32 protein-coding genes and 1 pseudogene are annotated in these 41,971 nt (G+C 67.3%); 11 read left to right on the top strand and 22 right to left on the bottom strand.

Features of this window, described 5'->3' with window-relative positions:
- Positions 1-1,323, bottom strand: a 1,323-nt coding sequence (locus tag RV045_RS13090; RefSeq protein WP_423236236.1) for a VCBS domain-containing protein, incomplete at its 3' end; no start/stop codon positions are given.
- 238 nt (positions 1,324-1,561) lie between these two features.
- Entirely contained in the window at positions 1,562-2,425 is an 864-nt protein-coding gene (locus RV045_RS13085) for a type I secretion C-terminal target domain-containing protein (protein WP_423236235.1), read from the bottom strand.
- Between the two features lie 281 nt (positions 2,426-2,706).
- Between RV045_RS13085 and RV045_RS13080 the strand changes: the two genes are divergently transcribed.
- The gene (locus tag RV045_RS13080; RefSeq protein WP_423236234.1) at positions 2,707-3,999 is read left to right on the top strand and encodes an HD-GYP domain-containing protein; all 1,293 of its coding nucleotides are present in this window, start codon (positions 2,707-2,709) and stop codon (positions 3,997-3,999) included.
- A 24-nt stretch (positions 4,000-4,023) separates the two neighbouring features.
- Here RV045_RS13080 and RV045_RS13075 read toward each other — a convergent pair whose 3' ends face one another.
- The 3 genes from RV045_RS13075 to RV045_RS13065 are packed head-to-tail and all read right to left on the bottom strand — an operon-like array spanning position 4,024 to position 7,565.
- Positions 4,024-5,184 (bottom strand): branched-chain amino acid ABC transporter substrate-binding protein, encoded by a 1,161-nt coding sequence (locus RV045_RS13075; protein WP_423236233.1) that lies wholly within the window; start codon positions 5,182-5,184, stop codon positions 4,024-4,026.
- A gap of 53 nt (positions 5,185-5,237) precedes the next feature.
- Positions 5,238-6,530 carry an NAD(P)/FAD-dependent oxidoreductase gene (locus tag RV045_RS13070; protein WP_423236232.1) on the bottom strand — a complete coding sequence of 431 codons (1,293 nt, stop codon included), beginning with the start codon at positions 6,528-6,530 and terminating at the stop codon, positions 5,238-5,240.
- A gap of 3 nt (positions 6,531-6,533) precedes the next feature.
- The gene (locus tag RV045_RS13065; protein ID WP_423236231.1) at positions 6,534-7,565 is read right to left on the bottom strand and encodes a 4-hydroxyproline epimerase; all 1,032 of its coding nucleotides are present in this window, start codon (positions 7,563-7,565) and stop codon (positions 6,534-6,536) included.
- 72 nt (positions 7,566-7,637) lie between these two features.
- Between RV045_RS13065 and RV045_RS13060 the strand changes: the two genes are divergently transcribed.
- A complete protein-coding gene (locus RV045_RS13060) occupies positions 7,638-8,573 on the top strand; it encodes a dihydrodipicolinate synthase family protein (RefSeq protein WP_423236230.1) in 936 nt (311 codons plus the stop codon).
- A gap of 24 nt (positions 8,574-8,597) precedes the next feature.
- Positions 8,598-9,263 carry a GntR family transcriptional regulator gene (locus RV045_RS13055; protein WP_423236229.1) on the top strand — a complete coding sequence of 222 codons (666 nt, stop codon included), beginning with the start codon at positions 8,598-8,600 and terminating at the stop codon, positions 9,261-9,263.
- Between the two features lie 59 nt (positions 9,264-9,322).
- Here the strand turns inward: RV045_RS13055 and ispF are convergent, their stop codons facing one another.
- The 7 genes from ispF to RV045_RS13020 all read right to left on the bottom strand — a co-directional run bounded on the left by ispF (position 9,323) and on the right by RV045_RS13020 (position 16,281).
- On the bottom strand, positions 9,323-9,865 hold the full coding sequence (ispF, locus tag RV045_RS13050; protein ID WP_423236228.1) for a 2-C-methyl-D-erythritol 2,4-cyclodiphosphate synthase: 543 nt from the start codon (positions 9,863-9,865) through the stop codon (positions 9,323-9,325).
- 23 nt (positions 9,866-9,888) lie between these two features.
- Positions 9,889-10,335, bottom strand: a complete 447-nt coding sequence (locus tag RV045_RS13045) for a DUF1841 family protein (RefSeq protein WP_423236227.1) — start codon at positions 10,333-10,335, stop codon at positions 9,889-9,891.
- A 26-nt stretch (positions 10,336-10,361) separates the two neighbouring features.
- Positions 10,362-11,171 (bottom strand): glycerophosphodiester phosphodiesterase family protein, encoded by an 810-nt coding sequence (locus tag RV045_RS13040; protein WP_423236226.1) that lies wholly within the window; start codon positions 11,169-11,171, stop codon positions 10,362-10,364.
- A 39-nt stretch (positions 11,172-11,210) separates the two neighbouring features.
- Positions 11,211-11,390, bottom strand: a complete 180-nt coding sequence (locus RV045_RS13035; protein ID WP_423236225.1) for a DUF3563 family protein — start codon at positions 11,388-11,390, stop codon at positions 11,211-11,213.
- A gap of 134 nt (positions 11,391-11,524) precedes the next feature.
- Positions 11,525-13,675: a putative bifunctional diguanylate cyclase/phosphodiesterase gene (locus RV045_RS13030; protein WP_423236224.1), complete on the bottom strand. Its 2,151-nt coding sequence runs from the start codon at positions 13,673-13,675 to the stop codon at positions 11,525-11,527.
- Positions 13,675-14,151 carry a YfiR family protein gene (locus RV045_RS13025; RefSeq protein ID WP_423236223.1) on the bottom strand — a complete coding sequence of 159 codons (477 nt, stop codon included), beginning with the start codon at positions 14,149-14,151 and terminating at the stop codon, positions 13,675-13,677. The genes RV045_RS13030 and RV045_RS13025 overlap by 1 nt, the downstream gene beginning before the upstream one ends.
- A gap of 51 nt (positions 14,152-14,202) precedes the next feature.
- Positions 14,203-16,281: a TonB-dependent receptor plug domain-containing protein gene (locus tag RV045_RS13020; RefSeq protein ID WP_423236222.1), complete on the bottom strand. Its 2,079-nt coding sequence runs from the start codon at positions 16,279-16,281 to the stop codon at positions 14,203-14,205.
- Between the two features lie 212 nt (positions 16,282-16,493).
- Here RV045_RS13020 and argG point away from each other — a divergent pair, with 212 nt between their 5' ends.
- The 5 genes and pseudogenes from argG to cydC all read left to right on the top strand — a co-directional run bounded on the left by argG (position 16,494) and on the right by cydC (position 22,553).
- Complete coding sequence (argG, locus tag RV045_RS13015; protein WP_423236221.1) at positions 16,494-17,840, top strand: argininosuccinate synthase; 1,347 nt, start codon at positions 16,494-16,496, stop codon at positions 17,838-17,840.
- Positions 17,841-17,842: 2 nt separating this feature from the next.
- A pseudogene (locus RV045_RS13010) lies at positions 17,843-18,619 on the top strand (transporter substrate-binding domain-containing protein); the annotation flags it as partial.
- Positions 18,620-19,096, top strand: a complete 477-nt coding sequence (aroQ, locus tag RV045_RS13005; protein WP_423236237.1) for a gamma subclass chorismate mutase AroQ — start codon at positions 18,620-18,622, stop codon at positions 19,094-19,096.
- Positions 19,097-19,108: 12 nt separating this feature from the next.
- The gene (gene cydD, locus RV045_RS13000; protein ID WP_423236220.1) at positions 19,109-20,866 is read left to right on the top strand and encodes a thiol reductant ABC exporter subunit CydD; all 1,758 of its coding nucleotides are present in this window, start codon (positions 19,109-19,111) and stop codon (positions 20,864-20,866) included.
- Entirely contained in the window at positions 20,859-22,553 is a 1,695-nt protein-coding gene (cydC, locus tag RV045_RS12995) for a thiol reductant ABC exporter subunit CydC (RefSeq protein ID WP_423236219.1), read from the top strand. Before cydD ends, cydC begins: the two co-directional genes overlap by 8 nt.
- Before the next feature lie 131 nt (positions 22,554-22,684).
- On the opposite strand, the gene RV045_RS12990 is transcribed toward cydC, so the two are convergent.
- From RV045_RS12990 to RV045_RS12945, 10 genes are all read right to left on the bottom strand, one after another.
- The gene (locus RV045_RS12990; RefSeq protein WP_423236218.1) at positions 22,685-24,709 is read right to left on the bottom strand and encodes an FG-GAP repeat domain-containing protein; all 2,025 of its coding nucleotides are present in this window, start codon (positions 24,707-24,709) and stop codon (positions 22,685-22,687) included.
- Positions 24,710-24,724: 15 nt separating this feature from the next.
- Positions 24,725-26,761, bottom strand: a complete 2,037-nt coding sequence (locus RV045_RS12985; protein WP_423236217.1) for an FG-GAP and VCBS repeat-containing protein — start codon at positions 26,759-26,761, stop codon at positions 24,725-24,727.
- Between the two features lie 150 nt (positions 26,762-26,911).
- Positions 26,912-29,002, bottom strand: coding sequence for an FG-GAP repeat domain-containing protein (locus RV045_RS12980; RefSeq protein ID WP_423236216.1), 2,091 nt, complete (start codon positions 29,000-29,002; stop codon positions 26,912-26,914).
- A 144-nt stretch (positions 29,003-29,146) separates the two neighbouring features.
- On the bottom strand, positions 29,147-30,766 hold the full coding sequence (gene ntrC, locus RV045_RS12975; protein ID WP_423236215.1) for a nitrogen regulation protein NR(I): 1,620 nt from the start codon (positions 30,764-30,766) through the stop codon (positions 29,147-29,149).
- Positions 30,763-31,944: a two-component system sensor histidine kinase NtrB gene (locus RV045_RS12970; protein WP_423236214.1), complete on the bottom strand. Its 1,182-nt coding sequence runs from the start codon at positions 31,942-31,944 to the stop codon at positions 30,763-30,765. Before RV045_RS12970 ends, ntrC begins: the two co-directional genes overlap by 4 nt.
- 57 nt (positions 31,945-32,001) lie before the next feature.
- Positions 32,002-32,655 carry a hypothetical protein gene (locus RV045_RS12965; RefSeq protein ID WP_423236213.1) on the bottom strand — a complete coding sequence of 218 codons (654 nt, stop codon included), beginning with the start codon at positions 32,653-32,655 and terminating at the stop codon, positions 32,002-32,004.
- 30 nt (positions 32,656-32,685) lie between these two features.
- Entirely contained in the window at positions 32,686-34,101 is a 1,416-nt protein-coding gene (gene glnA / locus RV045_RS12960; protein ID WP_423236212.1) for a type I glutamate--ammonia ligase, read from the bottom strand.
- Between the two features lie 128 nt (positions 34,102-34,229).
- The gene (locus RV045_RS12955; protein ID WP_423236211.1) at positions 34,230-35,114 is read right to left on the bottom strand and encodes a competence/damage-inducible protein A; all 885 of its coding nucleotides are present in this window, start codon (positions 35,112-35,114) and stop codon (positions 34,230-34,232) included.
- Positions 35,111-35,956: an EI24 domain-containing protein gene (locus RV045_RS12950; protein WP_423236210.1), complete on the bottom strand. Its 846-nt coding sequence runs from the start codon at positions 35,954-35,956 to the stop codon at positions 35,111-35,113. Before RV045_RS12950 ends, RV045_RS12955 begins: the two co-directional genes overlap by 4 nt.
- Positions 35,957-35,987: 31 nt before the next feature.
- Positions 35,988-39,236, bottom strand: a complete 3,249-nt coding sequence (locus tag RV045_RS12945; protein WP_423236209.1) for an Rne/Rng family ribonuclease — start codon at positions 39,234-39,236, stop codon at positions 35,988-35,990.
- 629 nt (positions 39,237-39,865) lie between these two features.
- On the opposite strand from RV045_RS12945, the gene RV045_RS12940 reads away from it, so the two are divergent.
- From RV045_RS12940 to RV045_RS12930, 3 genes are all read left to right on the top strand, one after another.
- Positions 39,866-40,906 carry an RluA family pseudouridine synthase gene (locus RV045_RS12940; protein WP_423236208.1) on the top strand — a complete coding sequence of 347 codons (1,041 nt, stop codon included), beginning with the start codon at positions 39,866-39,868 and terminating at the stop codon, positions 40,904-40,906.
- The gene (locus tag RV045_RS12935; RefSeq protein WP_423236207.1) at positions 40,903-41,610 is read left to right on the top strand and encodes an HAD family hydrolase; all 708 of its coding nucleotides are present in this window, start codon (positions 40,903-40,905) and stop codon (positions 41,608-41,610) included. The genes RV045_RS12940 and RV045_RS12935 overlap by 4 nt, the downstream gene beginning before the upstream one ends.
- Positions 41,607-41,971: Rieske (2Fe-2S) protein (locus tag RV045_RS12930; RefSeq protein ID WP_423236206.1), on the top strand; the 365-nt coding region annotated here is incomplete at its 3' end. The genes RV045_RS12935 and RV045_RS12930, both read left to right, overlap by 4 nt.

Raw genomic sequence — 41,971 nt, 5'->3', positions numbered from 1 at the left:
GGTGGCGGTGTTGCCCGTCAGGGTGCCCGTGGCGGTCGCGACGGAGTCTTCCGCCACATTGCCCGTGCCGGCGCTGATGTTGAGCTGACTGCTCAGACCGTTGATGGTGACGGTCACCGGCACCACAGTGCCGTCGGTGGTTTTGACGTTGATGACATCCGTCTTCTTGTCGCCGGTCAGCAGCGCGATGATGTCCGGCGACTGCGTCAGGGTGTACGTCCAGTGGCCCGTCGCGTCCAGCGTGAGCTTGCCATAGGTGCCGTTGTAATTGCCCGCCTGCGTACCGGACTCGCCCGCGTCAGGATCGGTGATAACCAGTGTGCCCGTGGTCGTAACAGGACCGGTGCCGTTATTTTCGGTGACGGCCCCAGCAGCGGCGCCAGAAATGACAGGCGCATCATTGGTGCCGGTGACATTGATGGTGATAGCGCCCGTGCCCGTGCCATCCTTGCTGGTTACGGTGAACGACTCAGTAACCTGCTGACCGCCCTTGAGTGCGATGGTTGCACTGGCGCTGTTGTCGAGTTTGTAAGACCAGGCGCCGTCGGCGGCCAGGGTCAACGTGCCGTAAGTGCCCTTGAGTGTGGTCGAGCCGGTGAAAGCCGTGCCATTGAGCTTGCCCAGAATGGCTTCGCCCGTATCCACATCGGTGACGACCAGTTTGCCGCTGGCAGTGTCTGGCGTGCCCTTTTCAACCAGACTGGCCGTTGCGCTGGTCACCGTGGCGACATCATTGACACCGGTGATGGTGACCATGACCGGAATCTGCGTCTTGCCATCCAGGGCGGTGACCTTGATCGTGTCGGTCATGGTGGCGCCGGCCGGCAGGGCCTGCACAGCAGCGTTCCTGTTGTCGAGCGAGTAGACCCACTGCCCGCTGGCCGTGATGGTCAGCGAACCGTACTGGCCCGCCACGGTGGCCGCCTGCGTGCCGCTCTGATAAGCCACGCCATTCAGGCGGTCCGGATCATTGACCACGATGGTGCCGCTGGCGATCAGCGTGCCGTCTTCCACCACATTGCCGGTGGTCACGCCGGAAATAACCGGTGCATCATCCTCACCCTTGATGTTGATTGTCCAGTTGATCAGCTTCTGCTGACCCGACAGCGAGTCGCGGAACACGAAGGTGAAGGGGTAGGAAGTCTGCACATACTCGCTGTAGGGCAAGGCCACAAACAGGGGATTGCGCGTGAAAGCCTGGGCGCCGCTGGGGCTGAAAGTGTCCGTGCCGTAAGCATGAGTTACGGTGAAAGAGCCATCCGGATTGCGGACGACCGATGCATCGGGAGAGTTGGAAATGACGTTGGACAGAATGGCAGCCATGGAAGCTCCTAAGGGGCAGGGAATAGATTTGCTGCATTGTATCGAGCAGCGCAAAGTTACAACGTAAATTTTTTCGACAGTTCTGGAATGTAACGGCAGAACAGCGAAGTCTCGGCATTCTGTGTCAGGCCCTGTCCAGATGGTGAGCGTCTGTGAAAAAGCACCGCGAACACCCAGAGAGTCCGCAGGCTTGTTGCATCAGAGCCACGCCCGGTTCGGGCCTGAACTGGGCGGTGTGTCAGGTGTGTTCAGTCACCAGTTTGCCGAACCGGAACAGCTCCTGAATGATCTGCTGGTCGCTCAGGCCCTGACCATGGGTCAGGTCCACGTGCGGCAGAACAATGCTCAGCTCGGCGGGATGGCTGGTGGTGGCATCGCCAGCGGCAAAGGCACCGCTGCGGCTGACATGAATGACGCTGCCGCCATCGCGGCTTTCAAAGTGCAGGTAAGCGCTCAGTTCCGAGACGCCCACGCCGGGCAGCAGGTCGGAGAACTCCAGCACGTCGCCGCCTTCCTGACGCGCCGCAGGGTTGAAATCGCTGATCACGCTGACGGCCGGCGCACCCGGCGCGCCCAGGTCGTGCAGTCCCCAGGAGAACACGTCGGGCAGGAAAGCCGAATCGGCGTAAAAGGAATCGAGGCGCTCGCTGGCGGGCAGCCAGGCTTGGCCATCATCGGCAAAAACGGGCAGCAGGGCGTGGTCGGCGTGCGTGGCAGGCGGCTCGGCCAGGGGCATGGCAGGCAGGCTGTCATCGGCCAGCGGCGAGAGCAGCGGCGTGGCCTCCGGGCCAGCGGCTGCGGCGCTCACATCCGGCAGCGCGACCTGTTCGGGACGCGACACATCCAGCGTCCAGGACAGGGCGTGGACCACGCCAAGGTCGTCGCGCAGCTGCAGCTCCAGATCGACCCGCGATTTGGAGCTGGCCAGTGGGCCCTGGGCGCTGTGAATGTCAAACAGTGCGTTACGGCTCCAGACATGCCCGCCATCGGGCAGGAAGACATCGGTGCCGTAAAGATGGAAAACGGTGTGGCTGCCATCCGGTCCGCCCACCACCTCGGCAAACGGAGAGCGCGACGACAGCGCCTGCAATGACAATCCCATGATGGACTCCTGGGGCCGTGGCCCTGATGATTTCTGTAGTGTCGGCACGACCAACGCAAAGTGCAACGCTGCACACAGCACGGTCAAGCGTCGCGATTGTGCCCGAAAGCCGTGAAATCCGTAACCTGTTGCTACTCTTTTTTGACACAGGTGTGACACTCTGCGCACATGGCGCCAGCCGCCACGCTGCAACGCATCAAATACCCGGCTGCAAAAGGTTTATTCAGGCGATCGGCTCACGTGCCGGAACAGAAAATGGGCCAAAAATATTGGGGAAGCTCATGCCATTTTCCGAACTTGCCGCCCTGGATCATCCGGACCGGCACAGCGCCGTGCTCCAGCACCTGACTGTGTTCTGCGAAAGCAGTGAAGTTTTGATCGAAGAAGACGTTTTCGATCCCAAGGGCCATCTGCTGCTGCAGCGCGGCAGGCGCCTGACCTCGCAGCTGGCTGCCAGCTTCAAGGGCCGCGAGCTGTATCACCCACTCGAGCGCTGCCTGCGCGTGCGCAATGGCCTGTACAGCAGCCTGCGCGAAAGGGCGCGCAGCCACATCGATCAGGATGAGCTGATGCAGCGTCTGCTGCCCACGCAGGAAATGCGCCACGACGTCATCACCCTGATCGGCGAGCTGCGTCTTAATCCCACCTTGGAGTGGCTGCTGACCTGCCTGGACGTGACCCACAAAGGCGCGCTCAACCACCACATTGGTGTGGCCGCCATGAGCTGCATGACCGCGATGCAGGCCAAACTGCCTGAAACTGAACTGCGCAAGGTCGTCGCGGCAGCCATGTTCCACGACATCGGCGATCTGTACATCGCGCCGGACCCGGCCGGTGGCAAGGGCGAGCTGACGCTGGAGCGCTGGGGCCAGATGGTGCTGCACCCGCTGATCTCGCGCAACATCCTGACCGATTTCGCCCTGCTGCCCGCCGATGTGACCCAGGCCGTGGCCGAGCATCACGAACGCAGCAACGGCGGTGGCTACCCGCACAAGACCTCATCGCTGTCGCAGCTGGGCAGCATTCTGGCAATTTCAGAAGCGCTGATCGGCGTGCTGGGCAGCGGCGGCAACAGCGGCCGACGGGCCTACATGGCCCTGCACTTCGAGCGCGACGAGTTCGCCAATGGGGTCGCCAGCCTGCTCACGCCATTTCTGACGCACATCGATGTGCAGAACACCGCCCCCGACAATGTCGACCCCATGAAGCTGATGCCCAAGCTCAAGGCGCTGACCACCCTGATGGCCAACGCCGAGCGTCTGGTGGAGGACATTCGCGAAAATCCGGTCAACGCGGACCTGCTGGCGCACATCCGGGCGCGTCTGCAGCGCCTGAACAGCACCCTGAATGCCACGGGCATGAGCGATCCGGTGATGCTGTTCGAGCAGATCCTGGAAGGGCACGACACGCGCATGCTGCTGGAGATGGACATGACCACGCGCGAGATCATCTGGCGGCTGCGCTATCTGGCCCGCTCGGTCTCGCTGGATCTGGCCCCGATGCCCCCCATGCACCAGAAGCTGTTCGAGCCGTTTCTGGAGCTGCTCTCGAAAACGCCCGACGCGCGCGGCTGAGCACCACGCGCGTCGGGGAGGCCATTACATGGACTTGATCGCCACCGGCGCCGCACCCTTGAACTGGTAGACCGTGATGCCGGCCTTGTTCTGGTTGCCTTTGGCATCGAAAGCGTATTCGCCAGCGATTCCGGCGTAGGGGTTGGCGTGGATCCAGGCGGCGACCTTGGCCGGGTCGGTCGAACCCGCCTTTTGCATGGCGTTGGCGAACATCATCACCGAGTCGTAAAAGGTCACCGCATAGGTCAGCGGATCGCGCTTGTAGCGCGCCTTGTACTGCGCGATGAAGGACTGGCCCGCAGTGGCCTTGTCCAGCATGGTGCCACCCTGACCGCAGTAAACCGCGTCCGAGATGGCGCCCTGCGCGAGGTCAGATGTCTGCGTCGAGCAGATGGCGTCGCCGCCCAGCATTTTCACGCTGCCCAGACCCAGCATTTTCATCTGGCGCAGCATGGGGCCGGCCTGCGCCGAATAGCCGCCATAAAACACCGCATCGGGTTTGGCGCCGCGCAGCGAGGTGACAATGCCCGTGAAATCGGTGGCCTTGTCGTTGGTGTACTGCGTGCTGACCACCTGGATGCCGAGCTTTTTGGCCGCCTCGGCGAACACGCCTGCGATGCCCTGGCCATAACTCGTGCGGTCGTCGATCACGGCGACGCGCTTGATTTTGAGATCAGCCGCGGCGAATTCGGCCATGCGCGCGCCGATCTGGCTGTCGCTGGGCGTGGTGCGGAAAATGCGGTCGTAGCCCGAAGCCGTGACTTCCGGATTGGTCGACACGGTGGCCACCACCGCCCCACCCTGCCGGTAGACCTTGGTCGCGGGGATGGTCACGCCCGAGTTGTAGGGGCCGACCACGTAGCCGACTTTTTCGTCGACCAGTTTCTGCGCCACCGCCACGCCCTGTTTGGGATCGGCTGAATCGTCTTCAGCCTGCAGTTTGAACTTGATGGTCTGCCCGCCCACGCTGATGCCTTTGGCGTTGAGCGCGTCCACGGCCATCTGGGCGCCATCGCGGTTGTCGCCGCCGAAATCGGCCTGGCCGCCCGACAGCGGGCTGGACAGACCGATGACGACCGTCTGGTCGGCCAGGGCGGGTGCGCTGACCAGGGCGGCCAGCAGACCGGCAGCCGCCAGCGCCGTGGCGCGCAGGGCGGTGCGGGTGTGTTTCGGGGTTTTTGTCATGATGTCTCCTTCTTCGTTGCAAAAAAATTCAGGCCGGGGCTTCAGCACTGCGGTCACAGCCCCGAAAAGCGTCCGGGCCTGCAGGCCGGCTGACCGGGCAGCGGCGGTCGCCCCTGTATCTGTGTTTCGATCATACGCGCCGTGGTGGCGGCCAGCGTCAGGCCCAGGTGACCATGGCCCAGCGCCAGATGCACATTGGGGTGGCGCGGCACGGTGCCAACCACCGGCAGCGTGTCGGGCAGCGAGGGCCGGTGACCCATCCAGAATCGGGCGCCCGCCACCGCCTGCGGCTGGCGCAGCGCGGGGAAAAGCCGCTGCGCCTGCTCGATCAGCACCCGCGCGCGGGCCCAGTTGGGCGGCGCACTCAGGCTGGCCAGTTCAACAGTGCCCGCCAGACGCAGGGCGCCCGGGCCATCGCCGCGCTTGGGCAAGATGACGAAGCTGCCCGCGTGCGACTGCAGAAAATGCGGCAACTCGACGCCCGCGTGGGGTAGATCGACGTGGTAACCGCGTTCGCTTTCCAGTGGCAGGCGGCAGCCCAGCTGGCGGGCCAGCGTGCCCGCCCAGGCCCCGGCAGCCAGCAGCACCTGATCGGCGGCGATCCAGACCTGGCTGCGCAACTGCACACCGCGCACCGCGCTGCGTACCGACAGCGTTTCGCCGTTGGGTGCAAAGCCGGTGACCAGACCCTGCTCGAAGCGCACGCCCAAGGCCTGCGCCGCTGCATAGAGGCCGCGCGTGTACAGCCAGGGGTCATCCACATGCGACCACTGCGGCACAAAAAGACCGTGGCTCAGGGCCGGGTCAACCATGGGCAGCGCCTGCGCCATCTGGTCCGGGGACCAGGGCTGGCTCTCGACGCCCAGCTCGCGGCGACGGTCCCAGGCCGGGGCGTCGCGCTGCGCTTCAGCGGCGCTGCCGTACAGCACCACGCCGCCGTGGTGGCGCAGCAGGTGGCTGACGCCCGCCGCTTCGGCCATGGCCTGGGTGTCGGCGCGCGCCTGGCCCAGCAGGTCGGCCAATGCCTGCGACAGCTCGGCCACGCGCTGCGGCCGCCCGGCCAGCAGGTAGCGCAGCAGCCAGGGCGTCAGGCGCGGCAGGCAGCGCCACTGGATGGCCAGCGGCCCCAGCGGGTCGAGCAGCATTTTCGGCACCCGCTTCCAGGTGTCCGGCGTGGACAGCGGCAACACTTCGGCAATGGCGATGGCGCCCGCGTTGCCGTAAGACGTGTTCGCCCCCGGCACTTCGGGGTCGATCACCGTCACCTCAAAACCCGCGCGGCGCAACTGCAGCGCGCAGGCGATGCCAATGACGCCCGCGCCGACGATGGCAATGTGTTCAGCCATGCCTCACCCCAGCTCGAAACCGTGGACAAAAGGATCGCGCGGATCCAGCGTGATGCGGCTGGTGCCGGTGATGACCGCCCAGCCCTGGATGGACGGCACGATGGCAGGCAGCGCGCCGACCTGTGTCAGCGCTTCGATGCGGCCGACAAACTGGCTGCCGATGATGGATTCGTGAACATATTCGTCGCCCGGCTGCAGCAGGCCGCGCGCCCAGCGCTGCGCTAGGCGCGCCGAGGTGCCTGTGCCGCAGGGCGAACGGTCCAGGGCGCTGTGGCCATACAGCACCGCGTTGCGACCGTGCGAGCCCGGCTGGCGCGGCGCGCCCGTCCACTGCACATGACGCACGCCCCGGATGCTGTCGTCCAGCGGGTGGATGCAGGTGATCTGTTCATTGACCGCGTCGCGCAGCGCCCGGCCCAACGTGACAAGCTGCCCCGGCGTGAAATCGGCCATGTCGCGAAAGGCCGCCTGCGTCTCGACGATCGGGTAAAAGTTGCCCCCGTAGGCAATGTCCACCACCAGTTCGCCCAGACCCGGCACCTGCACGGCCACATCCTGCGCATACAGAAAGGACGGTACGTTGATCAGCCGCACATGCGCCACGCGCGGCGCCAGCGGCGTGCTGCCGGGTGCCAGCGTGTAGTGTGCGTCCACGCGGCCGGCGGGGGTGTCCAGGCGCATCAGGCCCGGCGTCTGCGGCGTGACCAGACCGCGCTCGATGGCGAAAGTGACGACGCCGATGGTGCCGTGGCCGCACATGGGCAGGCAGCCGCTGGTTTCAATATAGAGCACCGCCACATCGCAGTCCGGCCGCGTGCTGGGGTAGAGAAAGGCGCCCGACATCTGCGCGTGGCCGCGTGGCTCGTACATCAGCCCGGTGCGGATGGCATCAAACTCGGCCATGAAGTGCTGGCGGCGCTCGCTCTGCGTGACGCCCTGCAGCGGCGGATGGCCGCTGACCACCAGGCGCACCGGGTTGCCGCAGGTGTGGCCGTCGATGCAGTCAAACACGGGAATGTCGGTGCGCGCGCTCATGGTGCAGATCCTTGTCTGGACTCGGAATGAATATTGTATACAATCCAGAACACCTTTTTTGAGGAGACAACCATGACATCGACACAGACCGCTTCCCGACACAGCCCCTGCCCCTGGCAGGGCGTTTTCCCCGCCATGACCACCCAGTTCGACGCCAGCGGCGCGATCGACGCGGCGGCCAACACGCGCCAGATCCAGCACCAGATCGATTGCGGCGCGCAGGGCATCATCCTGTGCGGCTCGCTGGGCGAGAACTCCACGCTCGAATTTGACGAGAAACTGCAGCTGCTGGACATCGGCCTGGCCGCAGCCGCCGGGCGCGTGCCCGTGCTGCTCACGGTCGCCGAAGGCAGCACGGCGCAGGCCTGCCGCCTGGCGAAGCTGGCGCAGGAGCACGGAGCCCAAGGCCTGATGGTGCTGCCGGGCATGCGATACGTGTCCGACCGCGCCGAGACGCTGGCGCACTACCGCGCCGTGTCCGCCGCCAGCGACCTGCCGATCATGATCTACATCAACCCGCTGGCCTACACGGTGGACATCACGCCCGACATGCTGATCGAGCTGGCCGACGACGCACACTTTGTCGCCATCAAGGAATCGACCGGCGACGTACGCCGCGTCACGCAGGTCATCAACGCCTGCGGCGAGCGCTACGGCATTTTCTGCGGCGTGGACGACCTGGCGCTGGAGGCCCTGCACATGGGCGCCACCGGCTGGGTGGCGGGTCTGGTGACCGCCTTCCCGCGCGAAACGGTGGCCGTCTACCGCCTGTGGCAGGCGGGGCGTTTCGAGGAAGCGCGTGACATCTACCGCTGGTTCCAGCCGCTGCTGCGCCTGGATGTGTCGACCAAACTGGTGCAGAACATCAAACGGGCCGAAGTGCTGGAGGGCCTGGGCAACGGCGTGGTGCGTGCGCCGCGTCTGCAGCTTGCTGGCGACGAGAAAGCGCAGGTGGAAAAAATCATCCGCGACGCGCAGGCCTGTCGCCCCACCCTGCCCGCGCTGTAAGCCACTGTCGGTGAGGCCGATGCCATGAGCGCCGCCCTGCCCCGCCTGACGCTCACCGAAGCGGCGGTGCAGACGCTGCGCCGCCGCATCCTGGCGGGCGACTGGCCCGAGGGCACGCCGCTGCGCCAGGAGCAGCTCGCCGCCGAGCTGGGTGTGAGCCGCGTGCCGCTGCGCGAGGCGCTCAACCGCCTCGAAGCCGAAGGCCTGGTGCAGAACCTGCCGCACCGGGGCGCGGTCATCACGCCCTTCTCGCTGGACGAGGTGCTGGAGCTGATCGAGCTGCGCGCCCTGATCGAATCCGACCTGATCGCCCGCGCCGTGCCGCGCCAGACCGCGCAGGATCACGACACCGCGCAGGCGGTGCTGGACCGTTTCGGCCAGGCGCTGCAGGGCGAGGATGTCGGGCAGTGGGACACGCTCAACGCGGCTTTTCACCTGGCGCTGTACCGCCCCGCCGGGCGCCCGCACAGCCTGGCGCTGGTCGATTCGCTGCTGGCGCGCACCGGGCGCTACACGCGCACGCAGATTCTGGTGGCGCGCTACCGCGAGCGGGCGCACGCCGAACACACCGAACTGCTGCGGCTGTGCCGCGAGGGACGCGCACTCAAGGCCGCGTCATTTGTGCGCCAGCACATCGAGGCCGCCGTGGCCGCGCTGCAGGCCAGCCGCAGCGGGGCACAGACCGCTTAAATCCGGTCCGGTCTGAAGCAGCGGAATCAGAGCGGAGTCAGGGCGGAATCAGAGCGACATCACACCGGCCGCGCCACCAGCAGGCAGACGGCGCGGGTCTCAATGGATTTTTTCTCGCCGACCGGGCCCAGCTTCTCGGCTGTCTTGGCCTTGACGTTGATGCGGCCCGTGTCCACCCCCAGCACCTGCGCAATGCGCTCGCGCATGGCATCAATGTGCGGCGCCATTTTCGGCGCCTGCGCCACGATGGTGCTGTCGATGTTGACGACCTCCCAGCCCGCCGCGCGCACGCGGCGCACGGCCTCGGCCAGCAGCACGGCCGAATCGGCCCCGGCGAACTCGGCCGCCGTGTCGGGGAAATGCCGCCCGATGTCGCCCAGCGCCGCCGCGCCCAGCAGCGCGTCGGTGATGGCGTGCAGCAGCGCATCGGCGTCCGAATGGCCCAGCAGCCCGTGGCTGTGCGGCACGGTGATGCCGCCCAGGACCAGCGGCCGCCCTTCGACCAGGGCGTGCGTGTCCCAGCCCTCGCCCACGCGCAGCGGCGGCAGGGTGAAAGCGGCGGGAGCGGATGAGCTGGCAGAGGAACGGGTGGAATCAGGCATGACGGAATCGGATCAGACCGGGGTCAGGTGGAACGGCTGTCGGCCGTGGCGCGGCGGCGCACGGCGTCCAGGTAGGCGTGGCCGTCGGGCGGCAGGCCGCTGCGCTGCGAGGTCCAGATCATCTCGCCCAGGCATTCCATCACCTCGTGATGCGCCTCGTGCAGGTTGCCGCGTCGGGCGGCCAGCAGCTCAACCGCCTGGCGGATGCCGCTGGGCTGGTTGATGGCGCACTGCTCGGCGATGCTCAGGTGCATGGACAGGTGCAGGAAGGGGTTGGTGCGCCCGCCCTCGACCGGGTAGTCGCGCTGCAGCGCCTGCGCCTCGTCGGCCAGGTCATCCGCGTATTCGGGGTGCAGCGTGACCCAGTCCAGCGCCTGGGCTTCCAGCGGCGTCAGCGGCTCGCTGCTGCGGCTTTTGCGCGCCACGGTGCAGAAAAAACGGCGCACATCGTGCTGGCTGGGCGTGAACATGGCAGCAAAGGGAATGTAATCAGGGATCAGGCCGGAGCAAACACGTCAACCGCGTCGGTGATGACGCCATCCAGCCCCTGACGGCGCAGCAGCGCCGCGCGATCCGGGTCGTTGACGGTGTAGGCCAGCAGGCGCAGGCCCCGGCGGTGGGCCAGCGCGGCGGTGTCGGGCTGGATCAGGTTGTGATCCAGCACGACGGCCACGCAGCGCATCGGGTGGGCCAGCTCGATCAGGCCGGCCGCGCCACTGGCGTCAGGCCGCAGGCCGGGCAGGTTTTCGCCGTCCCACAGCAGCGCGCAGGGCCAGCCGGTTTCGCCCCCGGCCGAAGTGGCCGGAAGCTGACGCAGCGCGCGGATGGATTCGTACTCGAAAGAGCTCAGCAGCACCCGCTGCAGCAGCGGCCCGCCGTGGTGACGCAGCGCCTGGGCCAGCGCCAGCGCGGTTTTCACCGCCTCGCCGGGATTGGGCTTGATCTCCAGGTTCAGCCACCAGCCACGCTCATCCGCCAGGGCCAGCAGCGTGTCCAGGCGCATCAGCGGTTCGCCCGCATGGGCCGCGCTGTGCCAGGCGCCTGCGTCCAGCTTTGACAGATCGGCCCAGTCGTAGTCTGCGGCCTGGCCTTGGCCATTGGTGGTGCGCAGCAGGTCGTCGTCGTGCAGCAGGAAAAGCACCCCGTCGCGGCTGAGCTTCACATCGCACTCGAAGGCGGTGTAGCCGCGCGCGGCGCCGCGCTCGAAAGCGGCGCGGGTGTTTTCGGGAGCCAGTTGGCCCGCGCCCCGGTGGGCGATCCAGGCCGGGCAGATCCAGGCGGGCGGGTGGGATTGATCAGCGTTCATGGCCGTCAGTCTAACCCGGCCCGCAGGCCGTCAAAGCGCTCAGTAAGCGATCGTGGCGCCGCTGTTCAGCTGGGCCTGGCGGCCCCGGCGGTCCAGCACAGCCATGCGGGCTTCCAGCTCGTACAGATCAGACGATTCGTTCAGCCAGGCCTCGTCACGCTCGCGCTGCGAAGGGAAGGAAGGCACGAGGTTGCGCAGGATTTTTTTCAGGGAAGACATGAGGGAACTCCAGGTGATTCGGGCGCTGAAAATCAGCGCGATGAGCGAATACTAGGGTTAACCCTTAATCCTTGCCGAAGGGCCCAGGGATAACCCTGGGTTTTGGTGGGAGATGCGGTCTGACCCGCTCTGTCTCAGGCCCTGTCCCCGGCCAGAGTCCGGCGGGCCAGTTCAGCATCGTCGCGCTCCTGCCCGGCGCGGGTGTCCAGCCACTGGCTGCACTCGTGGGCTTCGACGGGGCGCGAGTAGTAATAGCCCTGGCCAATGTCGCAGCCCAGGCGGCTGAGGTACTCGAACTGGCTGGGCGTTTCGATGCCTTCGGCGATCACTTCCAGCCCCAGGCTGTGCGCCAGCGAAATGGTGGCGTGGCAGATGGCCGCGTCGTTAGGGTCGCGCTCGATGTCGCGCACAAAGGTCTGGTCGAGCTTGAGGTAGTTCAGCGGCAGCTTTTTGAGATAGCTCAGCGACGAATAGCCCGTGCCGAAATCGTCGATGCTGATTTTCGTGCCCTGCTCCTGCAGGCGCTTGAGCGCGGGCGCGATGCCCTCGGGGTCTTCCATGAAGGCCGATTCGGTGATTTCCAGCTCCAGGCAGTCGCGGCTGGCCTGGGTCGATTCGATGGCGCTGGCCATGATTTCCTCCAGACGGCCATCGCGCAGCTGGCGCGACGAGACGTTGACCGCCACGGGCACCTTCAGGCCGAAATCGCGCTCCCAGAGGTGCGACTGGCGCGCCACCTCGTGCAGCACCCATTCGCCGATCTCGACGATGAGGCCGGTTTCCTCGGCCACCGGGATGAAATCGCCCGGCGGGATCAGGCCCTGGGTGGGGTGACGCCAGCGGATCAGCGCCTCGAAGCTGGCCAGGCGGTTGCCCGCAAAATCGAACTTGGGCTGGTAAACCATGAAGAGTTCGCGGTTGCGGATGGCGTCGCGCAGGTGCATCTCGATGTCCACCTTGCGCACCATGCTGTCGCGCAGGTCGGCGCTGAAGAATCGGAAGCCGTTGCGCCCGCTGGTCTTGGCGTGGTACATGGCCATGTCGGCGTGCTTGAGCAGGTCCACGATGCTGGCGCTGTCGTCCGGGAAGAGGCTGATGCCGATGCTGGGCGTCACGGTCAGGGCCTTGCCGTCGTGGACCATGTCCTGGCTCAGGCAGTCGATGATCTTGCCCGCCACCAGCGCCGCGCTCGCCAGCGAAGCGTCCGGCATGGCAATGACGAACTCGTCACCGCCGATGCGCGCCAGCACGTCGGACGCGCGGGTCAGCGCCAGCAGGCGCGCTGCGGTTTCGCGCAGCACCACGTCGCCCACGTTGTGGCCCAGGGTGTCGTTGATCTGCTTGAAGCGGTCCAGATCAATGAAGAACACCGCCACCTGCGTGTGCGAGCGCCGCGCCGTGGCGATGAGCTGGTCCAGCCGGATGAACAGGTTGTTGCGGTTGGGCAGCTGGGTCAGCGTGTCGTGCAGGGCCAGATGCTCGAGCTGCCTTTCCATGCGCTTGCGCTCGGCCAGTTCGGCCTCCAGCGCCTGGCGGCGCTGCTCGATCTGCTCGATCATCAGGTTGAAGCTGCGCGACATCTCGGTGATTTCGGGCGCCACGTCGGTCGGCGCACGCATCGAATAATCGCCGCCCTGCGAGATGCGTTTCATGACCGCCGACAGGTCGTGCAGCGGATCCTGGATCATGCGGTGCAGTCGGCGCGCCGCGTACAGGCTGACGGCCAGCGAGAGCAGCGTCGCCAGCGCCAGAGCGCCGATGCTGATCCACAGCCCGCGGTAGAGCGCCGCGCGGTCGTAATCCAGCAGCAGCGTGGCGACCACGGTCTGGCTTTGCATCACCGGGATGCGCAGGGTCTGGCTGTCGCCGGGCGACAGATCGGCGCCGGTCGTCTGCACCGGGCTGCGGCTGTACTGCGCAAATCCCTGCCCGCCGGGCAGGATCAGCGCAGCGCGCAGCACGGTGGGGTCGTTGACGAAGGTGCGCAGGATCTCGCTGGCGGTCTGCGGATCGTTGAAGACCACGGCGGGCACCACATTGTCGGCCACGATGCGGCCCTTGAGCTGGTAGCCCTCGCGGGCTTCCTGCAGGCGCTGGGTCCAGGTCAGGGCGATGACCAGCACCATGGAGATCAGCGCCGTCAGCGACACAGTCAGCACGCTAAGCAGCCACAGCTTGCGCCGGATGCTGGCGCGCTGCAGCCCCGGCCACGCAGGCAGGCCCGGCGTACCAGGCGCCGATAACGCTTTGGGCGCGAATCGTCTGAACAGGGTCCAGGCGGCCATCACTGACGACCTTTCACGGACAGGGCCAGGCGGATCACGTTGGCCGAAATGCGCAGACCGCGCTCGCGCAGGGCGTCCAGATCGAGGCGAAAGCGCAGGCCGCGCTCATCGCGCGTCAGCACGATGGCGGGGCTGGCATCGCCCTTGTCGTCCTCGCTGATGACGACGGCGTAAGGCGCGCTGGCGGGCGTGACCGGATCAAGATCCGTCGTCTGCGGAACTACCACGACGTGGCAGGCCGCCAGCCGGTCGGCGCGCGTGGTGCTGAGCACCTGGACGCTGCGCCCGTTAACATTCTGGCCGTCCAGCTTCGCCAGGGCGCTGCCCAGATCGCTTCTGCGGCCGTAGTAGCACAGGCGCAGCTTCGGATCGGTGGCGAAAGTGGTATCTGGCCAGGACACGAAACGCGCCACATTGAGCACATAGGCGCTGACCACCTCGGGCGCGTGCTCGGCCGCCGCGGCCGGGGCCAGCAAGGCCAGGCATCCGGTCAACAGGGTGAGCCATGCGTGTCGGGGGGTGGGCATTCAGAAGGTCTTGGTGAGACGGAGGGACCAGGTTCGGCCGTCCTGGGGCAGCTGGGTGCGCGTCACGGAGTTTTCCGGGCCCACAACCTGCGATGTGGGTCGTGACAAAGGGTCGTTGTAGCGCTGATCGAAGGCGTTGGCCAGCAGCGCCTGCACGGTCAGGCCCAGCCCCGGATGGGTGTAGCCCAGCCCCAGGTTGGCAATCGCGTGTCCGGCGACACGATCTGTGCCCTGGCCTGCGCGGCTGGCGCTGACCGCCTGGGCTTCAGCTGAGAACCACCAGCGCTCCATGAAAGGCACCCACAGGTTGGCCTTGAGCGCCTGCGCGGGCGCGCGGTCGGGCGCCTGCCCGGCCTGGCGGACGCGGTTCCAGGTGTAGCTCAGCCGGGCGTCGATGCGGCGCGGCAGGTTGTAGAGCAGGCTGTACTCTAGGCCCGTGACACGGACCGGGGCGCCGTTCAGGCTCGGATCCTCCCCCGCCTTGGCCACCAGATCGAACGACGGGTCAGGCTCGATCGGGTGGCTGAGCACGTCGTGATAGAGGCTCAGGCTGCCCTGGGCCGACGGGCTGTAGCGATGCTGCCACAGCGCTTCCAGGTTGCGCACACGCTCTGGCCGGACGGGATTGTATTTCACCTCAGTCGGACTCGCTGGCCGGTAGGCGGTGCCGTAAATCAGCTTGAAGGTCTGGGCCGTGCTGTAGGCATAAACCGCCGACAGGCGGGGGCTGAAACCCGTGGCGTCACGGCTGTCGCCGGCCATGTAGCGGTCCACGCGCCCGCCCAGCGTCACACTGAAGCGCTCGCTGATTTTCCATTCGTCCTGCGCGTACAGCCCAACGCGTTTGCCCTGGGTCGCGTCCGTCGATTCTTCGTCCGCAATCGGGATTCCCCGGGCTGCCAGGGTGTCCCTCATCCTGAAGCTCTGGCGGGTATCGGCCTGGAACTCCACGCCCATCAGCAGGCTGTGGTGCGCGAACCCGGTATACAGCACCCGGTGATCACCACCCCACCAGCGCCCAGAAGCCTCACTGTCCACGTACTTGTCCACCCTGCGGCCCAAAACAGCCTCGGTCAGCATCGGATAGAAGCTGTCCCGGCGCCCGTTGCTGAAATCAAACTGGCCCAGGAACAGGCGGCTGGTCATCCATCCGTTGTCAAGAGGGCGCTCGTACTGGAGCTGGCCCAAGGTGTAAATGTCGCGGTCGCGGTTGTAGGGATCGCCCGTGATGCTGCTGTCTGGCCCTGTCGGAACGTGCTTCAGACGGTTGCCATGAATCAGCTGTGCCGTCCAGCCGCCCTGCGACCACTGGCCGAAAAGCCGCTTCCAGTTCTCGGCGTCGCTGGCGGCGGGGGTCATGGAATCCGGGCGGAAATCGCGCAGCCAGTACGAGCCCCCCCGATCGTGCAGGCCGCTGGCCGACAGCACCCACTCAGTGTCCCCGCTGGCCTGCCCGCCACTCAGTCGCAGCGATTTGCGACCATGCGTGCCCAATGTCACTTCGGCTTCACCGCCGCTGAAATCACGGCCCGTGCGCGTGATGAGGTTGACGATGCCAAACATGGCGTTGCCGCCGTAGATGGCCGAGCCCGATCCGGGGATGATCTCGATGCGATCCACCAGCGCCAGATCCAGCGGGAAGGCGCCACCCAGCACGGCGCTGCCGTAAATGTTTTCGTTGACGCGCTGCCCGTTGATCAGGATCAGCACCCGGCTGTTCACATCCTTGGGCGGCATCATCCCCCGAATGCCCAGGTACTGGTAGCGCCTGTCGCTGGTCGCCTGAAAGCCCGGCACCGTGCGCAGCGCGTCGGCCAGGTCCTTCCAGCCATAACGGCGAATGTCCTGCGCCGTCAGCACGATGACGTTGGCGGGCGCGCTGGCCTGGCTCTGGCTGTAGGTCGAGGCCGTGCTGATCGGCACATTCAGCAGATCTTCCAGCGACAGCGACAGCAGCTCGCTCTCGCTGGCCTGCGCGGTTGCCGAAAAAAACAGCGCCCCCAGCACGGTCAGCGCGCAGTCGCCCAGAACGCCGGTCCGGCCACAGACGCGCGGCCGCCTGGATCGGGTCTGGGTCATGGGGGAACTCCTCAAAGTTGTTGACGCAAGTCCCGCGACTTTATTCATCCCAGGATGACTGCGGCCCGCTCATTTGTGAACTTTTGCGCGTTTTCGCCGGGTTTTGTCGCGCAGCGGCACCCTGTGCCCAAGCCGCTAAAATCCTGCCATCGGCATCTGACTCATCCCCCCTTTTCACCCCACCTGCGGCCCCGCGCCGCGACAAGGCAATCATGGCCACCATCCTGCAACACCTCCCCGCTGGCCAGAAGGTCGGCATCGCGTTCTCCGGCGGTCTGGACACCAGCGCCGCCCTGCTGTGGATGCACCAGAAAGGCGCCCTGCCCTACGCCTACACGGCCAACCTGGGCCAGCCCGACGAGAGCGATTACGACGCCATTCCGCGCAAGGCCATGGAATACGGCGCCGTCAAGGCCCGCCTGATCGACTGCCGCGCGCAGCTGGCGAACGAAGGCATCGCCGCGCTGCAGGCCGGGGCCTTCCACATTTCCACCGGCGGCATCACCTACTTCAACACCACGCCGCTGGGCCGCGCCGTGACCGGCACCATGCTGGTCGCCGCCATGAAGGAAGACGACGTTCACATCTGGGGCGACGGCAGCACCTTCAAGGGCAACGACATCGAGCGCTTTTACCGCTACGGCCTGCTGACCAACCCGGCGCTGAAAATCTACAAACCCTGGCTGGACCAGACCTTCATCGACGAGCTGGGCGGCCGCGCCGAAATGTCGGCCTTCATGACCGCGCACGGCCACGGCTACAAGATGAGCGCCGAAAAGGCCTACTCCACCGACAGCAACATGCTGGGCGCCACGCACGAGGCCAAGGATCTGGAAGAGCTGTCCAGCGGCATCCGCATCGTCAACCCCATCATGGGCGTGGCGTTCTGGAAGCCCGAGGTCGAGGTCAAGGCCGAAGAAGTCACCGTGCGTTTCGAGGACGGCCAGCCCGTCGCGCTGAACGGCCAGAGCTTTGATTCGCTGGTCGATCTTTTCCTGAAGGCCAACGAAATCGGCGGCCGCCATGGCCTGGGCATGAGCGACCAGATTGAAAACCGCATCATCGAAGCCAAAAGCCGCGGCATCTACGAAGCCCCGGGCATGGCGCTGCTGCACATCGCCTACGAGCGCCTGGTCACCGGCATCCACAACGAAGACACCATCGAGCAGTACCGCATGAACGGCCTGAAGCTGGGCCGCCTGCTCTACCAGGGCCGCTGGTTCGACCCGCAGGCCATCATGCTGCGCGAAACCGCCCAGCGCTGGGTGGCGCGCGCCATCACCGGCGAGGTGACGCTGGAGCTGCGTCGCGGCAACGACTACTCCATCCTGAACACCGAATCGGCCAACCTGACCTACGCCCCCGAGCGCCTGTCCATGGAGAAGGTCGAAGACGCGCCTTTCAGCCCGCTGGACCGCATCGGCCAGCTCACCATGCGCAACCTGGACATCACCGACACCCGCAGCAAGCTGGGCGTCTACGCGCGCGGCGGCCTGCTGGGCCACAGCGTCGATGGCATGGACATGCTGCGGCTGGCGACTGAGTACCCGAGGGATTGATCATGATCCGCCGCACTTCCCTGGCCGGCGCACTGGCGCTGGCCCTGCTGCTTCCGGCCCTTGCGCAGGCCGACGTGCTGGACGATGTCGTCGCGCGCGGCGTGCTGCGGGTGGGTACGACGGGCGATTACAAGCCCTTCAGCTTCAGCAATCCGGTGACGCAGCGCTTCGAGGGCATGGACATCGATCTGGCGGCCGATCTGGCGCAGTCGCTGGGCGTGCGGCTCGAACTGGTCCCCACCACCTGGGGCAAGCTGATGCCCGATCTGCAGGCCGGGCGCTTTGACATCGGTATGGGTGGGGTCTCGATCAACCTGGCGCGCCAGCGTCAGGCGCAGTTCTCGCTGCCCTATCTGGTCGATGGCAAGACGCCGATCACGCTGTGCAGCAGCAAGGAGCGTTTCCAGACGCTGGCACAGATCAACCAGCCGTCCACACGGCTGATCGTCAATCCAGGCGGGACCAACGAGAAGTTCGCCCGGGCCAATCTGCCGCAGGCCAGCCTGACCGTTTACCCCGATAACGTCAGCATCTTCACCCAGATCGTGGATGGCAAGGCCGACCTGATGGTCACCGACGCCATCGAAACCCGGCTGCAGGAAAAGCTGCACCCCGAGCTGTGCGCCATCCACCCGGACCGGCCTTTCGATTACTCGGAAAAAGCCTACGTGCTGCCCAACGACTGGCGCTGGAAGAATTACGTCGACCAGTGGCTGCACCTGCAGATCGCTACCGGCAGCCTGAAAACCATGCAGGCGCGCTGGGTCGACTGGCCTTGGCTGCAGCGGGCGCCGCAGGGCGATCTGCAGCAGCTGGTGGCTCTGGTCAACGAGCGGCTGAAGGTGATCGAAGACGTCGCGCGCAGCAAATGGAACAGCCACGGCGCCATCGAAGACGCAGAGCGCGAACGCAGTATGCTGGCCAGCCTGCAGGCCGACGCAGCCCGCCTGAAGCTGGCGCCCGAGCGCGTACAGCGCTTCTTCGAGGACCAGATCGAAGCGGCCAAAACACTGGAGCGCGAACGCATCGCCCAGTGGCAGGCCCAGAGCCAGCCGCCCTTCACGCTGGTGCAGGATCTGAAAACCGATGTGCGCCCGCGCCTGGACGCCATCAACCAGCTCCTGCTGCAGGCCCTGGCCCGGGTGGATCAGGCGCCCGCACCCGACGCCAGCCAGCTCCAGGTGGCCTTGAAGGCGCAGCTATTGCCGCGCTGGGGGCAGGCGGGCCAGATCGCCACCGCGCATCTGAGCCGCTGACGCCATCGCGACATGACCACCCCCGCCCCCGATCCGCTGCCCACCCTCAGCGACGCCCAGACCCTGGCCTGGCTGAAGACCCATGGCCGCGCCGCAAAGCGGCTGGTGACGGGTGCGGTGCTGTGCGGCGCGGCGCAGGCGCTGGTGATGATCGCGCTGATGGCCGCTCTGGCGCAGGGGCTGACGGCGGCCGTCATGGCGCGCAGCCTGGAAGGGGTGCCGGCGGGGGTGCTCGCGCTGATCCCGGTGCTGATCGTGCTGCGCGCGGCTTTGGGGCTGGCGCGCGAATCGCTGGGCCTGCGCGCCGGGCAGTCGGCCCGTCAGGCGCTGCGCGAACGTCTGCTGGACGCCGCCCGCGATGGCGGGCCGCTGTGGAGCAGCCACATGGCCACCGGGGCGCTGAGCAGCGTCGTCACCGACCAGGTCGATGCGGTCAACGGCTATTTCGCACGCTACCTGCCGCAGCAGCGGCTGGCGGCGCTGGTTCCGGTGATGATTCTCCTGGCCGTTCTGCCCTTCAGCTGGATGGCGGCGCTCATCCTGCTGGGCACAGCGCCGCTGATTCCCTTTTTCATGATGCTGGTGGGCCTGGGCACGCGCTCGGAGCAGACGCGCCAGATGCAGGCCATGCAGCGCCTGGGCGGCACTTTTCTGGATCTGGTGCGTGGCCTGCCCACGCTGCGCCTGTTTGACGCCCGCGAGCGCAGCCTGCAGGACATGGACCACCTCGGCGAGGCCTTCCGCCTGCGCACCATGCGCGTGCTGCGCCTGGCCTTTCTGTCGGGAACGGTGCTGGAGTTTTTCACCTCGGTGGCCATCGCGCTCACGGCGGTGTTCCTGGGCTTCAGCCTGCTGCAGTACCTGAACTTCGGCTTTTACGGCGGCGCGGCCAATCTCTACACCGCGCTTTTCATCCTGCTTCTGGCGCCCGAGTTTTACCAGCCCCTGCGCGAACTGGGCACGCATTACCACGCCCGCGCCGAAGCCATCGCGGCGGCACTCTCGCTGCGCGAGGTGCTGGGCCTGACCGGCTCTGATGCCACCACAGACACAGCTCCCACGCCCGTGGGCCACGTCCGGCTGCAAGACCCCGGCCCGGCCCGCCTGGATTTTGACGGCGTCGGCCTGGCTTACCGCAGCGGCGTGCCAGTGCTGAGTGGCTGCACTTTGAGCCTGGCGCCAGGCGAATGCGTGGCCCTGCAGGGCGAAAGCGGCCAGGGCAAGAGCAGCCTGCTGCGCCTGGCGGCGGCCATTGTGGCGCCGACAGCGGGCCAGGTCCGGGTGGATGGCCAGGACATCGCCACGCTGGACCGCCATGCCTGGCGCGAACAGATCGGCTGGATGGATCAGCACCCGCCGCTGCTGGCGGGCTCGCTGGCCGACAACCTGCGTGCGGCCTGCAGCGCCGCGACCGACGCTGATCTGCGCCAGGCGCTGGATTTCGCCGGGCTGGGCGACTGGGCGCAGGCCCTGCCGCAGCAGCTCGATACGCTGCTGGGCGAAGCCGGACGCCCGCTGTCAGGGGGCCAGTTGCGCCGCCTGGCGCTGGCCCGTCTGGCGCTGCGCCGCCCGCGCCTGCTGCTGCTGGACGAGCCCACCGCCAGCCTGGACGCGCAAGCAGAAAGCTTCGTCATCGAGCGGCTGAAGCAGCTTGCCCAAGGCTGCACCACGCTGATCGTCAGCCACCGCCCCGCCCCCCTGGCGCTGGCTCAGCGCGTGCTGCGCCTGCATGGCGGTCAGCTCCTGGCCGTCGAGGATCACCATGTCTGAGCGCACCGAATCCAGCGAATCCACCGGCAGCCCCGCCCCGCTGGCCGTGCTGCGGCCCTATCTGCGCCTGATTCAGGGCCTGCGCGGCTGGTACGCGCTCAGCCTGCTGCTGGGCCTGGTCACGCTGGTTGCCACGGTGGGGCTGCTGGCGCTGTCGGGCTGGTTTCTCAGCGCCGCAGCGGTCGCGGGCCTGAGCCTGACCACCGCGCAGGCCTTCAACTTTTTCTACCCCGGTGCGGGCGTGCGCGGGCTGGCGCTGACGCGCACGGCCGGTCGCTGGGCCGAGCGCGTGGTCAGTCACGAAGCCACTTTCCGCCTGCTGGCGCGGGTGCGCGTGTGGCTGCTGGCGCGGCTGTTTCCGCTGTCGCCGCGCCAGGTCGGCGTGTACCACGGGGCCGATCTGCTGCAGCGCTTCATGCGCGATGTCGAGCAGCTCGACGGCCTGCTGCCGCGCCTGGCCCTGCCCGCGCTGGCCCTGACGCTGGGTCTGCTGCTGCTGGCACTGGTGCTGGGCTGGGCCCTGCCGGGCGGCGGCGCCCTCGTGCCCTTGACGCTGCTGGCGCTGCTGATGGCATTGGCGCCGCTGCTGTGGCATCTGGGCCAGCCCAGCAGCCGCGCCTGGGTGGCACGCCGCGCCGTGCTGCGCCGCCGCCTGATCGACGCCGCCGACGGCGCGGGTGTGCTGGCCTTTCACGCCAGCGCCTGGTCTGCGGCGCGCAACCGCGCGCTGGCGGCCTCGACCGCCGCACTGCACGCGCAGTGGCAGCACGAGCGCCTTGGGGCTTTCGCCCGCGCCGGGGCCATCGCCGTCTGCGGCCTGGCGGCCTGGGCCACGCTGCTGCTGTGGGGCGGCCGGGTCGATGGCCCGCTGCTGGTGGCCATCGTCCTGCTGCTGCTGGGCCTGGCCGAGATCGCCGCGCCCGTGGTCACAGGCCTGGCCGAGCTGCCCGCCATGACCCACGCCGCCCAGCGCCTGGACGACATCACCGGCCAAACGCCCGACGTCATCCCGCCCGCCAGCGGGCCCCAGCCTGTGGACGGCACCGTTGACATCCACGGTCTGGATTTCGCCTGGGACGCGCACACACCCGTGCTGCGCGGCCTGACGCTTCAGGTGCCCAGCGGCGCGCACTGCTTTCTGAGCGGGCCCAGCGGCTGCGGCAAATCGTCGCTGGTCCAGCTGCTGGCGCGCTTCGAGCGGCCAACCCAGGGGCAGATCCACCTGGGCGGCGCGGCGCTGGACGATCTCGACGAAGCCACCTTGCGCCGCACCCTGGCCGTGTCCAGCCAGTTCGCCTGGGCACGCCAGGGCACGCTGGCCGACAACCTGCGCATCGCAGTACCAGACGCGACGCCCGAGCAGATGCTGCAGGTGCTGGCGCTGGTCGGCCTGGCCGACACCGTCACCGCCTGGCCCGAGGGCCTGGACACCTGGATCGACGAAGGCGGCCAGAGCCTGTCCGGCGGGCAGTTGCGCCGCCTGGGCGTGGCCCGCGCCCTGCTGCGCCAGGCGCCCATCACCGTTCTGGACGAGCCCACCGAAGGGCTGGACGATGCCGCCGCCGAATTGCTGGCCGAGCGCATCTGCGCCTGGAACGTGGGCCGCACGCTGATCTGGATTTCGCACCGCCCGCAGGGCCGGGCGCTGTTTGGGCAGCGGGTGGATCTGGCCAGAGACCCCGCATGAATCAGCTCACCCCCCGCATCCTGGCGGGTTCATCACCGATCTCTTCCTGAAGCCGCGGGGGATCGGCGGCGGCGAACTGGCCGAGAAGCTGGTGAGGCCGGGCCTGAGCGCCTTTGGGCGCTCAGCCTGGATCAGCGCAGACCATCCACCGCCACCGGCATCCAGCCCAGTGAGGGCTGGCTGGCAAAGGGCGTCAGTGCACCCGATACCGGGTCTTCGATCTGCATCGCGCCGGTCTGAGGGTCGCGCAGCAGGATGCTGACACGGCCCTGGCCGGAGACGTCGGCCGCCTGAAGCTGCTGCTGTCCGGCGGGCAGCGCGCTCTGGCCCTGTCCGGCGAGCCTGCGCGCACCGTCCATCAGCCAGGTCACCCGGCCGCGCGTGGCGGCGTTGAACCACAGGATGTCGGCCTTGCCGTCACCATTGACATCGCCCGTGGCCCACACCGACCAGCCCGGCTCGTGATCCGTCACGGCTTCGTCAGCGGTCAGGGCGCGGCCCGTCAGGGTCCACAGGCGGTAGTCGTCGGTCGAAGGGTTGTGCAGCAGCACCTGCGCACGGCCCAGGCCTTTGAAGTCGGCCGTGGCCTTGACCTGATACCCGGCGGGCAGCTGCATCCCCGACGACGCCTGCATGGGCGCAGTGCTGGCGCCATTCATCAGCCAGACCAGCGCCTGGCCCGAGGCCGCGTGGTGCCACAGCAGGTCGGACTTGCCGTCGCCGTCAAAATCAGCCACGCCCACGACCTTCCAGCCCGGGACATGCTTAGTCACGACCTGGACAGATTGCGCACGGCCATTGGCCCCCATGATCCAGAGCACGTAACGGTCTTCAACCGGCTGGTACCACAGCACATCTGTGCGGCCATCGCCGTTGAAATCGCGCTGGGCAATAGGCGTCCAGGGCAGCGTGGCGGATAGCACCCCGGAATTGGCCAGAATGCGGCCCTCACGCATCTGCCAGATCACGTAGCGGCCCTGGCCGTTGCTGAAGAACAGATCGTGTGCGCAGTCACCGCCAAAGTCGGCATTGCCCGTCGCTTGCGGGTTGGCGCAGCCCGTGGACGCAGCGGCGCCGGGCGGCAGCAGGCTGAGATCCACCGAGCGCACTTCGCCCCCGTAAACGCCGGAGGTAAACATCAGATCCCACTGCTTTCTGGCGAACCAGCGCTGCACCTCTGGCGTGTAGTGCAGGGTGTCCAGGAAAATACCGTAGCGCTCGCCGGTGGCAGCACTGCTGGGATTGAAGAGGCGCGCGCCCGTGGTGCTGACCGCATCGGCGGCGTCCAGCAGGCGGAACTTGCCGCCCGAGCTGGCCAGCTGCGTCAGGCCCTGGACGATGGCGTTGTATTTGGCCGGGTTCCCGCCGTAGTAGTTGCGGCTCAGGGAGGTGGATCGCGGGCGGTAGAGGTAGATCGGGAAATCGGCGTCGCCCAGCGCCGAAGCGATGCCGTTCAGCTCCGCAGCGAAGGCGTCCTGCACATCCGCCGCCGAGTTCATCCAGCCCGCGACGTTTTCGGCCTCCCACTGGTTCCAGTGTAGGCCGATGACGCGCACGCGCTTGTCCTGGCGCAACAGGTTACTGGCGGCCAGCGCCAGCGTGCGCCGGGCCAGCGGGTAGAGGCTCTGAACATCGGCCGGATTGCGGCTGGGGCTCCAGCGGTCGTACCCGGTGGTGCCGGGGCCGAAGCCCTGGCCGCTCCACGAGATATTGACAACGTACAGGTCCGGCAGTTTCTGGCCGTCGTTGATGGCCTGCTGCCAGCGCAGGGCGAACTCGCCCGCCACGTTGACGGTGGCGCCCCCGCTGGAGTTGTTGCCCAGATTGCTGTCTTTGACGCTGTAGGGCGACCACGTGACGCTTTGCGCATTGACCTTCAGGTTGGCGGCGCGCGACAGCCCGTGAACGTTCGCCAGGTTGCTGCGCGCGGCCACTTCGGCCGCGCTCAGACTGGTCTTCACGCCTTCGGCATTGGATTGACCCAGCAGGATCAGCACGGCCGCGTCGCGCTGCGGGTCCAGGGGCGTGCTCCAGGGCAAGGCCGCCTGCGCGACCCCGGTGAACCCCGGGAGGGCCAGGGCCACGACAGCCATCCGGGTGGCCATACGGGCCAGCCAGGAGATGGCCGGGCCGGGCTGATTCTGTTTCTGCTTCATGGTGTCGTCTCTATTTCAGTGCAGAGCGTCCACCGCCACCGGCATCCAGCCCAGTGAGGGCTGGCTGGCAAAGGGCGTCAGCGCACCCGATACCGGGTCTTCGATCTGCATCGCGCCGGTCTGGGGGTCGCGCAGCAGGATGCTGACACGGCCCTGGCCGGAGACGTCGGCCGCCTGAAGCTGCTGCTGCCCGGCAGGCAGTACGCTCTGGCCCTGTCCTGCGAGCCTGCGCGCACCGTCCATCAGCCAGGTCACGCGGCCGCGCGTGGCGGCGTTGAACCACAGGATGTCGGCCTTGCCGTCACCATTGACATCGCCCGTAGCCCACACCGACCAGCCCGGTTCGTGACTTGGCAGGGCTTCTTCAGCGGTCAGGGCGCGGCCCGTCAGGGTCCACAGGCGGTAGTCGTCGGTCGTGGGGTTGTGCAGCAGCACCTGCGCACGGCCCAGGCCTTTGAAGTCGGCCGTGGCCTTGACCTGATAACCGGCAGGAAGCGTCAGGGCCGGGGCCGCCTGCATGGGAGCGGTACTGGCGCCATTCATCAGCCAGACCAGCGCCTGGCCAGTGGCCGCGTTGTGCCACAGCAGGTCGGCCTTGCCATCGCCGTCAAAATCAGCCACGCCCACGACCTTCCAGCCCGGTACATGCTTTGTCATCACTTGAGCGGATTGCGCACGGCCATTGGCCCCCATGGTCCAGAGCACGTAACGGTCTTCAACCGGCTGGTACCACAGCACATCGGTGCGGCCATCGCCATTGAAATCGCGCTGGGCAATGGGCGTCCAAGGCAGCGTGGCCGAGAGCAAACCGGAATTGGCCAGGATACGACCATTTTTCATCTGCCAGATCACATAGCCACCCTGGCCGTTGCTGAACAGCAGATCGTGCGCGCAGTCACCGCCAAAGTCGGCGTTGCCGGTCGCCAGCGGGTTCAGGCAGCCGGTCGATGGCACCGTGCCTGCGGGCACCAGGCTGGCATCCACCGAGCGCACTTCGCCGCCATACACGCCCGAGGTAAAGACCAGATCCCATTGCTTGCGGGCGAACCAGCGCTGCACATCCGGCGTGTAGTGCACGGTGTCGCCCTGGAAAATACCGTAGCGCTCGCCCGTGGCCGCGCCACTGGGATTGAAGAGACTGGCGCCAGAGGCGCTGACCGCATCAGCGGCGTCCAGCAGGCGGAACTTGCTGCCCGAGCTGGCCAGCTGAGTCAGGCCCTGAGCGATGTAGTTGAATTTGGTGAGGTTGCCGCCGTAAAACCTGCGGCTATAAATGGTAGAGCGCGGACGGTACAGGTAGATCGGAAAATCCGCTTCCCCCAGCGCAGAAGCAATGCCGTTGAGCTGAGCAGCAAAGCCACTTTGTGCCTCTTGCGCCGAATTCATCCAGCCGGCCTGGTTGTCGGTTTCCCACTGGTTCCAGTGCAGGCCAATGACGCGCACGCGTTTGCCCTGACGCATCAGGTTGCTGGCGGCCAGCGCCAGCGTGCGGCGGGCCAGCGGGTAGAGGCTCTGCACATCGGCTGGATTGCGACTGGGGCTCCAGCGGTTGTCTGTGCCCGTGCGGGGACCAAAACCCTGCCCGCCCCAGGCAATGTGGACCACATACAGATCGGGCAGCTTCTGCCCGTCGTTGATGGCCTGCTGCCAGCGCTGGGCGAATTCGCCCGCCAGGTTGATGGTGGCGCCGCCGTTGTAGTTGTCCCCCAGATTGCTGTCTTTGACGCTGTAGGGCGACCAGGTGACGCTTTGCGCATTGACCTTCAGGTTGGCGGCGCGCGACAGCCCGTGAACATTCGCCAGGTTGCTGCGCGCGGCAAGTTCAGTGGGGGTCAGGCTGGTCGTCCAGCCTTCGGCGTTGGATTGACCCAGCACGATCAGCACGGCCGCGTCTTTCTGCGCGTCAAACGGCGTGCTCCAGGGCAGCGCCGCGTGGGCGAGCCCTGAGAACAGCGTGGTGCTCAGGGCCATCACGGCCACAAGTCTCGCCCGGAAGGCACTGCGGCCCAGCCAGCGACGGGCTGCGCCCGGTTGATTCTGCATCTGCGTCATGTCGTCACCCTTGTGCTGCTTGCCCCGGGCCAATCCTGGGGACAAGAGATACTTTACGTAAGAATTCTGTCTGCTGGCTGAAACTGCACAGGCTGCAGACCTGTTGCAGAAAGACAACACGAATCACTGATCTAAGGACCGGGATCGCCCTCAGCGCAGCCCGTCCACCGCCACCGGCAGCCAGCCCGGAGCAGGCTGGGTGGAGAAGGGCGTCAGCGCACCGGACACCGGGTCTTCGATCTGCATTGCACCGGTGCGGGTATCGCGCAGCAGGATGCCGACGCGGCCGTTGCCCGAGAAATCAGCCGCCTGAAGCTGCTGCTGAACTGCAGGCAGAGCGCTCTGGCCCTGGCCCCCGAGGATTCGGGCGCCATCCATCAGCCAGGTCACCCGGCCGCGCGAGGCGGCGTTGAACCACAGGATGTCGGCTTTGCCGTCACCATTGACATCGCCCGTGGCCCACACGGACCAGCCCGGCGCGTGATCCGGCAGGGCTTCGTCAGCGACCAGCGTGCGGCCATTCAGGGTCCACAGGCGGTAATCGTCGCTGGCTGGCTTGTGCAGCAGCACCTGGGCACGACCCAACCCTTTGAAATCGGCAATGGCCTTGATCTGGTAGCCAGCGGGCAGGCTGAGACCACCCCCCGGTTGCGAAGGGGCCAGCGTGGCGCCGTTCATCAGCCAGACCAGCGCCTGGCCGGAGGCCGCGTTGTGCCACAGCAGGTCAGCCTTGCCGTCGCCATCAAAATCAGCCACGCCCACGACTTTCCAGCCCGGCGCATGCGGCGTCAGGCCCGCCCCCGACTGCACCCGACCGTCGCGGCCCATGGTCCACAGCACATAACGGTCTTCGGGCGGGTAGTACCACAGCAGATCGGTCTGGCCATCGCCATTGAAATCGCGCTGGGCCACGACGCGCCAGGGCGCAGCGACGCCAAACTGGCCGGTGTCAGATTGGATGCGGCCGGACTGCATCTGCCAGATCACATAGCTGCCCTGGGCGTTGGTAAAGAGCAGGTCGTGGGCGCAATCGCCGCCAAAATCGGCCGTTCCCGTGGCCAGCGGGCTGGCGCAGCGGCCCGGCGCCGGGGCTGCGGGCGTGGCGGAAACCAGGCGGCTGTCCACCGAGCTGACCTCGCCGCCGTACACGCCCGAGGTAAAGACCAGATCCCATTGCTTGCGGGCGAACCAGCGCTGCACGTCGGGCGTGTAGTGCACGGTGTCGTCCTGGAAAATGCCGTAACGCTCGCCCGTGGCCGCGCCACTGGGGTTGAAGAGGCGGGCGCCCGTGGCGCTGACCGCATCAGCGGCGTCCAGCAGGCGGAACTTGCCGCCCGAGCTGGCCAGCTGCGTCAGGCCCTGAGCGATGTAATTGAATTTGGTGAGGTTGCCGCCATAAAACCTGCGGCTATAAATGGTGGAGCGCGGACGGTACAGATAGATCGGAAAATCCGCCTCGCCCAGCGCCGAGGCAATGCCATTGAGCTGCGCGGCGAAGCCGTTTTGCGCATCCGCTGCCGAGTTCATCCAGCCGGCCTGGTTGTCGGTTTCCCACTGGTTCCAGTGCAGACCGATGACGCGCACGCGCTTGCCCTGCCCGATCAGGTTCTGCGCCGCCAGCGCCAGTGTGCGGCGGGCGAGCGGGTAAAGGCTCTGCACATCGGCTGGATTGCGGCTGGGGCTCCAGCGGTTGTCCGTGCCCGTGCCCGGACCAAAGCCCTGGCCACCCCAGGCGATGTGGACGACGTACAGATCCGGCAGCTTCTGGCCATTGTTGATGGCCTGCTGCCAGCGCTGGGCGAACTCGCCCGCCAGGTGGATGCTGGCGCCGCCGTTGTAGTTATCGCCCAGGTTGCTGTCCGACACGCTGTACGGCGCCCAGGTGATGCTTTGCGCGTTGACTTTCAGATTGGCACCGCGCGGCAGGCCGTGAACATTGGCCAGATTGCTGCGTGCCGCGATCTCGCTGGGGCTCAGGCTGGTCGTCCAGCCTTCGGCGTTGGATTGCCCGAGCACGATCAGCACAGCCGCGTCTTTCTGCGCGTCAAACGGCGTGCTCCAGGGCAGCGCTGCGTGGGCGAGACCCGCGAACAGCGTGCTGGTCAGGGCCATCACAGCGACCAGACCCGTCCGGCAGGCCCTCAGGCCCAGGCTGCAGCGGGCTGCGCCGGGCTGGCTCTGCAGCGGAACTTGCGGCTGAACTTGCACCTGAATGGGCGGCTGGTACTGCATCTGCGTCATGTCGTCATCCCTGTCCTGAAGCCCGGGGGTCACACCCCCTCAAAGCAGACGGGACTGTACGGGAAGGGCGACAGGCCGTGGGGTGAAACTGCACGGGTTGCAGGGCCCGTTGCAAAACAGCAACAGGGCACGATCGCGCGGGGCTCAGCCGCCGTCGGGGCTGTCTGCGCTGTCGGATGCGCTCAGGCCCAGCTCCTGCAGCTTGCGCGTCAGGGTGTTGCGACCCAGGCCCAGGCGGCGGGCGGCCTCGATGCGGCGGCCGTGCGTGGCCTGCAGCGCCGCCGACATCAACGCCGCCTCGGCCTGCTGGATGCACTGGCCCCACAGCAGCCCGTCGGGCGTCTGACCGTCCTGCAAAGCAGCCAGCGCGCTGCGGTAGAGCTGCTGCGACCAGGCTTCGGTCGGCGCCAGTCCCGGCGCGAACGCTGGATGGGCCAGCACGGAAGGCGGGGCGGAAGGATGGATGCCGGCCGGGTGACGCGCAGGCTGCGGCGCATCCACCGCCGTCAGCATCACCGGAGCGACGCTGCCCGGCCCGGCCACTGCGGCGGCATCCAGCACCTCGGGCGGCAGGTCGCCCACCTCGATGCGGTTGCCCGGCGCCATGATGGTCAGCCACTGGCACATGTTCTCGAGCTGGCGCACATTGCCCGGAAAGCCAAAGCCCTGCAGCAGCGCGGCGGCCTCGTCGCTGAGCTGCTTGGCCTCGACGCCCAGGCGCGGCGCACAGCCGCGCAGGAAGTGGCGGGCCAGCGCCGGGATGTCCAGCGCGCGCTCGCGCAGCGGCGGCAGGCGCAGGCGGATCACGTTCAGGCGGTGCAGCAGGTCTTCGCGGAACAGGCCCTGCTGCACGCGGTCTTCCAGCGGCTGGTGCGTGGCGGCGATCACGCGCACATCGGTGCGCAGCAGCTGCTGGCCGCCCACGCGGTAATAGTGCCCGTCGGACAGCACGCGCAGCAGGCGGTTCTGCAGCGCAAAGGGCATGTCGCCGATCTCGTCCAGAAAGAGCGTGCCGCCCTGCGCCTGCTCAAAGCGGCCCGGGCGCTGGCTTTGCGCGCCGGTGAAAGCGCCTCGTTCGTGACCAAAGAGCTCCGATTCAAGCAGTTCCGCCGGAATCGCCGCCGTATTGATCGCCACGAAAGGCCCTTTGCTGCGCGGGCTGTGGCGGTGCAGGGCGCGCGCGACAAGCTCTTTCCCCGTGCCCGATTCGCCAGTGATCAGCACCGTGGCCAGGCTTTTGGACAGACGCCCGATAGCGCGGAATACCTCCTGCATCGCGGGCGACTGCCCCAGCAGATCGGGCCAGCCACCCGCCGGAGCGACCGGCTCGGGTGCAGCGCCTGGCGCTTCGGACTGGGCCTCCGCGCTGGCGCGGCGGCTGACGGCCTGCTCGACCAGGTGGACCACCTGGGGCAGATCAAAAGGCTTGGCGACATGCTCGAACGCCCCGCCCTGCAGCGCCGAGACCGCGCTGTCCAGGTCGGCGTAAGCCGTCATGATGATGACGGGCAGCAGCGGGTAGCGCAGGCCGATGTCGGCCAGCAGTTCCAGCCCCGAGCTGCCCGGCATGCGCACATCGGACAGGAGCACATCGGGCTGGCTGGCAGCCAGCGCCTGGCTGACCGCGTCGGCGCGCTCAAAAGTGCGCAGCCGAAAGCCCGCCCGCACCAGCGCGCGCTCGAGCACATAGCGGATCGAGGCGTCGTCGTCGACCACCCAGACTTCGGCACCGGGGCCGGTGCTGCTCTGCAGATTGGCGTTCATGCGCGTCCCTTGTCTTCCTGGGCCGCTGGCCCGCTCACAGGCAGCAGCACGCGAAAGACCGCGTGCGGCTGGGCCTGCTCCAGTTTCAGGCTGCCTCCCAATTGCTGGGCGTAGGTCTGCGCCAGCGTCAGGCCCAGGCCCGTGCCACCGCTGCGCCCCGAGACCATGGGCGCGAACAGCGTGTGCTGCAGCTCGGGCGCGACGCCCGGCCCGTTGTCGGACACCGTCAGCTCGATGGCCAGGCGGTGGCGCGACTGCACCACCGTGCTTTGACGCACAGCGCGCGTGCGCACCGTGATGCGCGCATCCCCGGCCAGACGGCGCGGCTGCAGCATCTGCGCGGCGTTCTGCACCAGGTTCAGCACGACCTGGACCAGTCGCCCGTGGTCGCTCCAGAGCTCGGGCAGCGAGACGTCGTAATCGCGCTGCCAGCTCAGGCCCTCGCCGTACTCGGCCTTGACCAGGCGCCAGACGTGCTCGCAGACCTCGTGGACATTCACCCAGCCCTGCTGGCGCGGCGCCCGCTGCGGCGTCAGCAGCCGGTCGACCAGGCCCTGCAGGCGGCCGACCTCGTCGTCGACCACGCGGGCGCACGATCGCCATTCCTTCAGCATGTCGCTGTCCAGCGCGGCGCTGCCGTCTTGCAGCGCGGTGAAATCCATGGCCATCAGCTGCGCGGCACCCCGGATGCCGCCCAGCGGGTTTTTGATCTCGTGCGCCAGCGCGCGAAACAGCGCGTGCTGCGCCATCTGGTGCTCGCGCGCCTGGCGCTCCTCGTCCTGTTCCTGCTGGCGGGCCACCGGCCACATCTGCAGCAGGCACCAGCCTTCGTCGCTGCGGCTGATCAGCCCGCGCAGGCGAGAGGCGGGCCCGACGCCCTCCCCCATCAGCGCCGTGGGCGGGCGCAGCCAGGCTGCACCCCCGAGGGTGGCCTCGAAGTGGCTGTGGCCAAAATCTTCCCGGCGGATGCGGTCCATGGCCTGCAGCACCTCGTCGCCCAGCACCAGCCAGTCCTGGACTGGCCGACCGCACAGCTGGCGCAGCGAACGTCCCAGCGCCGATTGCAGCGCCGCGTTGGCGTGGCGGACCTGGCCTTCGCCGTCCACCCAGGCCAGCCACACGGCCATCTGGTCAAAGGCAGGGCTGTGCGCCGGCAGGCCAGTTTCGGGGGCTTGCACGCAGGAGTCTCCTTCAGTGATAGGCCCGGGCGGCGAAGGCGCCCGCAGCCCAAAGGGCTAGCGCCTGAGCCGTTCGAGCTCTTTGGTGATGGCGCGCACGTCGTTTTCATGACGGGCCACGCGCGTTTTCAGCTCGGCCAGCCGCTGCTGGTAGGCCGGGGATGTGGCGGTTTCGCCGGGCTGCAGGGGCAACTGGCCGCCTGCCAGCTGGGCGCGCAGGGCGTCCAGCGCGGCGGTTTCGCGCTGCAGCTCACTCTCCAGAATCATGCGGGCGTCTTTGTCGCGGTTCTGCTGGGTGGTGCTTGGCACCCGCGCGTCGCCATCGGCGTAGAAACCCGGCCTGCTGCCCGCCCCAGCACCCGCGCTTTTGGGCGCAGGCGATCGGGCTGGCGCACGCTCGCGGGACGCGGTGCTGGCGGGCCTGTCGCCCCCCACCACCTTATCCTGCGTCTGCTGCTGCACCTCGTTGAGGTTGACCTGCGGTGCGGGGGTGAGCCGCACCGGCGAGGTGATGACGGTGATCGGCGCGTTGCGTATCGGGCTGCACTTGAGCCGTTTGGCCTCCGCCGCCGTATAGGCGTCGGTGTAAAGCACCGGCGGGCCCGGACAGCGGTACACGGTGGCCGCACGCAGCGGCCCAGCCGCCGATCCGGCGGCAAGAACCACCAGAACCGCTGCCGTGCGCCGCAGGCCTGCCGCCGTGTCCGTCATCCGTCCATCGCCCTTTCGCTGCCTGACCGTTTACAGCGTGTAGTACATGTCGAACTCAACCGGGTGAGTCGCCATGCGGAAGCGCGTCACTTCCTGCATCTTCAGGTCGATGTAGGCATCGATGAAGGCATCGGTGAACACGCCACCCTTGGTCAGGAAGGCGCGATCCGCGTCCAGAGCTTCCAGCGCCTGATCCAGGCTGTGGCACACGGTCGGGATCTTCGCGTCTTCTTCGGGCGGCAGGTGGTAGAGATCCTTGGTGGCGGCTTCGCCCGGGTGGATCTTGTTCTCGACGCCGTCCAGGCCCGCCATCAGCAGCGCGGCAAAACCCAGGTAGGGGTTCATCAGGGGATCGGGGAAGCGGGCTTCCACGCGACGGCCCTTGGGGTTGGCCACGAAGGGAATGCGGATCGAAGCGGAGCGGTTCTTGGCCGAATAGGCCAGCTTCACCGGGGCTTCAAAGCCGGGCACCAGGCGCTTGTAGCTGTTGGTGCCGGGGTTGGTGATGGCGTTCAGCGCGCGGGCGTGCTTGATGATGCCGCCGATGTAGTACAGCGCGAAATCGCTCAGGCCCGCATAGCCGTCACCGGCGAACAGGTTCTTGCCGTCTTTCCAGACCGACTGGTGCACGTGCATGCCACTGCCGTTGTCGCCGACGATGGGCTTGGGCATGAAGGTGGCCGTCTTGCCATAACCGGCGGCGACGTTGTGGATCACGTACTTTTGCAGCAGTGTCCAGTCGGCGCGCTCGGTCAGGGTCGCGAAGCGCGTGCCGATTTCCATCTGCCCGGCGTTGGCGACTTCGTGGTGGTGCACTTCAACGGGGATGCCCAGCTCTTCCAGGATCAGGCACATTTCCGAGCGCATGTCCTGGCCGGAATCGACCGGGGGCACGGGGAAGTAACCGCCCTTGACGGTGGGGCGGAAGCCCTTGTTGCCGCCCTCGAACTCGGCGCCGGTGTTCCAGGCACCTTCTTCAGACTCGATCTTGTAGAACGAGCCGCTCATGTCGTTGCCCCAGCGGATGCTGTCGAACACGAAGAATTCGGGTTCGGGGCCGAAGTAGGCGGTGTCGCCCAGGCCGGAAGCCTTCAGATAGGCTTCGGCGCGGCGCGCCAGGCTGCGCGGATCGCGCTCGTAGGCCTTGCCATCGCTGGGCTCGACCACGTCGCAGGTCAGGATCAGCGTCGGCTCCTGGAAGAAGGGGTCGATGTTGGCGGTGTTGGGATCGGGCTTGAGCAGCATGTCCGAGGCTTCGATGCCCTTCCAGCCCGCGATGGACGAGCCGTCAAAGGCGTGGCCGGATTCGAACTTGTCCTCGTCAAAATGGGACACGGGCACGGTGACGTGCTGCTCTTTGCCCCGGATGTCGGTGAAACGGAAATCCACGAACTTGACTTCGTGTTCGGCCACCATCTTCATCACGTCTGCGACGCTTTTGCTCATTGTGCTCTCCATAAAATCCCGGACGGTGCGCCGGGGTTGAACCAGTGATCTCTGAATCAGACTACAGCATAAACCATGCCAGAGGCGCTCCCGGCGGACGCAGGCGCAATCCGGCGATCATGCACCATTCAGGTGCTGATCATCTCCTGAAAACGCACCGATAAGGTGCGCAACTCGCCCAATAACTGGGCATAGGCGGCTTCGGTGCACTGGGGCTCGCCCTTCACGCCCAGCTCGATGTGCGGACCGTGCTGCGGGTGCGCCACGCTGGGCAGGCTGAAGACGCGCACGCCGGGGTGCTGGGCCTCGATGCGCTCCATCAGCGGGGTCAGGCGCGACTCAAAAGTGTCAAAGACGATGATGGCGCGCTCCAGCCATGCACCACGGTGGTGCCAGGCGGCGTACTCGCGGTCCAGCACCTCTTCCAGCATGGGGTGGGCCATGACCGGAAAGCCGGGCACGAAGTGCAGATGCGCCACGCTGAAGCCGGGAATGCGGTTGTAGGGGTTGTGGATCAGGCGCGCCCCCTGCGGCAGCACGCCCATGTGCAGGCGGTGGCGGTTTTCGGGGCGATCGGGGTCGTAGCTGACCCCTTTTTCCTGCGCCATCTCTGCGGCGCGGGTGTGGATCAGGGCCTGCGCGCCCTCGTGGCGGTGCAGCGGGCGACCCAGCGCGCGCGCAGCGCAGGCGCGGGTGTGATCGTCCGGCGTGGCGCCAATGCCGCCAAAGCTGAAAGCGGGCGTGGGCTGCCGGGCCGCCCAGGCCAGCGCCTCTTCGATCTGCGCGGGCTCGTCGCCCACATAGCGCGCCCAGGCCAGCTGCAGGCCGCGTGCGTTCAGCGCCGCGATCAGCGCCGCCATATGGCGGTCCTGGCGGCGGCCGGAGAGAATCTCGTCGCCAATCACCAGCGCGCCAAAGGCCGCAGGCGGTCCAGCGTGCAATGCGGCGGCGTGGCGCTCGAGCGCGTCGTCTGGCGCGCCGGTGTCAGGGGGAAATTCGAGGGGATCGCTCATGTCAGCCCAGCAGCAGGGGCGGCCGGACCGTCCAGCCGCTCCGCGTCATTTTGGCGCAGCAGGTGCAGACGCGCCAGGGCGAAGTGCGCAAACCAGCATGCCGTGAAGGCGAAGACCACCGTGTAAAGCCACACCACCACCACCACCAGCAGCGGCGCCAGCACCACGGCAAAAGCGCCCAGGATGCTGAACAGCACGGTGGGCGCCGCGCCAAGATAGCCGCTGATCACGCCCATCAGCAGGAACCAGCCGCGCTGGCTGTGCAGAATCTGGCGCGATTCTTCGGCGCTGGCGTATTCGGCCAGCACGTCGTGCGCCATGACCTTGCCGGTCAGCCAGCCCCAGATCAGCGGGGGCAGCACCAGCACCAGCGGCGGGATCAGCCACAGCGGCACGGTCAACACGGTGAGGACCAGCGCCAGCAGCGTCCAGCCCAGTGACAGCCCAAGGCCGCGCCACAGGCCGGAGCCCTTGCCCGCCGCCATCTGCGCAAAGCGCCGACGCTGCACCAGACGCACCAGCCCCGGCGTCAGCCACAGCGACACCAGCAGCAGCGACGTCATCACCAGCAATGGCAGCGCCAGCGCGATGACAATCATCGGCGCCAGCACCACGCGCAAATCGGGCAGGCCGATCTGCTGCAGCCACAGCGTGGCGGTCTGGCCCAGCGACCAGTCGCCGATGACAGCCTGCACCGCCTGCACAGCCGGGTGCCAGAACCACACGCCCAGCGTCAGCGCCAGCATCACCAGCACCGCCAGGGGCAGCAGCGTCAACAGCAGCACCTTGGGGTGCAGGCAGTAGGCGGCGGCACGCCAGAAGGCGTCCATGACGGCCTTCATGCGCGCCTCACCATTCGTGCATCAGGCCCATTCAGGCCCCATCAAAGGGGTAGCGCACGCCGGCCAGATCCTTGCGGGTCTCAACCAGCACCAGCGGGCCGGTGTCGGCGGGCGGCAGCGGGGCGCGCTCGCGCGGCACATGCGCGGGGCGCGGCTCGCTGGCGATCTGCTCGCGCACGGCACGCACGCGCTCGCTGTCGCTCTGCACCCACTGCAGGCCAGCGCCCGACAGCATCTGCGCCAGATCGCGCTCGGGCAGGCTCCAGCCCGTGGCCGGGGCGGTCGTCAGGCTGGGCGCTGCATTTTGTGCAGGCGCCACAGCGACAGCCGGTGCTGGCGCGGCCACCACGGCAGCAGCGACCGTCACAGCCGGAACGACGGCGGGGGCCACAGGCGCAGCGAGCACAGGCTCAGCAACGGGAACCGCAGCAGGCTGCGCCGCCACGGGAGCGCTTGTTTCAGCCACAGGCTGGCTCACGACCGGCTCGTCGGCCACCTCGTCCATCACCACAGGGTGGGTGGACACGTCGGCGGCGGTTTCGGTGTCAGCCGCTTCGTCCAGCGCAGTGACCACCGGGCGGAAGCCCTGGTCCAGCGCCAGGTCGCCCGGCACGGTGTCGACAAAATCCTGCTGCGCCAGGCCTTCGCGCTGGGTGCGCGGGCCGCGCAGACGGCGTCCACGTCCCCGGCGGCGGCGGCGTTCCACGTCCACCCCGGCTTCGCCGTCGGTGGATTCGGCGGCATCGGTGCCTTCCTGGCCCTCGGCCACGTCCAGCGTGTCAGTCGCGTCAGCAGCGTCAGTGTCGGCGGCGTAGGACTGGGCCGCATCAGCAGCAATCAGTGCCTCCTGGCCTTCTTCTGCGCGCTCTGCGCCTTCAGCGCCCGCGGCGTTTTCAGGACGATCCCGGCGCGGACGGCGGCGGCGGCGTCCGCCTTCGCTGGCCTCGCCCGATTCGGCCGGTGCGGCATGGGTTTCGGCACCCATCGCGGCGACGGTGCCGACAGCAGCGGCAGCGGCCACACCCGCAGCAGCGATGCCGTAGCCAGAAGTGGAGGACGGTTCGTTCAGCGCCTCGTCACGGGGGTCAGCAGGGGTTTCGGCCACAGCGTCTGCAGGATAGGGACGGCGGGCACGGCGGTTGCCGCCGTCGCCTTCCGCACGTTCAACGCGCTCCGGCCGATCATTTTTCTCCGGGCGCTCGGCGCGCTCGGGTCGGTCCGGGCGATCAGCGCGGGGCTGACGCGGCTGGCGCTCGGGACGCGCCACCGCGCCGTCCTCAGCAGGAGCGGCTTCGGGACGCGGGCGGCGGCTGTCGCCACGGGCTTCGCGGGGTTCGCGGTTCTCGCGGCCTTCACGATTTTCACGGCCTTCGCTGCGACTATCACTGCGGCCCCGGCCCTGACGCTGGCCCGAACGGCCCTGACCGGAACCGGCGTTGCGGCGGCCTTCACGCTCGTCTGCAGCGGGCGCAACGGCCTGCGGTGCGACAGGCGCGGGCTGCTCGGCGGGCGGCGGCCCTGCGAACAGGCGGCGCAGGAAGCCCATGATGCCGCCAGAGGCTGCGGGCGCATCCACGGGAGCCGGTGCCATAGCCGGCGACGGAACTGCCGCCTGCGGCTGGGAAACAGGCTTGGGTGCGGGCGGCGGAGTCACGGCGACCGGCGCGGGCTGGTCGGGCAGGATGCCCTTGATGACGGGCTCGCGCTTGGGCTGGCCGCGCTCTTCGGCGCTGCGGCGGCGGCTGACCGAGACGGCGTCTTCCGGCTCCTCGATCATGGTGTAGCTGGCCTGAATCTTGTCCAGACGCGGGTCGTCGTGGCGCAGGCGCTCCAGCTTGTAATTGGGCGTGTCCAGGTGTTTATTGGGCACCAGCAGCACGTTGACGCGCTGCTTGTACTCGATCTTGCTGATCTCGGCGCGCTTCTCGTTGAGCAGGAAGCTGGTCACTTCGACCGGCACCTGCACATGGACGGCGGCCGTGCCCTCCTTCATCGACTCTTCCTGGATGATGCGCAGGATCTGCAGGGCCGACGATTCGGTGTCGCGGATGTGACCGGTGCCGTTGCAGCGCGGGCAGGCGATGTGGCTGCCTTCAGATAGCGCCGGGCGCAGGCGCTGGCGCGACATTTCCAGCAGGCCGAACTTGCTGATGGCGCTGATCTGCACGCGGGCGCGATCCTGGCGCAGGGCGTCGCGCAGGCGCTGTTCAACCTCGCGGCGGTTCTTCGATTCTTCCATGTCGATGAAATCGACCACGATCAGACCACCCAGGTCACGCAGACGCATCTGGCGCGCGATTTCGTCAGCCGCTTCCAGGTTGGTGCGCGTGGCGGTTTCTTCCACGCCACCACCGCGTGTCGAGCGTGCCGAGTTGATATCCACCGCGACCAGCGCTTCGGTGTGGTCAATGACGATCGAGCCGCCCGACGGCAGATGCACGGTGCGCGAAAATGCGGTTTCGATCTGGTTTTCGATCTGGAAACGCGCAAACAGTGGCGCGTCGTCCCGATACCGTTTCACGCGATCGGCCGTATCCGGCATCACGTGATTCATGAACTGCTGGGCCTGCTCGAAAATATCATCGGTGTCGATGAGAATCTCGCCGATCTCCGAGGTGAAATAATCGCGGATCGCGCGAATCACCAGGCTGGATTCCTGGTAAATCAGGTAGGCGCCCTTGCCGGCCTTGCCGGCGCTGTCGATGGCTGTCCAGAGTTTGAGCAGGTAGTTCAGATCCCACTGCAGTTCGGCGGCGCTGCGGCCGATACCGGCGGTGCGGGCGATCAGGCTCATGCCCTTGGGGTATTCGAGCTGGTCGAGGTTTTCTTTCAGCTCTTCGCGGTCTTCGCCCTCAATGCGGCGCGAGACGCCGCCGCCGCGCGGGTTGTTGGGCATGAGCACCACGTAGCGCCCGGCCAGGCTGATATAGGTGGTCAGGGCCGCGCCCTTGTTGCCGCGCTCTTCTTTTTCGACCTGAACCAGCAGCTCCTGCCCCTGGCTGATCACTTCATTGATGCGGGCGGTGCGCGCATCCGGGCCTTCTTTGAAATACTGGCGCGAGATTTCCTTGAAGGGCAGGAAGCCGTGGCGGTCTTCGCCGTAATCAACGAAACAGGCTTCCAGCGACGGCTCTACGCGGGTCACGACCGCCTTGTAGATATTGCCTTTGCGCTGCTCCAGCCCTTCGATTTCGGTTTCAAAATCGAGCAGCTTCTGCCCGTCAACAATCGCCAGCCGCCGCTCTTCGGGCTGCGTGGCATTGATCAGCATACGTTTCATGTCAGATTCCTGGTGGCCGGTCGGCCCGCAGGGCTGCGCAGCAATCTGACCCCTCCGGTGGGTCGTTCGTCAGGTCATCACAAACCAGGGCTGTCCCGATGCACAGGAACAGGCTGAAATACTCTGCAAAATCATGGGTTCGTCTTGGAGAGCGGGTGAAAACAGGTCACAAACATCTGTGTGGCCGCATGACAGAATCCGCGAAATATACGGGATTCAGAAACAGGCCTACCGGGAAAGTCAGTTATCAGCGCGGCCGCCGCGTTGGCGCGACCCAAATAAGTTCAAATGGAGTGAATAAGGTAAACAGGTCAGGTGTTAAAACAGATTCACGGATTCAGTGAAAAACCGGGCCAGTGGCGCAGTTTTGAAGGGCCGCTGTCGCCGGTGTGGTGTGCGCCGCAAGGACAACCCTTGGGCGAGCCCTGAATCGGGCCCATGCAACACGCTATGCCCATAAAATCGGGCCTGACACACCACACAGTCAGAACGACATGCGAAACGGGATTATAAAGGCCAGCCTTGCCGGTCCGGGGAAACGATCGGGACCGGCGGTCAAAAAAATTCCGCCAGTTCCGCGGACCACGGCCCCGGCCACGCCGCCGCCTGATCCTGAGACCGCCGCCCCGGTGCGCTGGCTGGTCGTGGACGAGGACAGCGCCGGGCAGCGCCTGGACAACTACCTGCTGCGCCAGCTCAAGGGCGTTCCCAAGACCTGGGTGTACCGCGTGATCCGCGCGGGCGAAGTGCGGGTGGACAAGGGGCGGCGCAGTGCCGACAGCCGCGTCGCCGTGGGCGAGACCGTGCGCGTGCCGCCGGTGCGGCAAGGCACCGAGCCCGCCCGCCCCGCCGCCCCGCCCCGTCAGTTCAGCATCGTCCACGACGACGGCGGACTGCTGGTGCTGGACAAACCCGCCGGAGTGGCGGTGCACGGTGGCAGCGGCGTCAGCTTTGGCGTGATCGAGCAGCTGCGCAGTGCGCGCGATGCCGTCGCCGGTCACGGCATGCTGGAGCTGGTCCACCGGCTGGACCGCGACACCTCCGGCCTGCTGATGGTGGCGCGCAAGCGCAGCGTGCTGACCGCGCTGCAGGACCAGCTGCGCGAGCGCAGCACGCGCAAAAGCTATCTGGCGCTGGTGCTGGGACACTGGCCGCGCCAGCGCCGGGGCGTGGATACGCCGCTGGTCAAGTTCCACACGCCGGGTGGCGAGCGTCGCGTGCGCCCGGGCACCGCCGCCGAGCTGGAATCCGGCCTGGCCCAGCGCGCGCTGAGCCTGGTCGAGGTGCTGGGCCACAGCCAGCCGCTGGGCCCGGGCGCGCCGGTGTTCAGCCTGCTGCACGTCAGCATCAAGACGGGACGCACGCACCAGATCCGCGTCCACCTGGCCAGCCAGGGGCACCCCATCGTCGGCGACGACAAGTACGGCGACTTCCCGCTGAACAAACGTCTGGCCGCCCCCCCCCTGCGCTTTGACCGCATGTTCCTGCACGCCTGGCGCCTGGGCCTGATCCACCCCCTGAGCGGCGAATCGCTGTCCCTTCAGGCGCCGCTGCCCCCGGAATGTCTGGGCCTGCTGGCCGCGCTGGGCCTGCCGCTGCCCGCCCATGAAAGCCAGGATGGCCGCGAAGGCGATATCCCGGACGACGATTCAGGAGAAAGCCCCCCATGACGACTTCCACCCCGACTCCTTCAGCCCTTCGCTACCCGGTTCTGGTCTTTGACTGGGACGGCACGCTGTACGACTCGACCGCCGCCATCGTCCACGCCACGCAGGCGGGTTGTGCCGATCTGGGCCTGCGCATCCCCACGCCGGACGAGGCCCGCTGGATCATCGGCCTGGGTCTCACGCCCGCGCTGCAGCGCCTGCAGCCGGGTCTGGGCGCAGAGCAGACGCAGGCCCTGGTCGAGCGCTTTCGCCACCACTACCGCCTGCAGCAGGACGGGCTGGATTTCTTTCCCGGTACGCTGGATGTGCTGGCGCGCCTGCAGGGCCTGGGCCACCGCCTGGCCGTGGCCACCGGCGCCAACCGCGCCACGCTGCAGCCGCGTCTGAACCGCCTGCCCCCCGCGCCCGGGCCGGACGGCTGGTTTGCCGCGACCCGCACCGCCGACGAAACCGCCAGCAAGCCCGATCCGATGATGCTTTTCGAGCTGATGGACGAGCTGGACTGCAACGCCGCCGAGCTGTTGATGATCGGCGATACCCGCCACGACATCGATCTGGCGCACAACGCAGGCGCGCAGGCGCTGGCCGTGAGCTGGGGCGCGCACGACCGCGCGACGCTGGCGCAGGCCCAGCCGCTGGCGCTGGTCGACAGCTGGGACTCGCTGCTGCACTGGCTGCACCCCGAACTGGCGGGAGAAGCGCCATGAGCTCTGCCCTGATCACCGAGCCGCAGCCCCTGTGCGCCAGCCAGGACCTGGCCGACGGCGGCGAGGCCCAGGTCTTTCGCGTGCTGTTTTACGGCGAGGATACCGGCGCCTTCGCCCTGCGCTTTGAAGGCCAGGCCTGCGCCCACGTCAACCGCTGCGCGCATGTGCCCACCGAGCTGGATTGGCCCTATGCGCAGTTCTGGGACGGTGACCGGCAATGGATCCAGTGCTCCGTCCACGGGGCGCTGTACCATCCGCACAGCGGCGTGTGCGTCGCCGGCCCCTGCCCGGGCGCCCGCCTGGACACCATCCCCCTGATCGAGGAAGGGGGCCAGGTGCTCTGGCGGCCCGACGCCCGCAT

Origin of the sequence: Amphibiibacter pelophylacis (assembly GCF_037688875.1) — a bacterium.
GTDB classification, from domain to species: domain Bacteria; phylum Pseudomonadota; class Gammaproteobacteria; order Burkholderiales; family Burkholderiaceae_C; genus Amphibiibacter; species Amphibiibacter pelophylacis.
The sequence above is the reverse complement of the archived record's forward strand: the minus strand, read 5'-3'. Positions and strand labels throughout refer to the sequence as shown.

Bases quoted from the DNA above. Each gene is read 5' to 3' on its own strand.
- RV045_RS12985 (WP_423236217.1), bottom strand. From the start codon at position 26,761: ATGACGCAGATGCAGAATCAACCGGGCGCAGCCCGTCGCTGGCTGGGC.
- argG (WP_423236221.1), top strand. From the start codon at position 16,494: ATGGCCACCATCCTGCAACACCTCCCCGCTGGCCAGAAGGTCGGCATC.
- RV045_RS13070 (WP_423236232.1), bottom strand. From the start codon at position 6,530: ATGGCTGAACACATTGCCATCGTCGGCGCGGGCGTCATTGGCATCGCC.
- RV045_RS12935 (WP_423236207.1), top strand. From the start codon at position 40,903: ATGACGACTTCCACCCCGACTCCTTCAGCCCTTCGCTACCCGGTTCTG.
- ntrC (WP_423236215.1), bottom strand. From the start codon at position 30,766: ATGAACGCCAATCTGCAGAGCAGCACCGGCCCCGGTGCCGAAGTCTGG.
- RV045_RS13035 (WP_423236225.1), bottom strand. From the start codon at position 11,390: ATGTCTTCCCTGAAAAAAATCCTGCGCAACCTCGTGCCTTCCTTCCCT.
- RV045_RS13055 (WP_423236229.1), top strand. From the start codon at position 8,598: ATGAGCGCCGCCCTGCCCCGCCTGACGCTCACCGAAGCGGCGGTGCAG.
- RV045_RS12990 (WP_423236218.1), bottom strand. From the start codon at position 24,709: ATGAAGCAGAAACAGAATCAGCCCGGCCCGGCCATCTCCTGGCTGGCC.
- ispF (WP_423236228.1), bottom strand. From the start codon at position 9,865: ATGCCTGATTCCACCCGTTCCTCTGCCAGCTCATCCGCTCCCGCCGCT.
- RV045_RS13075 (WP_423236233.1), bottom strand. From the start codon at position 5,184: ATGACAAAAACCCCGAAACACACCCGCACCGCCCTGCGCGCCACGGCG.
- RV045_RS12945 (WP_423236209.1), bottom strand. From the start codon at position 39,236: ATGAAACGTATGCTGATCAATGCCACGCAGCCCGAAGAGCGGCGGCTG.
- RV045_RS13040 (WP_423236226.1), bottom strand. From the start codon at position 11,171: ATGAACGCTGATCAATCCCACCCGCCCGCCTGGATCTGCCCGGCCTGG.
- RV045_RS12965 (WP_423236213.1), bottom strand. From the start codon at position 32,655: ATGACGGACACGGCGGCAGGCCTGCGGCGCACGGCAGCGGTTCTGGTG.
- RV045_RS13065 (WP_423236231.1), bottom strand. From the start codon at position 7,565: ATGAGCGCGCGCACCGACATTCCCGTGTTTGACTGCATCGACGGCCAC.
- RV045_RS12950 (WP_423236210.1), bottom strand. From the start codon at position 35,956: ATGAAGGCCGTCATGGACGCCTTCTGGCGTGCCGCCGCCTACTGCCTG.
- RV045_RS13020 (WP_423236222.1), bottom strand. From the start codon at position 16,281: ATGACCCAGACCCGATCCAGGCGGCCGCGCGTCTGTGGCCGGACCGGC.
- cydD (WP_423236220.1), top strand. From the start codon at position 19,109: ATGACCACCCCCGCCCCCGATCCGCTGCCCACCCTCAGCGACGCCCAG.
- RV045_RS12955 (WP_423236211.1), bottom strand. From the start codon at position 35,114: ATGAGCGATCCCCTCGAATTTCCCCCTGACACCGGCGCGCCAGACGAC.
- RV045_RS13080 (WP_423236234.1), top strand. From the start codon at position 2,707: ATGCCATTTTCCGAACTTGCCGCCCTGGATCATCCGGACCGGCACAGC.
- RV045_RS13085 (WP_423236235.1), bottom strand. From the start codon at position 2,425: ATGGGATTGTCATTGCAGGCGCTGTCGTCGCGCTCTCCGTTTGCCGAG.
- RV045_RS13060 (WP_423236230.1), top strand. From the start codon at position 7,638: ATGACATCGACACAGACCGCTTCCCGACACAGCCCCTGCCCCTGGCAG.
- cydC (WP_423236219.1), top strand. From the start codon at position 20,859: ATGTCTGAGCGCACCGAATCCAGCGAATCCACCGGCAGCCCCGCCCCG.
- RV045_RS13030 (WP_423236224.1), bottom strand. From the start codon at position 13,675: ATGGCCGCCTGGACCCTGTTCAGACGATTCGCGCCCAAAGCGTTATCG.
- glnA (WP_423236212.1), bottom strand. From the start codon at position 34,101: ATGAGCAAAAGCGTCGCAGACGTGATGAAGATGGTGGCCGAACACGAA.
- RV045_RS13045 (WP_423236227.1), bottom strand. From the start codon at position 10,335: ATGTTCACGCCCAGCCAGCACGATGTGCGCCGTTTTTTCTGCACCGTG.
- RV045_RS12980 (WP_423236216.1), bottom strand. From the start codon at position 29,002: ATGACGCAGATGCAGTACCAGCCGCCCATTCAGGTGCAAGTTCAGCCG.